The sequence below is a fragment of the Streptomyces sp. NPDC048600 genome (genome assembly GCF_055587025.1).
Genome location: NZ_JBVJGZ010000004.1, coordinates 144,623 through 199,485, shown reverse-complemented (window position 1 = coordinate 199,485; position 54,863 = coordinate 144,623). Strand labels below are relative to the sequence as shown.

Here is a 54,863-nt window from a genome sequence, read left to right as displayed (position 1 = left end):
CCCACGGATCTGCCCCCCGCAGGAAGGCGGGGCCCTCGGACCTGACCGTCCGCGGGCCCCGCCCCCGTCGCCGCGCTACTCCGGGGCCACCGGCACCCACCACACCAGGGTGGTGCCGCCGCCCGCCGGACTGCTCAACTCCAGTTCCCCGCCCAGCCCGCGCGCCCGCTCGGCCATGTTGCGCAGCCCGCTGCGGCGGCCCTCCGCCGGGATGCCCACGCCGTTGTCCGTGACGGTGAGGCGGACCTGACGCGCGTCGGCCGCGAGCACCACGTCGGCCCGCTCGGCGCAGGCGTGCCTGGCCACATTGGTCAGGGCCTCGGAGAGCACGGCCACCACATGGTCGGCGATCTCGCGCGGCACCTCGGTGTCCAGCAGACCCTCCATCCGGACGCTCGGCGGAAAGCCCAGCACCTGCGCCTTCTCCCCGGCGACCCGCACCACACGGGCCCGCAGCCCGGCCCCGCCGGAGCCCTCGCGCGAGCGCAGACCGAAGATCGTCGACCTGATGATCTTGATGGTCTCGTCCAGGTCGTCCACCGCCCGCACCACGCGCTCCGAGGCCTCGGGATGCTCGATGAAACGGCCCGCGCTCTCCAGGGTCATACCGGTCGCGAACAGCCGCTGGATCGCCAGGTCGTGCAGATCGCGCGCGATCCGGTCGCGGTCCTCCAGCACCGCGATCTGCGCCGCGTCCCGCCGGCGTTCCGCGAGCTCCATGGCGATCGCGGCCTGCGCCGCGAAACCCAGCAGCGGTTCGATCTCCTTGCCCGCGAACACGGTCTGCCCCTCCTCACGGACGAGCAGCACGACACCCCGCACCCCACCCTCGCCCGTGCCGACCGGCACGGCGACCGCGGGGCCGAGTCCGGTGAAACGCGGCGGCACCGCCGCGATCTGCTCGTCACCGGAGATGTCCGCGGTGGTGACGGGCGCGACCGTCGTGAAGGCCTCGCCGATCAGGCTGCTCTCCCGTGGCAGCACCAGTCCCCGCAGCGCCTCCGCCTGCGGGCCGATCGCCAGCTCCACGCCCAGCGAGTCGGTGTCCTCCATCGGCATCGCGACCACGGCCAGGGTCGCGCCGGTGATCTCCCGCGCCCGGTCCGCGATCACCCTGAGCACCTCGCCGCGCTCGGCACCGGACATCAGACTGTGTGTGATCTCCGCGTTCGCGCGCAGCCAGCGCTCCCGGAGCCGGGACTCCTCGTACAGCCGGGCGTTGTCGATCGCCACGCCCGCTGCCACGGCCAGCGTGGACGTCACCGAGACGTCGTCCTCGTCGAACTGCACCCCGCCCCGCTTCTCGGTCAGGTACAGATTGCCGAAGACCTGGTCCCGCACTCGGATGGGGACGCCGAGGAAGGTGTTCATCGGCGGATGGTTCGGCGGGAAGCCGTACGACGCCGGGTGTTCGGAGAGCTTCGCCAGCCGCAGCGGCTCGGGCCGGCGGATGAGTTCGCCGAGGATGCCGTGCCCCTCCGGGTAGTGGCCGATCTCGGCGATCTGGCTCTCACTGATCCCGACGGTGTGGAAGTCGGACAGGCGCTTGCCGTCGGGTCCGATCACGCCGAGCGCCGCGTACTCCGCGTCGACCAGCACGGCGGCGGCCTCCACGATGCTGCGCAGCGCCTGGTGGAGATCCAGCTCGCGGCCGACCGAGAGCACCGCCTCCAGCAGACTGTGCACCCGGTCCCGTGTGCCGCGAGCGGCGTCCAGACGGGCCTGGAGCTCCTCCAGGAGCTCGTCCAGCCTCAACTGCGGCAGCCCGGCTCGGGCCTGCTGCTCGTGGCTTGCCACCTGCGTCTCCTCCGGTTCCTGGGCGGTCCGGCGCGGGCCGTTCCGATCGGGTCTCACGCTACCGGTCGGGCGTGCGCGACGGCACGGGGCCGTGGTGGTTCGCCAGGTGCCCGCTCCGGCCGCCGGTTCGGCACGTGGGCCGGTCGGCCCCCGTGACGGGGACGGACAGCACCTGTCGGCGCGGGCGCCGTACATCCGAAGCTGATGGGGTGCCCGGCCGCGGTGCCCGGCCTGGCGAGAAGGACGAGCGGCTCGGGCCGCCCGGGCACATCGACGAGCGAGCCCCCACGGTTACGGATGTGAGCCATGCTTCACCACGACAGCCTGCCCGCCGAAACGGCAGTCACCGGCTCTCGTCGTACCGTCGAACTCGACGCCGACGAGGCGCTGCGGCTCCTGGGCAGCGTGTCCCTGGGCAGGATCGTCTTCACCCGGCGCGCGCTGCCGACCGTGCGCCCGGTCAACCACGCCCTGGACGGCGGGGACATCGTCATCCGCTCGCACGAGGGTGCCGCCCTCACCTCGCACACCCGGCAGGCCGACGGGTCGGGCGTCGTCGTCGCCTACCAGGCGGACGCCATCGACCCGCGCACCCATCTCGGCTGGAGCGTGGTGGTGACCGGGTTCGCCCGCCCGGTGACCGACCCCGACGACCTGGCACACGTCCGCGCGCTGGTACGTCCGTGGGTGGGACGGCCCATGGACCAGGCGATCCGCATCCGGCCCGACCTGATCACGGGCATCCGGCTCGTGGGCGACGGCGACCTTGTGGGGAGCGGCGGCCCGGACGCGTCCTGACCCTGGCCGGGAGGACGCGTCCTGACCCTGACCGGGAGTCCGGACGCCGGGCCGCCCGTGACTCACGCCGTGATGCGGCGCCCGGTGATCGTCCGCGGCTCGATCCGTATCCACAGTTCCCGGTCGCCCCCGGCCCACGGCCTGCTGTGAGCCCTGTCCGTCAGCCGTCGCACCTCGTCGGGTTCGGTGACCGTACGGGCGGGGCCTCGCACGAGCACGCTCCAGCCCTGCCCGAAGGCTTCGTCGATCCGGTCGACCTCGAAGCCCACCTGCTGGCCCGCCGCCGACGAGGGCGTCGTACCGGAGGCCGTGCGGTAGACGACCGTGTCGTCGACGACGCTGTAGTTGACCGGCACCACCACCGGCCCCTCCGAGGACGGCACCGCGACGCGCCCCACCCCGTGCGAGCCGAGCAGCGACCTGCACTCGTCCTGGTCCAGCTCGGTGAACTCGGCCGTCCGGGAGGCCTGTTCGGGGCCCGGAGGCAGGTCGGCCTGGCCGCCGGTGAGGTCGGAGACCGTGGTGTCCAGGGCCGCCGCCAGGGTGAGCAGGGTGCCCCGGCCGGGCGCGGCGCCGGGATGCTCCTCCAGATGCGTCAGATAGCTGACGGCCACCCCGGCCCGGTCGGCGGCCTCCGGCCGGGACAGACCCAGCTCCCCGCGCCGTGCCGCCAGCCGGCGTCCCAGGTCGCCCGAAGGCCTTTCGTCGGACGTCGTTCCGGTCATGACGGTCACCTCCGTCCGGCGGTCTCGGCGGCCCCGGACCGCGGCCCGTGGAGCACGACCTTGAGCGCGCCGGTCTCGGCGGCCCGGGCGAAGACGTCGTACGCCTCCTTCATGCGGTCCAGCGGGAAGGTGTGGGTGATCAGCTGCGAGGTGGGCAGCCGTCCGGCGGTGGCCATGCGCAGCAGGGTGGGCGTCGAGCAGGTGTCGACCAGACCGGTGGTGAGGGTGATGTTCTTGATCCACAGGTCTTCCAGGTGCAGGGTCGCGGGGGCGCCGTGCACGCCGACGTTGGCGACATGCCCGCCGGGCCGGACCATGCGCGTGCACATCTCGAAGCTCTCCGGCACACCGACCGCCTCGATCACCACATCGGCGCCGAGCCCCTCGGTGAGGTCCGCGACCAGTCCCTCGGGGTTCTCGCGCGCGTCGGCCACGGCGTCGGCGCCCAGCCGCCGGGCGGCCTTCAGCCGGGCCGGCGCCAGGTCGACGGCGATGATCCGCTCCGGGGAGAACAGCCGGGCCGTGCTGATCGTGGCCAGCCCGATGGGCCCCGCGCCGACCACCACGACGGTGTCGCCGGGGCGGACCCGCCCGTTCAGCACGCCCACCTCGTAGGAGGTCGGGAAGATGTCGGCGAGCAGGACGGCGTCCGCGCTCGCCAGGGAGCCCGGCAGCGGATGCACGGAGAGGTCCGCGTAGGGGACCCGGACGTACTCGGCCTGGGTGCCGTCCACGAGATGCCCGAGTATCCAGCCCCCGCCGCCGCGGCACTGGCCGTACATGCTCCTGCGGCAGTACGGGCAGCGGCCGCACGCGCTGATGCAGGAGACCAGGACCCGGTCGCCGGGCCGTACGGTCCGCACGTCCCGGCCGGTCTCGACGATCTCGCCGACCGCTTCGTGGCCCAGCACGGTGCCGGGGCGTACCTCGGGCACGTCACCCTTGAGGATGTGCAGGTCCGTGCCGCAGATGGTGACGGCGTCGACCCGCACGATCGCGTCGGTGGGGTCCTTCACGGCCGGGTCCGGGACCTCTTCCCAGGCGGACTGTCCGGTGCCGTGGAACACATGGCCCTTCATGACGTTCCTCACCTCGCTCGAAGTGGCGCGGAGTCCGGGGACCTCGGCGGCCGGTACGAGTGCCTCCGCCACCCGGCGCCGGAATCGCCCCGCCCTTCCAGCCTGACCCCGCGGCGCGGCGGACGCATGGGCCGGTCGGGCCCCTCACGGGGCGGACGGCGCGCGGCCACCGGGGAGGAACGGGACGGACCTGCGCGAACGCGCCGGAAGGGACCGTTCGGCCCTACCGCGGAACCCGGTGAAGGGGCTTTCATCTGCACATGCCCGAGAACGAGACGAGGCCCGCGGCGGCCCCGACCGTGCGCCATGTCGAGGGAACGACCGTCCTGACGCTGCACGGCGAGATCGACGTTCTGACGGCGATCCCGGTGGCCAGGCGCCTGGACGACCTCACCTCGGTGTCGTGCCCCGACCTCGTGGTCGATCTGCGTCCCGTGTCCTTCATCGACTGCTCCGGGCTGTCCGTCCTGTGCCGGGCCCGCAATCGCGTCCGGGCCCGCAGCGGGCGGCTCCGCCTGGTCAGCGGCGACGGCTGCTTCCTGCGCATGCTGCACGCGACAGGTCTCGGCGAGGTCTTCGAGATCCACCCGCAGCTGCCCACCGGCGCCGCCGGGGCGTGACGCCCGAGGGCGGCGCCGGTAGGAGCGTGCCCTCGCCCGGTGGCCCGGCACACGCCGAGCGGCCGCGGCCGCTCGGTCGTGCGGGACGACGGTGCTCAGTCGTGCGGGACGACGGCGACGGGGGCCACGGCGTGGTGCAGCACCGCGTGCGCGACGGACCCGATGCGGGCACCGACCGGGCCACGGCGGACCCGTCGGCCCACGACGACCAGGGACGCCTCGCGCGAGGCGTCGACGAGGTGCACGGCGACGGGGCCCGGGTGCGTCTCCCGTACGACCTCCACGGCCGGGAACTTCTCGCGCCAGGGGCGCAGCACCTCGCTCAGGGTCAGGCCCTCCTGCCGCGCCAGGGCCGTGTGGAGTCCTGGGTCCACCGACAGGCCGTACGCGTAGTACGGCGACGGGTACCAGCCGTGCACGACCCGCAGCGCGGTGCTACGGCGGGAGGCGGCGGCGAACGCGAACTCGATCAGCCGCGCGTCCGGGTTCTCCGTGTCCAGACCGAGCACCACCGGCCGGAACGGCCCGGCCGCCGACGGGATGCCCGCCGGGTCCATGGTGTGCTCGTCGGCGGCCTGCTGCTCCGCCCGGACGAGGACCACGGGCCGTTCGGCGCGGGCCACGACGGCGAGCCCGACCGAGCCGAGCAGGAAGCCGCCGACCTCGCCGAGCCTCCGGGAGCCGAGGGCCAGCAGCTCGGCGTCCCCGGCCAGGTTCGCCAGCACCTCGTCCGGCCTCCCGGAAAGCTGTTCCATGGTCACCTCGAGGCCCGGGTGACGCAGCCGGAGGCCCTCGGCCGTCTCGCGGGGGACACGTTCGGACCACTGCCGCTGCGTCTCGGTGCCGAGCAGCGGCACCGAGGCCAGGGGCTCCGGCACCTGCTCCGTGACATGCACCAGTCTCAGCGGCAGCCCGAGCAGCCGCGCCTCGCGCGCCGCCCACTCGGCCGCCGCGCGGCTCTCGCGCAAGCCGTCGAGACCGACGATGACGCTGGGTGCCATGATCTCCACCTCCTGGACCGTGCCTTCCTCCACGAGCCTGCCTCCGGCACCACCGCCCGCGGCAGGGGCCCACCGGGCCCGACGAGGGGACGACCGGCCCAGCCGGCCCCGGGGGCCGCCGTCACCGTGCCGCCCGCCCCACGGCTCCGGCCCGGCAGGAGGGACCCGGTCGGCCCGCCCCCGCGGACCGGACGGCCCATGGCCCGCCGACGGCGGCAGCAGGACGCTGGCCGCAAGGTTCCGTCGAGTCGGGAGGCACGCCGTGATCACCACCACCCCCACCCCCAGCATGCTGCGCGCCCTGCCCGCCGAGTACCGGGAGAGGCTCCTGAGCACGGCCCGCACGGTGTCCTTCCCCGAGGGGACGCGCCTGTTCGAGGAGGGCGGCCACGCCGACCGGTTCTGGATCGTGCGGACGGGCACCGTCGAGCTCGACATGCGGGTACCCGGCCGGCGCGCCGCGGTCATCGAGACCCTCCGTCACAACGACCTCATCGGCTGGTCCTGGCTGTTCACCCCGCACGTGTGGCACCTCGGCGCGGAGGCGACCACGCCCGTGCGGGCCTACGAGTTCGACGCCACGGCCATCCGCGCGATGTGCCACGACGACCCCGGCCTGGACCACGCCGTCACCCAGTGGGTCGGCGACGTCCTCGCCCACCGGCTGCGCTCCGCGCGGACCCGGCTGCTCGACCTCTACGGCCCCTGCGGCTCCGGCATCCACGTCTGAGCCGCGGCACCCCGGGTGCGGTGACGACGGCGATCCCCGGGACCGTCGGCTCCCGGGACGGTGACGTCGGCGATCCCGGGGCCGCCGGCTCCCCGGGCACGTTCGCGACGGCGAATCCGTGGACCGCCGACGCCCCCGGCGCACACGCGACGACGAACCCCCGACCCGGTGATTTCCGGGACCCTAGTGGGGCCGGACGGCCCTGGTGTCGCCCGGTCCGGCGCGCGATGCTCGACAGGAGAGCAGTCCGACGCACGCGACGAGCCACCGGTAACAAGGGGTTGTCATGGCCGACACAGGCACCTTCACGGAGCAGAACCCGATCCGTGTGTTCCTCCTGGACGACCACGAGGTCGTACGACGCGGCCTGACCGATCTGCTCGACGCCGAGCCCGACATCTCGGTCGTCGGCGACGCGGACACCGCCGAGCACGCCCTCGTTCGGGGCCCGGCCCTGCGTCCCGACGTCGCCGTGCTGGACGTACGGCTCCCGGACGGCGACGGCATCACCGTCTGCCGCGAGCTGCGCAGCCGGATGCCGGAGCTGTCCTGTCTGATGCTGACCTCGTTCGACGACGAGGAGGCTCTGCTCGACGCGATCATGGCCGGCGCCTCGGGGTACGTCCTGAAGCAGATCCGGGGCTCCGACCTGGTCTCCGCCGTGCGCACGGTCGCCTCGGGGCAGTCCATGCTCGACCCCGCGACGACGGCCCGCCTGATGCGGTCGCTGCGCACCGACCCCGTCGAGACACCCACGGTCGCGCCCGAACTGGCGACCCTGTCCCCGCGGGAGAGGGACATCCTCGCCCTGATCGGCGACGGGCTGACCAATCGCGAGATCGGCAAGAAGCTCTATCTGTCGGAGAAGACGGTCAAGAACCACATCTCCCGGCTGCTGGCCAAACTCGGCGTCCAGCGCCGGGTCCAGGCCGCCGTCCTGGCCTCCCACCTGGACCACCCGGACACCGGCGACCGGCCGGGAGGCCGGTGACACGGCTGTCCGGACCGCGTGGGGCGCTGGGGGCTCGGACGCGGGGACTCGCGGTGAGTGGGGCGCGCTCAGCGGTCCGCCGCGGTCCTCGGACGCCTCGGCCGCGATCAGCGCGGTGTGATCCTCGCGATGACCGGCAGATGGTCGCTGCCGGTGCGGGGAAGGGTGCCGATGTGACCGACGGTCGCGGGACGCGCCAACACCTGATCGATCCGGGCGACGGGTGCGGCGGCGGGGAAACTGAAGGCGAAGCCGCGCCGGGCCGTGTCGAGCCGGGAGGTCAGCGGGGCCAGCCCCCGGTCGTCGACCGTGCCGTTGAGGTCGCCGAGGAGCAGCACCGACCGCTGCGGCTCGGCCGCGACCGCCCGGCCCAGCAGCTCGGCGCTCGCGTCGCGCCGGGACGACGTCAGTCCGCCCGCCCCCAGCCGGACCGAGGGCAGATGGGCGACGTACGTGGCGATCGGACCGTACGGCGTGTGGACCACCGTCCGCAGCCCCCGGTTCCACGACTCGGCGATCCCCGGCGGCCGGATGTCGACCGCGCGGGTGCCGCTCAGCGGATGCCGCGACCAGAGGCCGACGGTGCCGCGGACCGCGTGGTACGGGTAGTCGGGGGCGAGCGCCGACGCGTAGAGCGGCAGCGACCGCGGCACCAGTTCCTGCAGCGCGATGAGATCCGGCCCGGCCTCCGCCAGGACGCGGGCGGTGCCGGCGGGGTCGGTGTTGTCGTCGGCGACGTTGTGCTGCACGACGACCAGGTCTTCCCGGCCGGGCCCCGTATCGGGCAGCAGCAGATGCCCGAACAGGTGCGTCCACACCCCGGCGGGCAGCAGCACGGCGACGAGCGCCGCGGGTGAGCGCAGCAGCAGCGCGAGCACGAGCAGGACCACGGCGACCGCGCCGAGCCACGGCAGGAACGCCTCCAGCAGACTCCCCGCACGCACCGCCGCGTTGGGCACCGCCCGGTGAAAGGCCAGCAGACCGGCGGTGAGCGACGCGGCCGCGACGAGCAGCCCTTCCCGCCCGCCGAGCCGCTGACCGGGCGGCGTCCGGGCCGGGCCCGCCCCGGCCGTCCGCGGTCGCCGCGCGCGGTACCTCGTCCACGGCGGCGCCGACGCCCTCACCCCGGCCCTCCGCTTCCGTCGACTCCTCGGCCTCGATGGCCAGGACGGTCCGCCGGAGGAGTTGGTTCCGTGACGCGTGGTGGGTGACGGTCTACGAGCCGCCGAGCGACACGATCGTGGCGGTGTCCTGCCCGCCGGGCGTCGGGTAGGTGACGGTGTCTCCGACACGGTGGCCGAGCAGCGCGCCGCCGAGCGGGCTGTCCGCCGTCACCAGCGACTCGTCCATCGCGACGGCCACCTCGCCGATCTCGACCGTCTGCTCCGAACCGTCCGAGAACCGGACGGTGACGGTGCTGCCGACCCCCACCACGTCCGTGGGCGCGGTCCCCGCCGCGGTCCCCTGACGGAGCCGCAGCGTGACGTCCTCGATCCGGGCGTCCAGCCGGTGGAGCTGATCGGCCCGCTGCAACTCGTCGGCCTGGTCCGCGAGATCGCCGACCTCGTCGGAGTCGCTGCCCCGGAGGGTATCGGCGACCGTGCGCCGCTCGGCCTCCAGATCGGCGAGCTCCTTCTCCAGCGCACGCCGGGCCTCGGCGCCGATCGGCTGGGGTCCTTCGGTCATGTCCGCTCCTTCGGGGGCGTTCCGTGATCAGGGGACGACGACGAGCTTGCCGCGGGTGCGCCCGGTCCGGCTGGCGTCGAAGGCCTCACCGGCCGCCTCCAGCGGGAACGTGCCGGCGATCTCCACGGTGAGCGCGCCACGGTCGGCCACCGAGGCCAGCTCGGCGAGCCCGGCGCCGTCCGGCCGTACCCAGATCCACTGTCCGCCGTGCTCCGTGACGGTCGGGTCCGCGATGGAGGCGTGACGGCCGCCCGGGGCCAGTACGGCGAGGGTCACCTCGAGCTGTCCGCCCACGAAGTCCGCCACCACGCTCACGCCGTCGGGCGCCGCCGCGCGCACGCGCTCGACCACGCCGTCGCCGTAGGCGACCGGCTCCGCGCCGAGGCCGCGCACGAAGTTGTGGTTGCGTTCGGACGCCGTCCCGATCACCCGGGCGCCGCGGTCGACCGCGAGCTGCACGCCCAGACTTCCCACGCCGCCCGAGGCGCCGTGCACCAGCAGGGTGTCGCCCGCGCCCACGTCCATCCGGTCCAGGGTGCGCAGCGCGGTCAGCCCGACCAGCGGGAGCCCCGCGGCCTGGGACCAGTCCAGAGCGGCCGGTTTACGGGCGACGGCCGAGGCGTCGACCGCCACGTACTCCGCGAAGGTTCCCGCGTGCACGACGTCCTTGCGGGCGTACGCCATCACCTCGTCGCCTACGGCGAACTCGGGCACGTCGGGTCCGAGGCCGGTCACCACCCCGGCCACGTCCCAGCCGGGGATGACGGGGAACACCGCGTCCATCATCCCGTCGAGGCCGCCCGCCATCAGCTTCCAGTCCACCGGATTCACCCCGGCCGCCCGCACCCGCACCAGCACCTGCCCGGGTGCCACCTTCGGCTCGGAGACCTCACCGAACCGCAGACGCGCGTTGTCCGCGGCGTAGGCGTCGTACGTGACCGCACGCATGAATGAACCTCCTCGAAAGGTGCAATCGAGTACATCACGGGGGGTGGGGGCGCGCAGGCCCAGACCGCCCCCGTGGCAACCTGCGGGGCTGAGGCGCCCGCTCCGGCCCTGGCCCCGCGCCGACAGCCGGGCCCGCGGCGAGGCGGACGGCTTGCACGGGCAGGCCGCGTCCGGAGCCCATGGCCGCCCGCCGGTGCCGAGTCATCGCGCTGGGGTCGCGATGCCCCACCGTCATGGGAGGGGGCTGGTGTCGAGCCGGGACCCGCGGCGACCTGCCGGGGTGAGGTGCCCTGTCGGGCCCGAGGTGAATCCGTCGGCCCTGCGGCGCTCCGTCCGGCCGAGGCGGCCTGGCGCCGGTCTCGGCCGGTCCGCCCGGGGGCATGGGGCCCTGGCGGTGGCCCGAGTCGATCCGCCGACGCGCCCGGCGGCGCCCCGCCCGGCCCCGGGGCCTCGAGCCGAGGCCCGGCCTCGGTCGTCGCGGTCCGCCGAAGCCTCGGGCAAACCCCGCGTGCGGCCACCGGTGGAGAGGCGTAACGCCCGGAGATATCGTGTTTGTGCCGATCTGATCGCCTGTGGGCGACTCCGTTGACACCGTGAGAGGTTGCCATGTCCTCGAAGCGACGCCGCAAGAAGAAGTCCCGCCGCAAGCACGCAGCGAACCACGGGCGCCGCCCCCAGTGCTGACCGCGGCACGTCCGTGCTGAGCCGGCTCCGGCCGCCGCCGATCCCCTGATCGGCGGCGGCCGGCCGTCGTGCCCCCGCCGCGAGAGCGAGCTGTCAGCCGGCGGCCGTCGACCGGCGGACGACGAGTGACGTCGGCAGGACGACATGCCGCTCGCCGAACTCCTCGCCCGCGAGGCGGGCCAGCAGCATGCGGGCCGCCGTCTCGCCCATCTGCCGCATCGGCTGCCGGACCGTGGTCAGCGGCGGCTGGGTCAGATGAGCCGTCGGGATGTCGTCGAAGCCGACGACGTCGACGTCCTCGGGCACTCGCAGCCCGGCCGCGTGCAGGGCGGCCATCGCGCCCATGGCGGCGAGGTCGTTGTGGGCGAACACCGCGTCGAACGGCTGCTCGAGGTCGAGCAGCCGGCGCACGACCGCCCGCGCGTCGGCCTCGGTGAAGTCGCTCTCGACGACCAGCGCGGGATCGAGGGGACGGCCGTGGCCGGCGTAGACGGCGCGGAAGCCGTCGAGGCGGTCGCGCACACAGCCGAACCGCAGCGGGCCGGTGAGCACGAGCGGCCGGTGCCGTCCGCCGTCCAGCAGATGGCGCGCGGCCGACGCGCCGCCCTCGTGGTTGGTGGCGGTGACGTACGGGAACTCGGGATGGCGGCCGCGGTCGTCGATGAGGACGACGGGGAGCCCACGGCGCTGGATGGCCGTCAGCATGTCCAGGCTGTACTCCGGCTCCACGACGAGGAGTCCGTCGAAGGCGCCCGCGGACACCTGGCTGGTGAACCGCTCGACCGAGTCGACACCCCGGTTGCAGGTGAACAGCAGCAGTCCGAACTCGGCCGCCTCCACCGTGTCGACGACTCCCTGGACGATCTCGCCCATCCACGGCCAGGTCAGCGAGGGCACCAGCATGCCGACCGTACGGCTCTGTCCGCGCGCCAGGCCCACGGCGCCGGAGCTCGGGACGTAGCCGAGCTGGTCGATGACCTGCCGGACCCGGGCCGCGGTCGAACGGTCCACCTCGGCACGGGTGTTGAGCACCCGGGACACGGTCGTCTTGCTCACCCCGGCCATGCGGGCCACATCCGCGATGGTGACTCGCATGGCACCCCTTCGCTGAGCCAGTGCCCCGACTGGCGACGTTCGCGAGACGCCGAGTGAAACAGCGCTGTGCGATCTACGTCAACACCCGTCGGCCGGGGGTGGCCGACACCTGCCCACCTGCCGCTCGGGCGGCACTCGGGGCACGCACGACCGATCCCGGCGCTGCCGTGAAGTGTTGAAGGCGGCGGACCCCGGACGCGTACCAATTCATACGAGAACTATTGACGACTACATGACATCTGGGTTCACTCGGCCTTGGCCGGAACCGGTTCCGGTACCGGTTCCGGGAAGAGCAGACCTCTGAGAGCAGCCCCCACCACTTCCCTAGGAGGAGTGCTGTGTTGAGAAGTTCCCCCCGTCCACCCTCGGACCGCCCCCGCGGCGGACGACGACGCGCCTGGTCGACCGCCCTGGCCGCACTGGGCCTGCTGGCCGCCACGCTGTACACCGGCTCGGTCGCACGCGACAGCCGGGCGGACGCCACCGAGATCAAGGCCGTTCCCCAGGCCGCCCAGGTGGTGCGGGTCGCCGAGTTCCTCGCCGAGTGTCCCTACACTCACCGGCTCCCCGACGACCCGATCGTCTTCCCCGGCCTGCCCGGCGCCTCGCACATGCACAGCTTCTTCGGCAGCCGTGTGACGAACGCGCACACCAAGGTCACCGACCTGCTGGGCTCGTCCTCCTCCTGCAACCCGGCCATCGACACGTCGTCGTACTGGGTGCCGACGATGTACCGCAACGACCAGCCCGTCGAGCCCACGGGCACCACGTTCTACTACCTCGGCGAAGGCGTGCGCGACGACGTCATCGCACGTATCAGGCCCTTCCCGCAGGGCCTGCGGGTCGTCGCCGGCAACGCGAAGTCGACCGGCGTCGACGACCCGACCTCGATCGCCCGCTGGTCCTGCCTGCACCACGGCGAGGTCAACCCGTCGAAGGACTTCGTCACCTGTCCGCCCGGCTCCATGCTGGAGTCCTACCTGGACTTCCCGCAGTGCTGGAACGGACGGGACCTGGACTCGGCCGACCACAAGAGCCACATGTCCTACCCGGTGGGCGGCGACTGCCCGGCCAGTCACCCCGTACCCGTCCCCAAGCTCCGCCAGGTCCTGCGCTACCCCGTCTCGGGCAGCACCCAGGGTCTGCGGCTGGCGTCGGGGCCCGGGTACACGATGCACGGCGACTTCTTCAACGCGTGGCCCGAGAACGAACTGGCCCGGCGGGTCACCAACTGCATCAACGTCATCGTCAAGTGCGGTGCGGACGGCAACCCGTCCTGATCACCGGAACGCCGACGATCCGTCTGATCGCCCGGAACGCCGGCAACCCGTCCTGGTCGTAGGGACGTCGACAACTCGTCCTGATCATCGGACCGTCGGCGATCCGTCCTGATTCCTGATATCTGATCCATCACTCGGACGAGCCCCGGCACGCCGGCGCGGCGAAGGAGCGGAGATGGCAAGCACGACGGCCGGGCGGTCCAGGACGTGCCTCCTGGCCGCCGCCCTGCTCTGCGCGCTGACCGTGCCGGGGTGCGGGGGAGCAGGGGAGTCGGCGGCCGCACCGGACCGGTCGGCCGGGTCCGCCCGGCCGACCGGTCCGGCCGCCGCCGAGGGCCGCTTCGACGCCACCGCCATCGGCTGGATGCAGCTGATGATCGCCCTGGACGACCAGGCCCGTCATCTTCTCGGGCTGGCCCCGGACCGGTCCGCCGACCCCGCTCTCGGGCGCTGGGCGGCGGGCCTGGCCGAGGACAAAGGCCATGAACTCCGCACTCTGCGCGCCCTGTTGGCCGCGACCGGAGTGCCCGACGACAACCCGCACGACGGGCACGACATGCCGGGCATGGTCGACGCCCGGGAGCTGGCGGCCCTGCGCGCCGCCGAAGGGGCGCGGTTCGACCGGCTGTTGCGCTCGGCCCTGCGTGAACACCTGCTCCAGACCCGGAAGCTGGCGGCGTCCATGGGTGAGGCGGACGCGGACCCGGCCGTCCGTGAGGCCGCGCTGGCAGCGGGGGACTCGGCCGCGGACGCGCTGCGGCGCATGCCGTCCGCCTGACCTGTCGCGTGGCGGTCGCGGGGTCCTCAGGGAGTGCGGCGCCGCAGAGCGGGAGCGGGGTGGGGGAGCGGGGTGGCGGCGGCCGGTGACAGGCCGTCGAGGATCAGCGTGACGTACCGCTTCCAGCCGTCCTCGTCGGGGTCCATCGTCCACAGCACGCTGACGAGCATGGCCATGATCCTGCGGAGGTCGTCGGGGACGAGGTCGTCGCGGACCACCCCGGCCTGCCGGCCGCGTTCCACGAGCCGCTCAAGGGCGACGAAGAACTGGTCGCCGGTCTCGGCGGTGAGCACACCGGCGGCGCGGGCCGCCGTCAGGACGTTGTAGTCGCCCGCCGCCGACGACAGCGCCGCCTCCAGGACGAGGGTCAGGCCGCGGCGCGGGTCCTCGTCCGCCATGGCGCGCTCCACCACGGGCAGGACCTGCTCGCGGAACTGCTGGTCCATCACCTCGCGCAGCAGCGTGCCCTTGTCGGGGAAGCGGCGGAACAGCGTGGCGATCCCCACCCCGGCCCGCCGGGCGATCTCGTCCAACGGCGCCTCGGGGCCCTGTTCGGCGTAGACCTCGCGGGCCGCCCTGACGATCTTCTCCGCGTTGCGGGCCGCGTCGGCGCGCAACGGCTTACGGGTTTCCGAGATCACGGACCCATTCTACAAGTGATAGTCGATTATCGGTTTGAGTTGACACCGTCATCCTGGCAAACCGATAGTTGACTACTGTTTCCAGGTCCGGCGAGCGGTGCCCTTGGCGTCCGTCCCTCGGCCGTACCGATCTCCGGAACCTCATCCGAGCCCGAGGAGCTCCCTCATGCCGCACGCGCCCACGGCGCATCGCCCCGGACCCGTCGTCGCGACCCTCGCCCTCGCGGGCGTCACGGCCGCGGTGATGCAGACCCTCGTCACCCCGCTGCTGGCCGGCCTGCCGCGGATCCTCGACACCACGCCCTCCAACGCCGCCTGGGTGGTCACGGCCACGCTCCTGGTGGCCGGGGTGTGCGTGCCGATCACCGGGCGCCTGGGCGACCTGCTCGGCAAGCGACGCGTGCTCCTGGCCTGCGCCGTCCCGCTCATCGCCGGATCGGTCGTCTGCGCCCTGGCGGGCAGCGTGGTGCCGATGATCGTCGGCCGTGGCCTCCAGGGCGTCGGCATGGGCATGATTCCGCTGGGCATCGCGCTGCTGCGCGACGTCCTGCCCGCCGAGAAGCTCAGCTCCTCCATCGCCCTGGTCAGCGCGTCCATGGGCATCGGCGGCGGCATCGGCCTCCCCGTGGCCGCGGCCGTCGCCCAGTACGGCAGCTGGCGCATGCTCTTCTGGGGCGCCGCGGTCCTGGCGGCGGCCGTCGCCGTCATGATCCTCACCCTCGTCCCGGACGTCCCCGCCTCCGCGCGCGGGCAGCGCTTCGACGCCGTCGGCGCGCTCGGGCTGGCCGTCGGCCTGGTGTCCCTGCTGCTGGCGGTCTCCAAGGGCGCCGACTGGGGCTGGGGCTCGGCGACCACGCTGGGACTGTTCGCCACGGCCGCCGTGTCCCTGACCGCCTGGGGCCTGTTCGAGTGGCGCACCCGTGAGCCGCTGGTCGACCTGCGCACCACCGCCCGGCCCCGCGTGCTGCTCACCAACCTCGCCTCGCTCTTCATCGGCTTCGGCATGTACGCGAGCATGCTGATCGTCCCGCAGCTCCTCATGTACCCCGAGGCCACCGGGTTCGGACTGGGGCAGTCCATGCTGGCCGCGGGCCTGTGGATGCTGCCGGGCGGTCTGATGATGATGGTCGTCTCCCCGCTCGGCGGGAAGCTCACCACCGCCCGGGGCCCCAAGGTGACGCTGATCTCCGGCGCCCTGGTCCTGGCCGCCGGTTACGTCGTCTCGCTGCTGCTGGCCGGCACCGCCTGGGGCCTCATGACCGGCATGATGGTGATGAACAGCGGTGTCGCCCTCGCCTACGGCGCCATGCCCGCCCTCATCATGAGCGCGGTGCCCCTCCACGAGACCGGCGCCGCCAACGGCTTCAACGCCCTGATGCGCTCCCTGGGCACCTCGGTCGGCGCGGCGGTGATCGGCGTGGTCCTCGCCCAGATGACCACCACCATGGGCGGCTACACCTTCACCTCGGAGAACGGCTTCCGCACCGGCCTCGTCATCGGCTGCGCGCTCGCCCTGGTCTCGGCGGCCGTCGCCACGTTCATCCCGGCGCCCCGGGACACCGGGAGCGCGGCGGAGGCCACGGCCGCCGACGACACCCCGTCCGCCACGCTCGGCGCCAAGGGCTGAGCCTTTGGGCGTACCTCTGCGCCCCGGGCCCGTGAGAGGGGCTCGGGGCGCAGCCGTGTCACCGGGCTGTCAGGACGCGGAACTCGTTGCCGTCCGGGTCGGCCAGCGCCACGCCGCCGTCGTCGTCGGGGCCGGAGTCGAGGCGGGTCGCCCCCAGCGCCAGCAGTCCGTCCACCACGGCCGTGTGCTCGGCACCGTCAGCCGGTACGAGGTCGAAGCGCAGCCGGTCCCGGCCGCCGCGCGGCATCAGGGGCGGCCCGCCCCAGGTGATCTTCGTGCCGCCGCCCGGCGCCTGGATCGCGGTCTCCTCGTCCTGGTCCCACACCAGCGGCCAGCCCAGCGCCCGGCTCCAGAAGTAGCCGACGGCCTGGGATCCGTCGCAGGCCAGTGCCCCGATGGACCCGGTGTCGGCGAGGAACTTGTTGCCCGCCTCGATCACACAGAACTCGTTGCCCTCGGGGTCGGCCAGCACGACATGGCCCTCCTCCGGGCGCTGGCCCACGTCGATGTGGCGCCCGCCCAGTTCCAGGGCTCTGGCCACCGTCCGCCGCTGGTCCTCCGGCGAAGTGCTGGTCAGGTCGAAGTGCATCAGGTTCTGAACGGTCTTGGGCTCCTGGGAAGGTGCGAACCGGAGGCGGAAGCCGCCGTCCTCGCCGGGCAGGAGCGTGACGCCGTCGCGCGGGTCCTCGACCAGCTCGCGGCCCAGTACGCCGGACCAGAACCGTGCCACCCGCAGGGGGTCGTGCGCGTCGAAGCAGAGTGCGAACAGGTCAGTCGTCATGTCCCACATTCCTCATGGCGGCCGGCCGCCGCGGCCGGTGCGCGCCCGGCCCGTCGGTCGTGCTGTCGGCAGGGCGCCTCGTCGATTCGTCGCCGGGCAGCCTAGGGGCGCGGCCGTGCCCGTCGCACCCGAGTATTCGGCGCGTGGCCCTGCCGCTCGCCCGCCCGCGTTCGGGGCTCGATCCTGCCGTCCGCGCCGCGGCGCCCGTCCCTGCGGTTGAGGGGGTCGCCGGTCGCGTAGGACAGTGAAGTCTATGAACCGGCACCGACGCCCTCGCCGACGGGCTCCGTGGATCGCGGGGGCCGTGGCCGTGATCGCACTGACAGGGGCCGGGACGTGGGCACTGATGGCCCAGGAGGACGACTCGCCGAGCCCCGTGCCGTCGGAGTCCACCGACCTGTCCCTGCCGACCGTGTCCCCGCTGCCCACCTGGACCTCGTCGCCGGAGGCGTCCCCCACCGAAAGCCCGACGCCGACGCGCACACCGTCGCCGGCGCGGACCTCCGGTCCGGCGGAGCCGACCGGGACCGCTGAGCCGCCCGCGCCCCGGCCGACGGCGTCCGGCACCTCGCCCGCCGTCCGCACACCGACGCCGACCCACCCACGCGCCGTCACCCCCGAACCCCCCGCGCCCACGCGGACGGCCACCCCGCGGCCGACGCCGTCCACGGCGACCCCCACCCCCACGCCGTCCCCCACCGAATCGCCGACCGGCGGCACGGGAACCTCGACGACCTGGTTCACCTCTCCCGAGGCCGTCGCGGCGGCCCAGCGGATGGCGGCGGCCGGAACGGTCGGCGACCCGGCGTGCTCCATGGCCGCCGTGGGACGGCCCGACCCGAGCCTGGTTCCCCAGGTCAGCCGCATCGGCATCGGCAACTCGGGCGCCTACTGGTGCCTGATCTGGTAGGCCCGGCCAGGAAACCCGCCGGAACGCGGGCGGCGCCTCCACGCTGACGAGGCGACGCGACCGGGTCGTGCACGGACGTTGTGCCGGAGGCGGAGCATCCCTACTCTCTAATCGTTAGGAAAGTTTCCAAACAGTCGGACCCCCACGCAGGAGTGACATGTCCCTGATGAAAAGTCAGCGCGTCGCCCCACTCACCGCTGTCCTGGCCGCCGGACTTCTCGCCCCCGTCCTGACCGGCCTCCCCACCGCCACCGCCGCCCCCGCCAACCTCGCCCTGAACAAGCCGGTCACCGTCTCCTCCACCGAGAGCAGCACCCTCGGCGGAACCAAGGCCGTCGACGGCTCCGGCAGCACCCGCTGGGCCAGCGCCGAAGGCGTCGACAACCAGTGGATCCGCGTCGACCTCGGAGCGGGCACCACCGTCAACCGCGTCGTCCTCAAGTGGGAGGCGGCGTACGCCACCGCCTACCGCGTCGAGCTGTCCGACGACGGCTCCACCTGGCGCCGGGTGTACGGCACCACCTCGGGCGACGGTGGCACCGACGACCTCGCCGTCAGCGGCACCGGCCGCTATCTGCGCGTCTACGGCACCCAGCGCGGCACCCCGTACGGCTACTCGCTGTGGGAGGTGGAGGCGTACGGCAGCGGCACGACCACCCCGCCGTCGTCCGGCAAGCCCCTCGACGACCCGGCCAAGAAGGAGGTCGCCATGAAGCTGGTGTCCACCTTCGAGAACTCCTCCCTCGACTGGCGGGCCCAGTTCGCCTACATCGAGGACATCGGCGACGGCCGCGGCTACACCGCCGGGATCATCGGCTTCTGCTCGGGCACCGGCGACATGCTCGAACTCGTCGAGCGCTACACCGCCGCGAAGCCGGGCAACCCGCTCGCCCGCTACCTGAACGCGCTGCGAGCGGTCAACGGCACGGATTCGCACGAAGGGCTCGACCCCGGCTTCCAGAACGCCTGGCGCGAGGCCGCCCGGGACCCCGCGTTCCAGGCCGCCCAGGAGGCCGAGCGGGACCGGGTGTACTTCAACCCGGCCGTGTCCCAGGCGAAGTCGGACGGGCTCAGGGCGCTCGGCCAGTTCGCCTACTACGACGCCGCCGTGATGCACGGCGAGGAAGGCTTCCGCAGCATCCACCGGGTGGCGATGTCCCGGGCGAGGACACCCGCCCAGGGCGGCAGCGAGACCGCCTATCTGCACGCCTTCCTCGACGCCCGGGAGGAGGAGATGCGCAGGGAGCCCGCCCACAGCGACACCACGCGCGTGAGCACCGCCCAGCGGAGGTTCCTCGACGAGGGCAACCTGCACCTCGACGTGCCGTTGTACTGGAGCGTGTACGGCGAGGCCTTCTCCATCACCTCGTGACCGGCGCCCGCCCCCGGTGACCCGCCGGCCCCTGCCCGCCTCCCGCCGGAGACGGGCAGGGGCCGGCTTCCCGGAGGGCGTCAGCTGTTCAGAGCCCCCTCCCCGTCGCCCTGCCGCGGCGGCCCGACCGTCGGCATCCCGAGGTCGGCACGCGCCGGGACGGTACGGCAGGCCGCCGCCCGCCGCCGTCGGCGTACGACGAGGAAGACGGCGGTGAGGACGAGGGCCGGCACGGCGAGGGCGGGCATCCACAGGGCACCGATCGCCGAGGCGGCCCCGACGCCGCCGAGCACGGCCAGGAGCGGGCCCGCGCAGCACACCGCGCAGGCGGCGAGTGCGGCCCCACCGCCGGCCAGAGCACGCCACGGCCGGGACGGCGAAGGCGAGGGCGCGGTCATACGGTCTCTCCCAGGAGGTCGGCCAGCATGTCGGCGGCGCTCTCCGGCGCCCGGACCGTCAGCTGGAGAGCGGTCGGTGTCAGCCGCAGGGTGAAGTCGAGGAAGGCGCAGCAGCCCTGTTCGGCGGCGGCCAGCCGGGCGACCGTGGCGGCCAGCTCCGCCTCCGGCGGGAAGTACAGCCGTACGCCGTCGCCGACCTCCTCGCGGCGGTCCGCCCGCGCGGCCAGCGCGCGCCACTGCCCGACGCGTTCGCCCAGCTCGGCGCCGTCCAGGGTGCAGGCCACCGGGGCCTGCCGCCACGACTCGTCCTCAGCGGGTTCCGGCGTGACGGAGGCGCGGGGCGGCGAGAGCGTCACGCGGGTCGGCGTGAGCGTGACCGGCACCGGACCGGCGGCGGCCGGACCGGTCGTGGTGCAGCCGCAGTCCGGTCCGCAGGCGCCCGCGGGCGCGGGCCCGGACAGCACGGCACGGACCCTGCCCAGCCGGGCGGAGAAGGCGCGCAGCTCGGCGATCCTGCCGTCCGTCTCGTGGAGCCGCTCCGTGATCAGCGGCAGCATCCGCGCGCGCACCGAGCCGCACACCCCCTCTCCGCGTACGTCCAGCAGCTCGCGGATCTCCTCCAGCGCCAGGCCCAGCAGCTTGGCCGAGGAGATGAACTCCAGCGTCTCCACCGCGTCGTCGTCGTACACCCGGTACCCGGACGCGGTCCGCCCGGCGGGCAGCAGCCCGGCCGTCTCGTAGAAGCGCAACGTCGTCGCCGGGACGCCGGAGCGTTCGGCCAGCTGCGAGATGCGGTAGGTGGTCATACGGCCGACGGTAGACCTTCGACCCGACTCGAAGGTCAAGCGTTCGCCCCGCCCGGCGGCCGCACTACCGCCGCCGCGTCCGCCGGATGGGCCGACCGGTCCCGGACGCACCCCGGTCGACCCATGCGGCGGCGCACGGTCCGGGGGATGCTCGAAGTGCCGAGCGGATGCGAGGAGGTGCGCGATGACCCCCACGACCAGGGTGCTGGTGGCGTACGGCACCACGAACGGATCGACCGCGCAGATCGCCGAGGCCGTCGCCGGGGTGCTGCGCGGGCGCGGACTCGCGGCGGACGTCGCCCCCGCCCGGTCCGTGGCGAGTGTGGCCCCGTACGACGCCGTCGTGCTCGGCGGCGGTCTGTACGCGGGTCGCTGGCACAAGGACGCCCGGCGGTTCGTGCGACGGCACGGCCGGGAGCTGTCCCCGCGTCCGCTCTGGCTGTTCAGCAGCGGCCCGCTGGACGCCACCGCCTCCGAGCGGGACATCCCGCCCGTGCCCGGAGTCCGGAAGGCCATGGTCCGGCTGGACGCGCGGGAGCACATCACCTTCGGCGGCCGGCTGGAGGAGGGCGCGAAAGGGATGGTCGCCCGGATGATCCTGCGCTCGGGCAAGGGCGGGGACTTCCGTGACTTCGGCGCGATCGAGGCGTGGGCCGGGCGCGTCGCGGACGAGCTGGAGGCCGCCGCGTGAACCGCCGCGCGGCCGGCCGGGGCAGGACCGCGACCGCTGCCGAGAACCTCGCCGAGAACCTCGCCGAGAACCTCGCCGAGAACCACCTCTCCGAGAACCGCGTTTCCGAGAACCTGAGGAGGACGCCATGACCGACGGCCCGCGCACCGTGAACGACGTGATGACCCACAAGGTCGTGGCCGTGCGCGGTGGCGCCGAGTTCAAGGACATCGTGCGGACGATGCGGGAATGGCACGTCAGCGCGGTGCCCGTGGTGGACGACGGGCAACGGGTCCTGGGCGTCGTGTCCGAGGCCGACCTGCTGCCCAAGGAGGAGTACCGCGACACGGAGGGCGACCCGCCGGCCCGGGGCCCGCGCTCGGACAAGGCCCGGGGAGCGACCGCGGAACAGGTGATGACGGCTCCCGCCGTCACCGTCCGCGCGGACGCCTCGCTGGCCCGCGCCGCGCGGGCGATGGCCCACGCCGGGGTGAAGCGGCTTCCGGTGGTGGACGGCGGGGGCGTGCTGCGGGGCATCGTGAGCCGGTCCGACCTGCTGAAGGTGTTCCTGCGCAGCGACGAGGACATCGAGGCCGAGGTGCGCCACGACATCGACACCCACCTGCTGGCGCTCCCCGTGCGGCCGATCGACGTACGGGTGCGCAACGGCGTCGTCACGCTCTCCGGCCATGTCCGCGACACCACTCTCGTGCCGGTCCTCACCCGCCTGGTACGGACCGTCGAGGGCGTCGTGGACGTGGAGTGCGACCTCGAGGGCCCCCTGCGCCGCCCCAACCTCGACCCCGACCTGGGCGAGGCCCCGGACACACCGGCACGCTGACTGCGGACGACGTACGAGCGCGCCGAGGCCGCGCGCCCACGGGCTCGGCGTGGACGCGCGGCGGGGTCGCGGGCGCCGCGGAGCGCCTCAGCGGCGCAGCTTCACCTTGCTGACCGCCGCCACCCCGAGCGCCGCCAGGGCGATCTGGATGAGCCACTCCACCCAGTCGACGCCCTCGGTGTCCTCGACGCCGAGGCCGGAGGCGACGCCGGTGCCGATGAGCGCGGCGACGATGCCGATGAGGATCGTCCAGAGGATGCCGATGCGCTGGCGTCCGGGTACGACGAGCCGTCCCAGGACCCCGATCACGATGCCGATGACGATCGCGCTGATGATGCCTGAAATCTCCATGGCCGGTCCGTCACTTCTCACTCGTTGGTCGCCTACGAGTGCCCGTTCGCACGCGATTCAGTCCGCGGGCCGCCCCCGGGCCGCTCCCCGCCCGGTTTCCGCCCGGCCGCCGACCCGCGAACGACCGCCGTGGGCAGCGGAGTTGAGGTTCACTGGTCGCGGGGGCGAGGGCGCCCCGGGACGGAGTACGGGGGATGACGGACGGCACCGCCGGACAGGAGACCGCGGAGGCGGGCCTCGACGCCGCTTCCGACGAGGAACTGCGTGAGTGGATCAGCGGGACCAGGGCGGAACTGGACGGCCGTGCGGACGGCGGAGGTCCCGACGCGTCGGCGGCACGCGTCGCCATGGGTCTGTGGCTCGCGGAGCTCTCCGACCGCCGGGGCGACCCCCGCGACCTCGAAGCCGCGCTGGAGGCCGTCGACCGTGCGCTCACCGACACCCCCGGCCACCCCGACGCACCGACCTGGAGCGGCATCCTCGGACAGCTGCACTGGGCCCGCTACGAGGCGGCCGTCGAAACCGGAATGCCGGCGGAGCGCATCGGCGCCCTCCTGGCCGAACCCGTCCGCCGTCTCGAAGCCGCCGCGGCCGTCCTGCCCCCCGGCGACGAGATCACCCGCCAGGTCCGCGCCCGGCTGGGCATCGCCTACGGCACCCGCTACCTCAGCACCGGCGACCCGGCCGACACCGAAGCGGCGATCACCCAGCTCGGCGAGGCGCTCGACGGACTCCCCGGGCCGATGGGCCAGCCCGCCTTCTTCCGGTTCCACTACGGACAGCAGTACGCCCGCCGCTACGACCGTACGGCCGTCGACGCCGACCTCGACCGGGCGGTGGCCGAGGTCCGGCGAGCGGTGGCCGACGGCGAGAACTCCACGGAGTGCCAGGACCGCTGGTTCCCCGTCGCCCGCGCCCAGTTCGCCCGTCTGCTGCTCCTGCGCGTCCCGCAGGCCCGGGAGGAGCGTGACCCGAAGGACATCGCGCTGGCCCTCGCGCAACTGGACGGCCTGCCGGTCGACAGCCCCCTGCTCGCGGAGTATCCGCTGTCCTTGCTGAGGATCTACGGGCGGCTGCTGCGCGAGCGGGCCATCGAGCAGACACGGTCGGCGGACGCCCGCCGGGCGCTCGCCGTGCTGGGCCGGGTGGCGGAGCGCTGGCCGCGGGACGCGCCCGACCGCTGGAGCGTGCTGATGGACCTCGCCGTCGGATGGCAGGTCGTCTCGCTCGACACCCTCGGCGCCGAGGACCTGCGCGCCACCGAGGACGCGTACACCGAGGTCCTCTCCACGACCGGCTGCCCGCCCGGTGTCCGCACCTACGTGGAAGCCACCCGCGGCTACTTGAGAGGAGTCCGGGTCCGCGCCGGACACCTGCCGGACCTGCCGGACGACCCCGTCGTGCTCGCGGGCCGGACGGCGGCCGAGGCGTTCCGGCGGTCCATGGCCGAGCCGGGCGCCGACGGCGAGGAGGGAGGTCTGCAGCAGCTGGGCCTGACGAGCTTCGGGCCCGCGGGCGAGGACATCCAGCGGGTCATCGAACGCGGCCATCGGGCCGGGGCGCCCGCCCGGCTGCGCGCCCTGGCCCTGCCGCTGGTGGCCTTCTTCTCGCCGTCCTTCGGCGAACTGGGCATCAGCCCCACCGCGGCCGAGCTGCTCGACCAGCTGGGCGCGGCCATGGCGGACGTCCCGCCGCGGGACCCCCTCCTGACGAGCCTGCACATGGCAGCCGGCCAGACCGCGCTGACCGCCGGCGGACACGCCTACGACGAGAGACAGCTCCAGGTCGCGCTGGACCACTTCGACACCGCCCTGTCCCGGCCGGACGCCGCCGCCGAGGACGAGGGGCTGCGCGGCAGCCGGGAGGCCTGCCGTATCGCCGCGGTCTCCTTCAAGGCGCAGGTCCGGGGCACGCAGGACGCCCTCGCCCGGGCCGCGGCCGAGATGGACCGGCTGCGCACCGACCCGGCGGTGACCACGTACACCCGGGTGTTCGCGGCCGTGCAGCACGCCCTGATCCGGGCCCGTCAGGCCATCGCGGTGAGCGACGTCGCGGCGCTGGCCTCGGCGGCGGCGCTGCTGCGGGACGCCCGGGACCGCCTCCCGGCGGAGGACGGCCTGCGCCCCCGAGTGGCCATGCTGCTGGACGCGTTCGCCTCCGCGCACGGGTTCCTCGACCCCCGTGCCGAACGCGGTGACGACGACATCGACCCCGCCCGGGTGCGACGGGAGGCGGCTCCGCTGGCGCCACGGGACCGGGCCGAGGCGCTGGGCCTGGCCGGTCTGGCACTCGGACTGCGGGTGATGCGCACCCCCGACGCCCGCCGGCTCGACGACGCCATCGCGCTGCTGCGGGAGGCCCTCGCGCTCGACCCCGCCTACGAGGGCGGCAACGGCGTGCGCTTCGCCCACTCCCTGGCCATGCTGCAACTGCGCAGGTACCGCGCGGACCACGACCGGAAGGACCTCGACGAGTCCCTCCACTGGTCCGAGGAGGCGGTGCGCCTCGCGGCCCATCCCGGCCACTTCGGCTGGGCGATCGCGGCGGCCCAGCTCGCCGAGGCGTATCGCGCCGGCGCCACCGCCCGGCGCGGCGGACGGCCCGAACTCCGCCCCCGCAGCCGCGAGTTCGGGCTGCGGGCGCTGCGCGGCCACGCCTGGCAGGTACTGCTCCAGTCCCGCGCGCAGCACACGGCCGAGACGCTCACCCTCTCCGCGTCGCACGCCCTGATGGTCGCCCGCTGGTGTCTTGCCGACGGCTCCCTGGACGAGGCCGTCCAGGCGCTGGACGCCGGCCGCGGGCTGGTCCTGCACGCGGCCTCGGCGGCGGGCACCGTGCCCGACCAGCTGACCCACGTGAGGCGCCCCGACCTCGCCGCCGAGTGGCGCGCCGCGGCCGCCGAGGACGGCGCCGGGCAGGGCGAGGGCATCCCCGGCGACCTCCGCTACCGCGTGCTCCAGGTCCTGGCCGGGACCGAGGACCTGATGTCCGCCGCCCCCGGAACCGGCGCCGGCCATCTGCTCACCCCGCCCCCCCTCCCTGACATCGCCGCCGCCCTGCGCCGGGCCGGGGCGGACGCCCTGGTCTACCTGGTGCCCGGCGAGGGGACCGGAACCTCCGCGCGCGGCGGCTGCGCGGTCGCCGTCCACGCCGACGGGCGCACGAGCATGGTGCACCTGTCCGGACTCACCGCGGACGCCCCCGCGCTCACCGCCCACCTCGGCGAGGGCACGCCCTCCGGCGGCAGGGTCATGGGTCCGGTCGGCGGTCCGGCGGCCCCGACTCCCGGCGCCCGCCGACGCGTCGAGCGCCACGCCCTGGAGGCCGTCTGCGACTGGGCCTCGCACGCCGTCACCGAGCCGCTGTTCGCCCATCTGCGCGCCCAGGGCGCCACCCGGCCGCCCAAGGTGGTGCTGGTCCCCATGGGCGCCCTCGCCGCCGTACCGTGGCACGCCGCCCGCACCCGCGCGCCCGGCGGTTCGTACCGGTACGCCGTCCAGGACGCCGTCCTCTCCTACGCCGCCTCGGCACGGCTGTTCTGCGAGGTCATGGGCCGCGGACCGGTTCCCCTCGACGGACCGGCACTGGTCGTCGGGAACCCGACCGGCGACCTGCCCCACGCCGGGCGGGAGGCCGCCGCCCTGCACACCGCGTTCTACCGCGCTGCCCCCTACCTCGGACGCCACACCGAAGGCCCGGCCACCGGCGGCGGTACTCCCGCCGAGCTGCTGGGCTGGCTGCGGCTGCGCTCCCTGTCCCCGGGCGGGGTGCTGCACCTCGCCTGCCACGCCGAGGTGCTCCCCGGCTCCGCCGCCCGGACCTCGCAGCTCCACCTCGCGGGCGGTACGCTCGCCGCCGAGCAGCTCACCGAACACGCCCAGCGCCGCGACCGGCCCGCCCGGCTGGGGCTGGTGTCGCTGGCGGCCTGCACCACCCATGTGTCCGGACGCGGCTACGACGAGGCGTTCTCGCTGTCGACGGCGTTCCTGGTGGACGGCGCCAGGTCGGTGCTGGGCTCGCTGTGGCCGGTGCCGGACGAGGCCACGTCGTACCTGATGTTCATGGTCCACCACTATCTCCACGCCGAGGGAGCCCGACCCGCGGCGGCGCTGCGCCTGGCCCAGCTGTGGATGCTGGACCCGGACCGGCGGGCCCCGCGGACCATGCCGCCGGAACTTGCCGCCCAGGTCCGCTCCGTGAACCCCGACGACCTGCGGGGGTGGGCGGGCTTCACCCACCTCGGTCAGTGACGGGCGCCCCGAACTCGCCCTGCCAGAGGCCGGGTTGCGCCCGGAACCCTGGGCCGTCGCCTGCGAGAATCCCGCCATGGGGACCGTGTACACACTGTTCGTGGGGATCGACGCCTATCCGCTGCCGCACCGGAGTCTGCGGGGCGCGGTCAACGACGTCGAAGCGGCAGCGGGTCTGCTCGGCACGCTGGGCGAGGGCACCTTCGAGCCCCGCTTCCTGCGGGACGAGGAGGCGAACACCGACGCCGTCGTGGACGCCGTCCGTGACCACCTCGGCGCCGCCGGGCCGGGTGACACGGCGCTGTTCTGGTTCTCCGGACACGGCACCGACTACGCGGCCGCGCTGCCCGCGCACCACCGCGTCGAGGCGACCGGCCGCTACCAGGCCCTGGTCTGCGCGGACAGCCCTCTGCAGGGCGGCCGCCCGCTGACCGACAAGGAGTTGGGCGCGCTGCTGGACGCGGTCGCCGCGCGGGGCGCGCATGTCGTCGCCGTCCTCGACTGCTGCTTCTCCGGCGGCGGCACCCGTCTGCCCGCCGGCCTCACCGCCCGCTACGAACCGCCCGCCGCCTGGTGGGGCGCGCCGCCCGACGGACGCGGGCTCGCCGTGACGTCCGGAGCACCAGCCGCCGGTCATGTGCTGCTCGCCGCCGGCCGTCTCGACGAACTCTCCTACGAGCGGGACTTCGACGGCGTCCCGCACGGCGTGTTCACCCACGCCCTGCTGACGGCCCTGCGCGCGGCGGGGCCGGACGCGACCTACCGCGAGCTGCTGGCGGCCGCCCACTGCCTGGTCCAGACCGAGCGCGCCGACCAGCACCCGGTCCTGTTCCCGCCGCAGCCCGGAGGCATCGCCGACCAGCCCTTCCTCGGCGGCGCGGTCACCCGGTCCCGCGGCCCGCACCTGCTGCGCAACGGCCCGCGCGGCTGGGAGGTCGACTGCGGCCGTGTCCACGGGCTGCGCGGGGACGGGCCGGACGGCGCGGAGTTCACGGTCACCCCGACCGCTGCCGAGTCCGCCACGGCACCCGTCACCGCGCCCGGCGCCGCACCCTCCACGGCATCTGTCATCCCGCCCGGCGCCGCACCCCGGATCCTCCGTGCCCGGTCCGTTCTCTCCGACCGGACCGAAGTCGCCCCCGTGGGCTGGGAGCCGGACCGCCGCCGGGTCTACCCGGTGGCCTTGTCGGCGCTCGCGCTGCCGCCCACCCATGTCCGTGTCGAGACGCCCGACGGCTCCGAAGCCGCGCGTCGCGCCGCCGGGTCGGTCCGTGAGGCCATCGCGTCGGCGGGCCCCGACGGCAGGCCGTCGCCCCTGCTGCGGCTGGTGGACGAGGCGGGCTCCGGCGCCGGGCTGCTGCTGCGGGTCGTCGTGTCCGCGGAACCTGGGCCGGAGCCGGGATCCGGCCTCGCCGCTCGGCTCCTGCGGCGGGACGGTTCGGCCGCCGTGGCGCCGCTGCCGCTCGGCGGGCTGCGGGACGCCCGACGGGTCGTCGCCTGCCTGCACCACCTCACCCGCTGGCACCAGCTGCTCACCCTGGACAACCCGGTCTCACCCCTCGCCGACCTGGTCCGTGTCGAGATCCGCCCCTGGACCTACGACGGACCCTGGAGCTCCGACGGCCCCAGCCCGCTCCTGCCCGACGGCGGGGGCGAGATCGTCTGCGGCTACGGCCGCACACCGTCCGGTCTGCCTCAGGAGCCCTGGCTGTCCGTCCGCCTCCACAACCGCTCCGCCACGCGGAAGCTGTGGTGCGTACTGCTGAACCTCACCGACGACTACGCCGGTCACACCGACCTGTATCCGGGGCACTTCGTCGGACCCGGCCGGACGGGGTTCGCGCTCGACGACCGGCCGGTGGCGCTGACCGTCCCCGCGCACCGGGCCCACCCCGGGGCGCAGGTCCGGGACTGGCTCAAACTCGTGGTGGCCGAGGGCGAGTTGAACACCGGGCCGTTCCATCTGCCGCCCTGGGACCCCGAGAACGACGACGACCGCCTCTCCCCGCCGGCAGATGACGACGGCATGCTGCGTCTCACCCCGCCCGGCCAGGGTGACCGGCACATGGGGGAGGCGTCCGCGTCGGGGCCGGGCCAGTGGGCGACCCGGACCATCCCGCTGCGCACGGTCATCCCGCCCGCCGGCTGACCGCGCGTCGCGCGCGGACCGGACCGCGACCCGGCCTGACGGACCGGCCGGCCTGACGGACCAGCCGGCCTCACGACCCGGCCGGCCGCGCGGGCCGCTCAGGGCGCGACGCGGGCGTGGTACGGCGCGAGCAGCGAGTTCAGCCAGTCCTCGCCGTCCGGGGTGGCGAAGTCGACCGCGGGCGCATCGGACCCGGCCACCGCGTCCGTCGTGCAGCGGTCGCCGAACAGGATCACCGCCCGGTCGGCGGGCTCCCGCTTGGACGGCCACACGAAGCCCTGCGCCCACGGCTCGGTCCGGTCGCGGATCCAGTGCCCCCAGCTCCGCGTCCACGGATACTCGGGGGCCTCGGCCTGCACCAGCCAGGCGTCCTGCCCCACCGAGGCGAGGTCCGCGCCCGACATCAGCGACACCACCGTGACATCGGTCGCCAGCCTCAGGAGCGAGAAGCTCTTGCGTACGACTCCCGCGCGCGGCAGCAGCCGGGGACCGCCGTCCGAGGCGAACGGCACCGACCGCAGCAGCACCTCGCACACCGCCGCCGCGGGTTCGAGCCCCGCGTACAGATAGGTGTAGGGCCGGTTCTCCGTCCCGTCGAAGCGTCCGCCGCCGTAGAGCCGGTCGGCGGGCAGCGGGTTGAACGCGGTCGCGGCCCGGGCGGAACCGTGCACCCGGAACAGGGGAGTGCCCTCGGGCAGCGTGACCTTCGTGGGGGTGCCGGGCAGGGCGGCCGGCGGAGGGACGTTGGGCACCTCAGTCCTCCTCCAGCAGCGAGCGTGCGGCGCCGACCAGTTCCCCGTCCCGCGCCGCGCCCAGCAGTGCCGCGGGCGCGGAGCGCAGCCAGGTGTTGTCCGACAGCCACCAGTCGGCCGCGCCCCACGGGTCCCGGTCCGCGTCGAGGAGCGCGTTCACCTCCAGTACGACCTGCCACGGCAGCGCGTCCGCGCGGAACTGGAAGCTCGGCAGCAGCGCGCGTCCCCCGGGCCCGGCCAGCCGGATCAGGCCGCCGGCCGCCGGATCGCCGCCCCGGACGCGCAGTTCCGCGTCCTCCAGCGCCGGTTGCGCGAGGAGGCGGGCCCGCACGGGGCCGAGCACGGGGCCGACCATGCGGCTGCCGTCGATCAGCAGCACGGCCAGGTCGGCCGCGGTGAAGCCGTGGACGGTGAGGTGCCCGGTGCCGTCGGAGTACCGGCCGTCCACCCCGGTGTCGCCCCCGGCGTCCAGCCCGCGGCTCTCCTGCGGCGGCAGAGCTCCGAGGACCAGCCGTGCCGCGGTGTCGGCGGCGTCGCGCAGTTCGTCCGGACGGCCCTGTGCCGCGCGCAACTCCTCCAGGGCATGCGCCAACCGTGCCCCGGCCTCTGCCGGCAGGTCCGTCAGATACGGTCCCAGCCGTTCCCAGGAGGCCGCCACCGCGGCCAGTACCCGTAACGGATCCACCTGCTGCCCCTCCCCGGTTCCCTCCGGACCGCGGCGGACCCGGCGTCCGCCGTCCCGCCCTCGTCCCATTCAACACCCCGTAGACGCAGGGGTGTTGATGAAGCAGGATCAGTCGACGGGCCAGGTGTGGACGGGCGCGTTGAGATGCATGTAGTCGATGTACTGCCCGGTCATGCGGCGCAGGGCCTCGTGGCGGCTGACGTGGTCGTGGTCCTCGATGCGGTGGACCATCTCCTTCTGCCAGGTGGCGCCGTTGCGCCCGGCCACGCACCGCTGCTCGATGATGCCGAGCAGCGGCTCCCGCCAGGACGCGTCCATGCCGGAGTGCTCCAGGCCCCGGTGCGCGAGGGGCAGCAGGCGTCGCAGGACGAGTTCGGGCACGGGCACCATGCCCGCCCCGGGCCAGTACACGCTGGACTCCATGCCGTCACGCGCCGCCGCGTGCAGATTGTCCTCGGCGGCGGCGAAGGACATGCGGGACCACACCGGCCGGTCCTCCTCCACGAGCGCCCGCGTGAGGCCGTAGTAGAACGCCCCGTTGGCGAGCGTGTCGGCCACCGTGGGGCCGGCGGGCAGCACCCGGTTCTCCACGCGCACATGCGGCCGGTCCTGGGCGACGGCGTACACGGGCCGGTTCCACCGGTAGATCGTGCCGTTGTGGAGGGTGAGTTCGGACAGTTCCGGGATGTCACCGCGGTTCAGGGTCTCCTGGGGGTCCTCCTCGTCGCTCAGCGGCAGCAGCGCCGGGAAGTAGCGCACGTTCTCCTCGAACAGGTCGAAGACGCTGTTGATCCACCGCTCGCCGAACCACACCCGGGGCCTTACGCCCTGCTCCTTGATCTCCTGCGGGCGGGTGTCGGTGGCCTGCTCGAACAGCGGGATTCGGGTCTCGTGCCACAGCTCCCGGCCGAAGAGGAACGGACCGTTCGCCGCCAGCGCGATCTGCACCCCCGCGATGGCCTGCGCCGCGTTCCAGTAGGCCGGGAACTGGCTCGGGGCGACCTGGAGATGGAATTGCGTGCTGGTGCACGCCGCCTCCGGGGTGATCGTGTCCGCGTACGTCCGCAGCCGGTCGACGCCGCTCACCTCGATCAGCAGATCCTCGCCCCGGGCCGCGAAGATCTGGTCGTTGAGCAGGCGGTAGCGCGCGTTGTCCGACAGCGCGCCCTCGCCCACGTCCTCCTGGCGCAGCGTGGGCAGGAGGCCGATCATGACCAGTTGGACGCCGACCTCCCGGGCCCGCTCGTCCGCGTGGTTCAGCGCGTCGCGGATCTCCGACTCCCAGGCGTCGGGGCCGCCCGCGGTCAGACCCCTGGGCGGGATGTTGATCTCCAGATTGAACCGGCCCAGCTCGGTGGCCCAGGCGGGATCGGCGATGGACTCCAGGACGTCGGTGTTGCGCATGGCCGGCTCGGCCGCGTCGTCGACGAGGTTCAGCTCGATCTCCAGCCCCACCTGGGGCCGCTCGGTCTCGAACCGTTCCTCGCGCAGCATCTGCGCGAACGCGTCCAGGCACGCCTGCATCTTGATCCGGTACCGGCGGCGGTCCTCACGCGTGAAGACCATCGCCGGGACGTCTCGGCCCATCGGTCCTCCAGGGTCGTCCTGCCTCGGGACCCCCTCACCTCTTAGAGTCGCACCACCGCGTGCCTCCGACCAGACAGCGGGCTCACGCTCCCCGGTGGGCACGGCCGTGCCCGGGTGCGGGCCGGGCCGTGCGGAGTGTCGAACCGGCCCGATCCGCGGGAGAGTTCGGGCTTCCGGTCGCCCTGGTGGAGGCGACTCGGGGAGCGCTCGCCCGGCGGCTTGCTCGCGCTCAGTGCGCGTCCGGGACGCACTGTGCATGCCTGCCGGAGGCGGGGACGGGCCGCTGCTCCGAGGGTGAGGTGGAGCCAGGTGCGCCAGAATCGAAGCGGAGGCCCCTCCGCCAAGCCTTCATCGACGTAACGGAGGCCCCTCCGCCAAGCCCTCGGCGACGTAACGGAGGCCCCTCCGCTCAGCAGGCCCGCCCGACCGGAGGACCCATTCCGTGAGCTCGTCGCCGCCCGCGAAGCCCGTCCGCCGGGACGCCCAGGAGAACCGGCGGCGCATCCTGGCCGTCGCCAGGGAGAGCTTCGCCGGGTCGGGCTCCGCCTCGCTGACGGAGATCGCCCGGGAGGCGGGCGTGGGGATCGGCACGCTCTACCGCCACTTCCCGACCAGGGAAGCCCTGGTCATGGAGCTGTACCGGAACGACATCCAGCGCCTGACCGACCGTGTGCCGGCCCTTCTCGGCGAGCACCCTCCGCTCGGGGCCCTGCGCAGATGGTTCGACGAGGTCGCGTACTACGGCCGGCTCAAGACCGGCGTATCCGAGGTGATCCTCGCGGCGACGAACGGCGGCCGGGACGACCAGCACCACGAGCCGTTCCTCCGGGCACTCTCGCTCCTGCTCGACGCCGGTGCCGCGGACGGCACCCTCAAGCCCGGCCTCGACCCCGAGGACGTCCTGCTCCAGCTCGGCGTCCTGTGGCGGATCGCCCCGTCGGGGGACGGGGAACAGCGGGCGGCCCGGATCCTCACCCTGATCGTGGACGGACTGCGGGCGCGGTCGGCGTAGGGACCGGACGGCGGGACGTGGCCGGTGGCCGACGCCGGATCGGGGGCACTCACCCCGCCGGATCTGCTCTCCGGGGATTCCCGGAAAAATCTTGATGGGTCATGTCGAGAACCCGTGACCGGCTCCGTCCCAGGGGTGAGCGCGACCAGAATGGGTCGCAGAGCACCGAGGAGAGACATCATGGCGAAGTACCTGCTGCTGAAGCACTACCGGGGCGCCCCGGCCGCGGTCAACGACGTGCCGATGGACCAGTGGACGCCGGAGGAGATCTCGGCGCACATGCAGTACATGCACGACTTCGCGGCCCGGCTGGAGAAGACCGGCGAGTTCGTCGACGGCCAGGCGCTCGCCCCCGAGGGCGCGTGGGTCCGCTACGACGGCGAGGGGCGCCCGCCGGTCACCGACGGCCCGTTCGCCGAGACCAAGGACCTCATCGCCGGATGGATGGTGATCGACGTCGACAGCCATGAGCGCGCCGTCGAACTGGCCGGCGAACTGTCGGCCGCCCCCGGAGCGGGCGGCAGGCCGATCCACGAGTGGCTGGAGGTCCGCCCGTTCCTGACCGCGCATCCCACCGTCACGGAGTGATCCGGCCCATGGACGAGGCACTGCTGCGCGGTCTCACGCCGGGCGTCCTCGCCGTCCTCGTCCGCCGCGGAGCCGACTTCGCGGCGGCCGAGGACGCCGTGCAGGACGCGCTGACCGAGGCGGTCCGCGTCTGGCCGGCCGAACCGCCGCGCGATCCGAAGGGCTGGCTGATCACCGTCGCCTGGCGCAAGTTCCTCGACGCGCGGCGGGCGGACACCGCCCGCCGCCGGCGTGAGGACCTGGTCGACGAGGAGCCGGAGTCCGGCCCCGTGCCCGGGGTCGACGACACGCTCCAGCTCTACTTCCTGTGCGCCCACCCGTCGTTGACACCGTCCTCGGCGGTCGCCCTCACATTGCGCGCCGTCGGCGGACTGACCACCCGCCAGATCGCGCAGGCCTACCTGGTGCCCGAGGCGACCATGGCGCAACGCATCAGCAGGGCCAAACGCACCGTCTCCGGCATACGGTTCGACCGGCCCGGCGATGTCGCCACCGTGCTGCGCGTCCTCTATCTGGTCTTCAACGAGGGCTACTCCGGCGACATCGACCTCGCCGCCGAGGCCATCCGGCTCACCCGGCAGCTCGCGGCCCATGTCGACCATTCCGAGGTGTCGGGGCTGCTCGCCCTGATGCTGCTGCACCACGCCCGGCGCGCCGCCCGGACCGCGCCCGACGGAAGTCTGGTGCCGCTCGCCGAACAGGACCGGACCCGCTGGGACACCAGGTCGATCGCCGAGGGCGTGCGCATCCTCCAGGCGGCTCTCGCCCGCGACCGGCTCGGCGAGTTCCAGGCCCAGGCGGCCGTCGCCGCCCTGCACGCCGACGCGCAGACCGCCGAGGAGACCGACTGGGTGCAGATCGTCGAGTGGTACGACGAACTCGTACGTCTCACCGACAGCCCGGTCGTCCGGCTCAACCGCGCGGTCGCCGTCGGCGAGGCCGACGGACCACGGGCCGGCCTGGCGGCGCTCGCCGAACTGGACGACACCCTGCCCCGGCACACGGCGGTGGCGGCCCACCTCCATGAACGCGACGGCGACCTGGCGACGGCGGCACGGCTCTACGCCGAGGCGGCCCGCCAGGCCTCCAACCTCGCCGAACGCGACCATCTGACCCGCCAGGCGGCACGGCTCAACGTCCTCCTCCGGGGCTGACGACGGCCGCGCCCGGAGACCGCCGCGTCCCTCTCCCTGACCGACGTCATCGTCCCCGGCGTCGACCGGCCGCGCTCGTACGCGAAGATCACGATCTGGATCCGGTCCCGCAGTCCGAGCTTGGCGAGGCTGCCCGACACATGGGACTTCACGGTCGCCGTGCCGATGAAGAGCCGCTCGGCGAACCGGTCGACGAGCCGCCGGGTGATCGACGGCGCCGGCAGGGCCCCGGCCGGTGCTCGCCACCGCCTCCCGGAGCGGCTGACGCCGCGCACGCGTCGCCTGGTGACCCGCCCTCAGGGAACGGCGGCTCGTCCCGCAGCACGCCTCGCCTCCTCGGTCCGGACCGAGATGGCTGATAAAAGGGGCGATGTACCGCTCAATAGGATCAAACGGACTGCCCGCTCCGACGAGCTGTTCTTCGACGATGTCCCGTGGGTGGAGAACGCGCCGTCGACTCCTGACGTCCACGCGGCCGACCACGACCTGATCCGGTGTCACCAGCACTCCGACCCGTCCCGGCCTGGGAGCAGCCCCACATGCACACAGACCCCACCGACTCCGCGCCGTCGCCCAAGCCGCTTCTGACGGCCACCGACCCCGTGTCCGACCCACGGCGGTGGTGGATCCTCGCCACCATCGGCGTGGCCCAGCTGATGGTGGTGCTGGACGCCACCATCGTGAACATCGCGCTGCCCTCGGCGCAGACGGACCTCGGGTTCTCCGACAGCGGGCGGCAATGGGTGGTGACCGCCTATGCGATGGCGTTCGGCAGCCTGTTGCTGCTCGGCGGCCGCCTCGGGGACATGTTCGGGCGCCGCCGCACGTTCCTCGTCGGGCTCACCGGCTTCGCCCTCTCCTCCGCACTCGGCGGTGCCGCGACGACCTTCGGTGTGCTGGTCACCGGCCGGGTGCTCCAGGGCCTGTTCGCCGCGCTGCTGGCGCCCGCCGCGCTGGCCCTGCTCAGCACGACGTTCACCGACCCGGCCGAGCGGGGCAAGGCGTTCGGCGTCTTCGGCGCCATCGCCGGCTCGGGCGGGGGAGTGGGCCTGCTCCTGGGCGGTGTCCTGACGGACGGGCTGAACTGGCGCTGGACGATGTACGTCAACCTCGTCTTCGCCGCGATCGCGGGGCTGGGCGCCCTCGTGCTGATCAAGCCGCGTCCCACCGGCCGCCGACCCGAGCTGGACCTGCCGGGCGCAGTCCTGGCCTCGTCGGGCCTGTTCTGCTTCGTCTACGGCTTGTCCGGCGCGGGTTCCGCCAGCTGGAGCTCCCCACGCACCTGGGGCTTCCTCGCCGCCGGGGCCGCACTCGTCGTGGCGTTCGTCTGGTGGCAGACCCGGACACCGCACCCGCTGCTGCCGCTGCGCATCGTCCTCGACCGGGTCCGCGGCACCGCGTTCCTCGCCCTGCTCATCGGGGGCGCGGGCATCTTCGGCGTCCTGCTGTTCCTCACGTACTACTTCCAGCACACCATGGGCTATCGCCCCGTCATGACCGGACTGGCCTTCCTGCCGATGGCCCTCTCCATCACCACCACCTCGATGGTCAGCAACATCGTCCTGCTGCCGAAGGCGGGCTTCCGGGTCCTGGTGTCCACCGGCATGGTGCTGGCCGCCTGCGGCATGGCCGGACTGACCCGGCTGTCCGAGACCAGCTCCTACGCCACCTACGTGCTGCCCGCGCTCATCGTCTTCGGCATCGGGATGGGGCTCATCATGTCCCCGTCCATCAACCTGGGGACGGCCGGGATCGATCCGGCCGACATCGGCGTCGGCTCGTCGCTGATCAAGACGATGCAGCAGGTCGGCGGCTCCCTGGGCACGGCCCTCCTCAGCACGATCGCCGCCGGCACGGTCGCGGACCAGCTCGCGGGGAGGACACCCACGCCGCAGCTCATGGCCGAGGCCACGCTGAAGAGTTACCACGCGGCCTTCGCCACCTCGGCGGGCATCTACGCCCTCGGTGCGGTGGTGACCCTGACCATGCTGCCCCGGAAGCTGCCGGTGCCCGTCGCGCGGGGCGCGGCGCCCACCGGCCGCCGCTGACGGACCGTCGCACAACGACACCGGGCGTTGCTGACCATCCGTCGCGCTACGACACCGGGCGTTGCTGACGAACCGTCGCGCCACGGGTAGGGCGTGCTGACGAACCGTCGCACTGACGAGCCGAGCCCTGCTGACGAACTGTCGCCCCTCGGCATCGACCGTTGCTGACACCCCGTCGCCTCGCGACGCAGGCTCTGCTGACGATCCGTCGCCCTGCGGCGGCCGCCCACCCGGGCGCGGGGGACCCCCGGCCGCCGCGTCCGCCATGCCGCCGACACAGCGAATCCGGCGAGTTGAGCGGGTGACGCGACCGCCGCCGCCGGTCGGGCGGGGGATGAATGAGGTCCGGCCGGACCCGGCCGACATCCGCCACTCGACCGCCGGAGGCGAGAGATGACCGCACAAGACGACCCAACCGCCCCTACAGCACACCGTGTCCCCGTCCTGATCGTGGGCGGCTCCCTGGTCGGCCTGTCGACCTCGTTGTTCCTGGGCCGGCTCGGCGTGCCGCACACCCTGGTCGAGCGGCACGCCGCCACCTCGATCCACCCCCGGGGCCGCGGCAACAACGTCCGCACGATGGAACTGTTCCGCGTGGCGGGCACCGAGAAGGCCATCCGCGACGCCGCCGCCACCCTCGCCGACAACCACGGCATCCTCCAGACCCCCACCCTGGTGGGCGACGAGGGCGACTGGCTGTTCCGGGAGATCGACCCGGGCGGGGGCCTGGCCCGCTTCAGCCCGAGCTCCTGGTGCCTGTGCAGCCAGAACGACCTGGAACCGGTTCTGCTCGACCAGGCCCGCGAACTCGGCGGCGACCTGCGCTACAACACCGAACTGATGTCCTTCGACGCCGCCGACGACGGTGTCACCGCCGTGGTCAAGAGCCGGGACACCGGCGAGCACACCACCATCCGCGCGGACTACCTGGTCGCGGCCGACGGTCCGCGCAGCCCCGTGCGCGAGCAGCTCGGCATCGGACAGAGCGGCCCGGGAGACCTCTTCCACAACATCAGCATCACCTTCCGCTCCCGCGGCCTCGCCGATGTCGTCGGAGACCGCCGCTTCATCGTCTGCTACCTCACCGGGGAGGACGGCGACGGCGCGCTGCTGCCGGTGGACAACCGCGAGAACTGGGTGTTCCACGCCCCCTGGCACCCCGAACGCGGCGAGACCATGGAGGAGTTCACCGACGAGCGCTGCGTCGAGCACATCCGCCGCGCGGTCGGTGACCTGGACCTGGACGTCGAGATCACCGGCAAGGCGTCCTGGCACGCCGCCCAGCGTGTCGCCCGCAGCTACCGGTCGGGGCGCGTCCTCCTGGCCGGCGACTCGGCCCACGAGATGTCGCCCACCGGGGCCTTCGGCTCCAACACGGGCATCCAGGACGCGCACAACCTCGCCTGGAAACTGGCCGCCGTGCTCGGCGGCTGGGCCGGGGACGGGCTGCTCGACACCTACGACGCCGAGCGCCGCCCGGTGGCGGAGGCGACCAGCGCCCGCGCCGCCGTGCGCTCGGTGGAACACAGCCACCCGGGCTTCGCCCCACCCCCCGCGGCGGGCGGCGGCGGTGGCCCGCAGCGCGGCATCCTCAACGTCGCGCTGGGCTACCGCTACCGCCACGGAGCCGTGCTCGGCGGCGCGCCCGAGGCGCCCGTGGTCCCCGAGGGGCTCGACCTGACGGGTGAACCCGGCAGCAGGGCACCGCACATGTGGCTGCGTCACCGGGGCCGGCGCGTCTCCACGCTCGACCTCTACGAGAAGTCGCTCGTGCTGCTCAGCGACTCCGGCGACCCGAGCGGCTGGCACCGGAGCGCCGTACGCCTCGGCGACGAGCTGACGGTGCCGCTGACGTCGTACCAGATCGGCGTAGGCGGCGAGCTGACCTGCGAGGACGACGTCGACTGGGCGGACCGGCACGGCGTCGCGGCCGGGGGAGCCGTGCTCGTACGGCCCGACGGGTTCGTCGCCTGGCGGTCCACGGGCCCGGTCAGGGACCCCGAATCGACGCTCCGTCAAGTCCTCGGAACGGTCCTCGCCATGGGCTGAGGAACCCGGACGGAGGACGGCCGTCACTCTGCTGATCGTCTCGAGTGGCGGCCGTCGCGATCCGGGCTGACGGTGGATCACGTCGGGGCGGAAATCTTCTCGGCTGATACAGCGTCAGCCGTGTCCGCCCCAGACGGAAAGGAAGTCAGATGCGTTCCGCATGCACGCTGCTGGCCACCGCGGCGGCCTCCGCCGTCCTCGTGCTCGGTGCCCCCGGCGCCTACGCGGCCGACGACGCCGGCTCCTCCTCCTACGGCAAGGAGCAGGGCAAGGAGCACGGCAAGGACTGGAAGAAGGAGCACGGCAAGGAGTGGAGCAAGGAGAAGTGGCACGACTCGCCCCGTGGCGGCGTGCACACGGGCGGCGGTGCCCTCTCCTCGGTGACCCTCCCCACCGACGACGGCCGTGAGAAGCCGGAGTCCTGGACCGAGGAGAAGAAGGCGGAGCACAAGAAGCACTGGGACAAGGGCGACTCGCCCCGCGGTGGCGTGCACACCGGCGGCGGCGCTCTCTCCGCCGTGAACCCCACGGTGGACGACGGCCGTGAGAAGCCGGAGTCCTGGACCGAGGAGAAGAAGGCGGAGCGCCCCTGGGTCAAGGGCGAGGAGAGCTCGGAGAGCTCGTGGGGCGGCGGCCATGAGAAGCCCCGCGGTGGCGTGCACACCGGTGGCGGCGCGCTCGCCGCGCCTACGGTGACCGCGGGCGGGCTGGCCGTCCTGGCGGTCGCCGGAACCGGACTGTACGCGGTCCGCCGTCGCAAGACGGCCGGAAGCATCGCCTGACCATGCCGGATGCGATAGCCGCGGCGGCCGCCACGCGTCAGCCGCGTGGCGGCCCTGCCGCACGTCCCCACAGACCAGTCAGCAGCGCTGCCGTGTCCAGATGAGGTGGTGTCCGATGGCAGCTCGTCCCCCTTTCCGCACCGATGGCGACAAGGACCCGCAGAAGCCGCGATCGTCCCGGGCCACGGCGCTGGTCATGACGGCCGTGGCCTGTGTCATCGTGGCCATGACCGTGTTCGGCGGCGAGGACGAGCCCCCCGCCGACGCCGCGCCACCCGCCCCCGCCTGGGTCACCGCGCCCGCACTCCCCGCGCCGGCCGCCACACCCGCGCCGGCCACCACGCGCCCCGGTCCCGGAGCACGGCCCTCGACGCACGGCCTGGCCCGCTCGGAGCCCCTGCGCCTGCGCATCCCGAAGATCGCGGTGAACGCCCCCTTCACGGACCTGGACATCGACGCCTCGGGACAGCTCGAGCCCCCGCCCGCCGACGACATCAACCTCGTCGGCTGGTACGCCAAGGGCCCCTCGCCCGGGGAGCCCGGCACGTCGGTCATCGCCGGACACGTCGACACGGTGACCTCGCCGGCCGTGTTCGTGCGCCTCGGGGAGCTGAAGAAGGGCGACAGGTTCCAGGTGGACCGGGCCGACGGGCGCCGTGCGACCTTCGTCGTCGACAGCGCGGAGACCTTCTCCAAGAAGGACTTCCCCAGCGAGCGCGTGTACGGCGACACCGCCCAGCCGCAGGTTCGGCTGATCACCTGTGCGGGTGATTACGACCGAAAGGTCCGGGACTACACGGAGAACCTGGTGGTCTTCGCGCATCTCGCCTGAGTGACCGTCGCGGCGGAGGGCCCCCTCCACTGACGGAGTACACACAAGCCACTGACGGAGTACACACAAGTCGCACTCTTCGGAGGGCGGGCACAGGATCAAGGAACGGTGCCGTCGATCTCGCGACGGCGTCGGCCTCTGTCCCCGCGAAGGAGATGTGCCCGGATGACCACAACCTCCGAACGTCGTGCGGAATCACGGACGCCCCAGGTGTCGCAGACGATCTCGCAGTCAGTGTTCGACGGTTCCCCGCTCCGTGTCGTGCTGCTGGTCGACGTGTACGACGGCGCGCAGCAGGAGTTCCTGGAAGCCTACGAGCAGATGTGCAATCAGATCGCCTCGGTTCCCGGACACGTGAGCGACCAGCTGTGCCAGTCCATCGAGAACCCCTCGCAGTGGCTCATCACCAGCGAGTGGGAGAGCGCCCCGCCGTTCCTCACCTGGGTCAACAGCGAGGAGCACGTGCAGATGGTGCGGCCGCTGCACAACTGCGTCCGGGACACCAGGTCGCTGCGCTTCCACATCGTCCGCGAGACCGGCGCCACGGCGCAGTCCGACCCCGCCGGCCGCCGTCTCCAGGCCGCGCCCCGCATCGGTGACGGAACGATCCGCCACGCGCTGACCTTCACCGTAAAGCCGGGCAGCGAGGAGATCGTCGCGAAGATCCTCGCCGACTACTCCTCGCCCGAGCCGCGCGTGGACGACACGACCCGGCTGTGCCGCACCTCGCTGTTCATGCACGGCAACCGGGTGGTGCGCGCCGTCGAGGTACGGGGCGACCTGCTCGCCGCGCTGCGGCACGTGGCCCGCCAGCCCGAGGTCCGGGCCGTCGAGGAGGCCATCAACCCCTACCTGGAGCAGGACCGGGACCTCGAGGACCCGGAGTCCGCGCGGGTCTTCTTCACCAGGGCGGCGCTGCCCGCCGTCCACCATGTGACGAACGGTCAGGACACCCCGGACGCCGAGCGGCACGCGCTGTACTACCCGGCCCGCGAGGGCCGCGGCATGCGGCTGGCCGAACTGCTGGCGGAGCTGGACGCGGCCGCCGCGGACGACCCGGACAGCCCGGTGCTGCGCAGCACGATCTTCCAGCGCGACGACGTGGTGGTCCGGCTGATCGACCTGCGCGGCGGGCTCGACGCCGACCCCGCGCCGGTGTTCGGGCTGCACGACCGCGCCCGGGCGGCGGAGTTGCCGGAGCTCCTCGACGCGGAAGCGCTCGGAGCCGACGCCTCCGCGCTGAGGAAGGGCGCCGCGGCACGCCTGCTCACGCTCGCCCGGATGGACCTCATCACCGACCGCAGCGCGCCCGACGCCTGACCCACCGACGCGTGACCCACCGGCGCCTGACGCACCGACGGCCAGACCGCGGCGACGGGTCGTCGCCGAACCTGATCGGAGAATTGTCGTGACCAAACCCTCTCCCCGGCTCGTCGACCTCAGCGAGATCGAGCCCAACACCCGGCGCGGCGGTGATCTGCGCGCCATGCTCACCCCGACCACGGTGGGCGCCACCAGCGGCTTCATGGGCGTGGCGACCATCCAGCCCGGCGACCGCATCGCGGAGCACTACCACCCGTACTCCGAGGAGTTCATCTACGCGGTGTGCGGGCGGCTGGAGGTGGACCTGGACGGCGAGCCCCACCCGCTGCGGGCCGAACAGGGGCTGATGATCCCCGCGTACGTGCGGCACCGTTTCCGCAACGTCGGGGACGAGGAGGCGCGCATCGTCTTCCACCTGGGCCCGTTGGCGCCGAGCCCGCCGCTCGGTCATGTCGACACCGAGGAGACCGACGTGGCCCGGGTCGACCCGGTGCCCGAACGAAATCGCGTCCGCTCATGAGGAGGCGTGTCGCGGTCACCGGCATAGGTGTCGTCGCCCCCGGTGGCATCGGAGTCCCGGCGTTCTGGCAGTTGCTGGCCGACGGACGCACGGCGACGCGGGGCATCACGTTCTTCGACCCGTCGGGCCTCAGGTCGCGGATCGCCGCCGAGTGCGACTTCGACGCCGCGGCCCACGGGCTGGGGCCGGAGGAGATCGCGCGGTGCGACCGGTACATCCAGTTCGCGCTGGTGGCCGGCGCCGAGGCGGTCGGGGACTCCGGGCTCGACCTCGCCCGGGAGGACCCCTGGCGGGTCGGTGTCAGTCTGGGCACCGCGGTCGGCGGCACCACCCGGCTGGAGCACGACTACGTCAAGGTGAGCCGGCACGGGCAGCGCTGGGACGTCGACCACCGCGAGGCGGGCGCGCATCTGCACCGCGCGTTCACGCCGAGCACGCTGGCCGCCGCGGTCGCCGAGCGCTTCGAGGCACGCGGCCCGGTGCAGACGGTCTCCACCGGCTGCACCTCCGGGCTCGACGCCGTCGGATACGCCTTCCACACCATCGAGGAGGGCCGGGCCGACGTCTGCATAGCCGGCGCGTCGGACTCGCCGATCTCCCCGATCACCATGGCCTGTTTCGACGCCATCAAGGCCACCTCGCCGAACAACGACGACCCCGCGCACGCCTCGCGTCCCTTCGACGCCGACCGCGACGGGTTCGTGATGGGCGAGGGCGGCGCGGTGCTGGTCCTGGAGGAACTGGAGCACGCGCGGGCCCGCGGGGCACGTGTGTACTGCGAGCTCTCCGGCTACGCCACGTTCGGCAACGCTTATCACATGACGGGCCTGACGAAAGAGGGCCTGGAGATGGCCCGTGCCATCGAGCACGCCCTCGACCACGCCCGGCTCGACCCCGAGGCCATCGGCTATGTCAATGCCCATGGGTCGGGCACCCAGCAGAACGACCGGCACGAGACCGCCGCCGTGAAGCGGGCGCTGGGCGAGCACGCCTACGCGACACCGATGAGCTCCATCAAGTCGATGGTGGGCCACTCGCTCGGCGCGATCGGTTCGATCGAACTCGTCGCCTGTGTGCTGGCGCTGGCCCACCAGGCGGTGCCGCCCACGGCGAACTACGAGACGCCGGACCCCGAGTGCGATCTGGACTACGTCCCCAAGGAGGCCCGCGAGCGGAAGCTGGACAGCGTGCTCTCCGTGGGCAGCGGGTTCGGCGGCTTCCAGTCCGCGGTCGTCCTGAACCGTCCGAGGGAGGGCAGACGATGAGTTCAGCACGTCCCCGACGCGCGGCCGTCACCGGCATCGGCGTGGTCGCGCCCAACGGAACCTCCACCGAGACCTTCTGGAAGGCCACCAAGGAAGGCATCAGCGCCCTCGGCCCGGTCACCCGGGAAGGCTGCGAGCAGCTGCCGCTGCGAGTGGCCGGCGAGGTCCGCCAGTTCGATCCGGAAGCGGCGGTCGAGGAGCGCTACCTCGTCCAGACCGACCGCTTCACCCACTACGCGCTGGCCGCCGCCGACCTGGCGCTGGACGACGCCCGGCTCGGCCGCGTCGACACCGACGCGTCGCCGTACTCCGTGGGCGTGGTCACCGCGGCCGGCTCCGGCGGCGGCGAGTTCGGCCAGCGCGAGCTCCAGCAACTGTGGAGCAAGGGCAGCCGGTTCGTCGGGCCGTACCAGTCCATCGCCTGGTTCTACGCGGCCAGCACCGGCCAGATCTCCATCCGGCGCGGGTTCAAGGGCCCGTGCGGGGTCGTCGCCTCCGACGAGGCCGGCGGTCTGGACGCGCTGGCGCACGCGGCGCGGGCCGTCCGGCGCGGCACCGATGTGCTGGTGGCCGGGGCGACCGAGGCGCCGCTCGCACCGTACTCGGTGGTCTGCCAGCTCGGTTACGAGGAGCTGAGCACCGCCGGGGACCCGGACCGGGCCTACCGGCCGTTCACCTCGGCGGCCTGCGGGTTCGTGCCCGCCGAGGGCGGCGCGATGCTCGTCGTGGAAGACGAGGACACGGCCCGCGAGCGGGGGGCTCGGGTCAGGGCCCATATCGCCGGACACGCGGCCACGTTCACCGGCGCCTCCCGCTGGGCCGACTCCCGCGAGGGGCTGGCCCGCGCCATCCAAGGGGCGCTGGACGAGGCCGGGTGTGCCCCCGAGGAGGTCGACGTGGTCTTCGCGGACGCGCTCGGTGTCCCCGAGGCGGATCGTGCCGAGGCACTGGCGATCGCCGACGCGCTCGGCGCGCACGGCAGGCGGGTACCCGTCACGGCACCCAAGACCGGCTTCGGCCGGGGCTGGGGCGCCGCGCCCGTGCTGGACACCGCGGCGGCCGTCCTCGCGATGGAGGACGGCCTGATTCCCCCCACACCCCATGTATTCGACATCTGCCACGACCTGGACCTGGTGACCGGCCGAGCGCGCTCCGCGGAGCTGGGCACGGCACTGGTCCTCAGCCGCGGCCTCATGGGGTCCAACGCGGCGCTGCTGGTGCGGCGCCGGACACACAGCGAAGGAGGAAGCGAATGAGCGAGCACATCACCGTGGAGGAACTCTCCGCGCTCATGAAGAAGTCGGCCGGAGTGCCCGTGCCCCCGGAAGTGATCCGGGACAACCCTGACATCGGCTTCGACGAGCTGGGCATCGACTCGCTGGGTCTGCTCGGCATCGTCGGCGAGTTGGAGAACCGCTACGGGTCGCCGATGCCGCCCGACGCGGAACGCTCCAAGACCCCCAGGGAGTTCCTGGACCTGGTCAACAGCGCGCTTCCGGCGGGGGCGTGACATGACCGGACACACCCAGAACGAGATCACCATCGCCGCGCCCGTCGACCTGGTGTGGGACATGACGAACGACCTGGACGACTGGCCGCAGTTGTTCAGCGAGTACGCCTCCGTCGAGATCCTGTCGCGCGAGGGGAACCGGACCACGTTCCGGCTGACCATGCACCCCGACGACAACGGCACCGTGTGGAGCTGGGTCTCGCAGCGCGAGACGGACCGTGACGCCCTCACCGTGCGCGCCCATCGCGTCGAGACCGGACCGTTCGCCTACATGAACATCCGGTGGGAGTACGAGAAGACGCGGGAAGGCACCCGGATGGTGTGGACGCAGGACTTCGCGATGAAGCCCGACGCGCCCGTCGACGACGAGTGGATGACGGACAACATCAACCGGAACTCGAAGATCCAGATGGCTCTGATCCGGGACCGCATCGAGAAGGCGGCCGCCGACGACCGGCCCGTGCCGTCCCTGGCCGACTGAGCCGGACGGAGGACAGGACAGCATGCACCAGGCCCTGATCGTCGCCCGGATGGCCCCGGGATCGGCCCCGGACATCGCCAAGGTGTTCGCGGAGTCCGACCGCGGGGAACTGCCCCACCTCGTCGGGGTGTCCCGGCGCAGCCTCTTCCAGTTCGGTGACGTGTATCTGCACCTCATCGAGTCCGAACGGGACCCCGGCCCCGCCATCGCCAAGGCGGCCGGCCATCCCGAGTTCCGCAGCGTCAGCGAGGAACTGGCGGCGTACGTCAGCGCGTACGACCCGCAGACCTGGCGTTCCCCCAAGGACGCCATGGCGCAGCGCTTCTATCTGTGGGAGCGCGACCCCGCGGGCTGACCGCGACGCACGAACGGTGGCCGGGCCCGCAGCACCGCGGGCCCGGCCACCGTGCTGTACCCCGGTCAGTCCGGGACGTGGCAGTCGAAGGCGTGCAGATAGGGGTTGACCGGGCTGATGTCGTCGACGACGAGTCCGGCGCCGGTCAGCCGGCTCACCATGCTCTCGGTGGTGTGCTTGGCCCCGCCGACGTTCAGGAGCAGCAGCAGGTCCATGGCCGTGCTGAAGCGCATCGACGGCGAGTCGTCGACGAGGTTCTCGATGACGACGACCCGGGTGCCGGGCCCGCCCGCGGCGATGACGTTGGCCAGCAGCCTGGCCGTGCTGTCGTCGTCCCACTCCAGGATGTTCTTGATGACGTACACGTCGGCCCGTACGGGAACGGCCGCGCGGACGTCACCGGGCACGATCCGGGCCCGGTCGGCGAGGTCGCCGCCCTCGCGCAGGCGGGGGACGGCGTTCTCCACCACACGCGGCAGGTCGAGCAGGGAGCCGTGCATCGTGGGGTACTTGTCCAGCAGGCTCGCCACGACGTGTCCCTGGCCGCCGCCGAGGTCCGCGACCGAACCGGCGCCCGAGAGGTCGAGCAGCGCCGCCACCTCCCGCGCCGACTGCTCGCTGGAGGTGGTCATGGCCCGGTTGAAGATCTCGGCGGACTCGGGGGCGTCCTCGTTGAGGTAGGTGAAGAACTCCTTGCCGTAGAGGTCCTCCACGACGTTGTGGCCGGTGCGCACCGCCTCGTCCAGCTTGGGCCAGGCGTCCCAGGTCCATGGCTCGGTGCACCACAGGGTGATGTTGCGCAGGCTGTGCGGGTCGTCCTCGCGCAGCAGGCGTGACATCTCGGTGTGGGCGATCCGGCCGTCCGGCTGTTCGGCGAAGACGCCGTAGCAGGACAGGGCGCGCACCAGCCGGAGCAGCGGCCTGGGTTCGGTCTTCACCGCTGCGGCGAGGTCCTCCGGCGTCATCGGCTCCTCGCCGAGGGCGTCGGCGACGCCCAGCCGGGCGGACGCGCGCAGCGCGGCGGCGCACGCGGCGCCGAACACGAGCTCCCGCAGCCGCATGGGCGGCGGGGGAGCGGCCTGAGCGGTCGTCATGTGCCGCTCTCCTTCCTCTTGCCTACGGGTGGACGGGTCAGCACAGACCGGCCGGCTTGGACGCCTGGCACGTGTTGCCCTCGAAGGTGTTGCTCGTGGCGGTGTCCGTGTTGACCAGGTCGGCGGGCGAGTTGCCGGACAGCATGTTGCCGCTGATCCGGTTCCGTTCGTTGGCGCTGCCCACGAAGCTCTTGAACAGCACGATGCCGCCGGAAAGGGAGGAGTTGCCGGCGTTGTCGCGGACCACGTTCCGCGTCACCAGCGTGTCCTCGGCGCCGGTGACCACGATGCCGGAGCCCTGGAGGGCCTCCAGCCGGGAGTTCGCCGGGCAGGACTTGTTGTTGCTCACGACGCGGTTGTCGCGGACCGTCAGCGCGCCGGCCTTCGGCTTGTTCTCGTCGCCGACGACGAACACGCCCGCGCAGTTGCCGCTGATGCCGTTGCCGGCGACGGTGAGGTTGCGCAGTCGGCGGACGGTGACACCGATCCGGTTGCCCTCCAGGCGGTTGTGGGCGACGAGGGCGCCCTGGGTGTCCGTGGCACCCAGCTCGGCCTTCACGGCGTTGGCGAGGAACACTCCCGCGTCACCGTTGTTCCGGGCGGTGTTCTCCTTGAAGACGCCGCGGACCGACATCTCCTGCGCGATGCCCCAGACGGCGTTCTCCACGGCGGTCACGTTGCGTACGGTCAGCCGGTCGGTGTGCGTGGAGTAGACGCCGGAGCGGGCGAACCCGGTCACGGTCAGGGAGGCGACCGTGACGTTCTCGACGTTGCGGTCCTTCGTCCCGACCACGCAGATGCCGTTGCCGTCCTGGGCGCAGGTACCGGCGGCCTTCTCGGCCGCCGGGCGGATCACGGTGTGGCGCCCCACGCCCCGCAGGGTCAGGCCGGGGGTGGTCACCTGCACGCTCTCGCGGAAGGTGCCGGCCGTCAGCAGAACGGTGTCGCCGGGGGAGGCGGCGTCCACCGCCTTCTGGATGGACTGGCCCGGGCGGACCACATGGACTCCGTGTGCGGCGGCCGACGGGGTGGCTCCGAGAGCCGACCCGGTGAGCACTGCCGTGCACGCCAGATATGCGATATGACGTTTGTTCATATTTGTCACGTTATGACCGCGACGGGACATGGTCATGCCGGATAGGCCGTCCGGCGGCGTGTCCTACGCCGGACGGCGTCAGCCGCGGCGCTCAGGAAGCCGCCGCGGAAACGCCGTCGCTACGGGACTCCAGGGCACGCAGCACGGCCACCATGTCCTGGCCGCCGTGGCCCTGCGCGACGGTCTCGCCGTACAGGGCGTGACAGACGTCGAGCAACGGTGAGGACACCCCGGCGCCGCGGGCGGCCTCGGCGATCAGGCGGTTGTTCTTGAGGACGTCCGTGGCCGCCGCCTGCACCGCGAAGTCACGGTCCACCAGCTTCGGCGCTTTCGTCCGGGACACCGCGCTGGCCATCGGTCCCGCGTCCAGCACGTCCCGCAGCAGCCGCTGGTCGAGCCCGTGCCGTTCGGCGAAGTGGAACGCCTCGCTGAGCCCGGTCACCAGGGTGATCAGAAAGAGGTTCACCGAGAACTTCATCAGCAGCGCACCCGGGACCGCGCCGCAGCCGAACAGTTCCCGGCACAGGGGTGCGAGCAGCGTGCGTACGGACGCCACCGCCCGCTCGTCGCCCGCCAGCATGCCCACCAGCTCGCCCCGCTCGGCGGGCACGCGGGAGCCGGAGACCGGGGCCTCGGCATACCGTCCGCCGGCCGCGAGCACGTCACGCTCCAGGCCGGACGAGTACTCCGCCGAGGTCGTGCCCATGTGGACGAGGGTGTGCCCGGCCGCGCGGGCGGCGAAGTCCCGCGTGCCGCGCCCCAGCACCGCGTCCATGGCCTCCTCGTCGGCCAGCATCAGGATCACCGTCCCGGCCCGGTCGAAGACCTCGCCGGGGGCCGCCGCGACCTCGGCCCCGGCCGCGCGCAGCGGCTCGCACCTCGTGGAGGTGCGGTTCCAGACGATCAAGGGTGTTCCGGCGCGGGCGAGGTTGAGGGCCATGGGCTGCCCCATGACTCCGAGGCCGATGAATCCGACGTCCATGACGCACCGCCTTCCCGGCTCGCGCGGCGGGCTCGGCGCCGCGCGTCGTCTGGGCTATGACCGCTGTCATAGTAGCTCGCTCTATGACAGCGGTCATAGGCTGGGACGAAGACGTACGGCAGGGACGAGGGAAGCCGATGACGGACGGCAGGCGCGAGCCGGGCAGCGCGGCGGACGGCAGGGACGAGCCGGACGTGGCGGTGGACGGCACGGAGGACCAGGGAGGCCGGGCGGCGACGGTGTCCGGACGGGGGCCGCGCGAGCGGATGGTGTTCAGCGCGGCCCAGCTCATCCGGCGCGACGGAGTCGCCTCCACCGGCATGCGGGAGGTCGCTGCGCATGCCGGCGCGCCGCGCGGTTCCCTGCAGCACTACTTCCCCGACGGCAAGGAACAGCTGGTCAACGAGGCCGTGGCCTGGGCGGGCCGGTACGCGGGGAGCCGCGTCGAGCGCTCTATGGCAGCGCTGGACGAGCCGACTCCCAGCGGACTGTTCGCGCGCATGGTGGGCCAGTGGACCGATGAGTACGAGACCGAGGGCTTCGCGGGCGGCTGCCCCGTCGCCGCCGCCACGGTGGACCGGGCGCGGACCGCCGAGTCCACCCGGGAGGCCGCGGCCGCCGCGTTCGCCGCCTGGACCGCGCCGGTGGCCCGGGCCCTGGCGGGGATGGGTGTGCCCGGGCCGCGCACCGAGGCGCTCGCCACGCTCATGATCAGCGCGCTGGAGGGGGCCGTCCTCGTCGCACGGGCCGAGCGGGACGCGCGCGCCCTGACGACCGTGGCGCGCGAACTCGGACCGCTGCTGGACGCGGCGGCGGGGGAGGGGGCCTGACCAGGGGCACGTCCCCGTCCGCGTCCCGGTCCGCGTCCCTCGGCTCCGGCGTCCGGCCCGCCTCGGTGGAGGTCCGGGTGGTGGGGTGCGAGCGTCGGCGCGCCCGCCGCGGACGAGTCGACCGCGACGGGCGCGGGGTTCCGGACGGAACCCGCGGGGGCTGCGTTCCCAACCCCTCGCCGTCCGTGTAGCCCCGTGGGTCGGACTCACACGGGATGTGAGGGGCGATCCGGAGAGGATCGGGCGCAGGTGCCGCCGGAGGTGCGCTTTCCGCGCGGCAGTGGTCCCGACGAGGGCGGCGCAGCCGGTCTGCCGCCCTGTCCGCCTCAGGCCGCGCCGACCCTGCTCGCCTCGGCGGACGCGGCGATCACCGCCGGGAGCATGCCCCCCGGCCTACCGGTCCGCGGGGCCGAACACCACGCCCGTGAGCGTCTGGTTGACGTGGCCCAGCCAGCTCTCGCCGTAGGTGTGGAACCCGGCCGTGCGGATGCCGTCCAGGGCTGCCGGGAAGGCCGGCGAGAGGTTCCTCGCGTCCATCTCCAGGCGTCTGAAACCGCAGTTGAACAGCACGGCCCCGGCGGCTCCGCCCAGGCCGAGGCGGGCCCGGCGCAGCACGGCGTGGGTGTCGGGCAGGAGCGCGCCGGGGCGCATCACCTCCACCTCCATGCCGGGCAGGATCTGCGCCCAGAAGCGCAGGCCACCGCCGGGGGCGACACCCTGGGGCGTGCGGATCCAAGGATGCCCGTCGATCATCAGCCCGAGCGGGCGCGCCATGAAGGTTTCGACGTCCAGCGACGCGAGGGACACACCCACCGCGTCGGCGTACGCCTCGGCGGCCGGGCGTCCGTCGAACTCGTGGACGAGCCGTGCCTCGGGGTCCGCGCCGGTGACCCGCAGCAGTGTCCCGGCCGGGGTGAAGGAACAGGTCTTGACGATCTCGAACGGTACGGCGCTGCGGCACACCATCAGGGCCACACCCTCGTAGGAGACGTCCGCGCCCACGGCCACCCACGTGGATTCGAGCGCGAAGTCGTCCCCGGCGGAGCCGCCGACGAAGTTCAGCAGGGGTGCCGCGTTCCCGAGCATGTCGTTGACCTGTTCCTCGGCCCCCCGGACCCCGTCGATGAGCACGAAGCCCACATGGCGGGCCGGGTCGAGATGCCGCAACTGGGCGTGGGTCAGCGCCTCGAGGGTGCGCAGCGCGCTCGCCGTGCCCCGGCCCGGGTCCTCGCCGAGGTCACCGAGCACCGCCGCCGCATGGGTGATCACGTCGGCCGGCAGGGCGACCGCCGAGATACCGCCCGTGCCGTTGTGCAGGTCCGTGAACTCGCCCGCCGTGGAGCAGCCGACCACGACCGCGTCCGGGAAGCGGGCGGCGACGGCGGGGGCGAGCACCTCGGGGTCGTAGGCGCTGGAGGCGAAGTACAGCAGCGCGGTGACGGCGCGCCCCGCGGAGCCCCGTTCGAGCTCGTTGCACAGCCCGGTCACCGCGTCCCGCACCGGGCCGGAGGCATGGGCGCGGACCAGGCCGCCGGAGGAGGGACAGTCGTTCATCGGGCCGCCTTGCCGAAGAGTCGTCTCCACAGACGTGCCGGGCCGTCCGTGGCGCCGCTGGAGGGGGAGGTGTGCCGTTCCGCGACGGGACCGGCGGGGGAGGTGACGCGGGGTTCGTACGGGCGGTACGGGTCCGGGGCCAGGGACGGCAGGGAGTAGCCCAGCACCAGCAGGACGTCCAGCGCGTTGCGGACCATCGCGGGGTCGGCGTTCTGGTCCGGGCGCGGATTGCGGAGGTCGGCGCCGGTGCGCAGGGCGACCCTGGTGCAGATCGCGGCGAGGGCGATCTCGTCGCCGGGGAAGTACCGGGCCCGCAGCTCGGCGAGGACGGCCCCGAGGGACTCCGGCCCGGCCGCGCCCGCCCGCTCCGGACCCGGTCCGTCCGGCCACGGCCCGACGCCGATGTGCTCCGGACCCGGCCCGGGGCCGGCCCGCTCCGGACCGCGCCCGCCCGGCCCCCGTCCCGGTGAGCCGTCGACCGCCCCGGCGGACAGGCTGCCGCAGAGCCAGGTGTAGTAGGCGACCCAGTGCGAGCTGAGGGCCGACCCCCAGTCCTCCCGGTGGAGCGCCTGCGCGGCGTCCAGCAGGGCCCGGCCGCACGCCCGGTACCAGATCACCGGGAAGCCCTCACGCCGATGGGAGGCGCCGACCCGGCGCAGTGTCGCCTCCACCACGTCGGGGGAGTCCTGGGTGAGCGCCGCCCACATCACCGAGCGCACCAGACCGTCGCACAGCGGCCGTCCGCCGTGGTTCGACAGGCCGCGTATCTCGGGCAGGACATCGACCAGCGAGATGTGGAACTGCTCGACGAACTCGCGCTCCCTGCGGAAGAGCAACTGGCACGAGAACTGGACCGAGCGCAGGATCTCGGCCGGTGGCCGAGGGGCTGGGGACGGGAAGCGGAAGTCGTCGGCCACACCGGTTTCCAGGGGTTCGGGCGGGCCGGCGGACGCCTGGCGGCAGGCCCAGGGACAAGGGAGGAGAACCATGCACCGCCGGGCGCGTCGGTAACTGTCTCAAGTTGAGGCAGTGCCCGCGAGCACCCGCCCGGAGCATGCGGAACGGTGGTTCCGCGCGGCCCAATGGCCTCTCCAACAGGGGGTGTTGGGCCAGTGGCGCGGCATGAAGAATCACGCTCCTCACCGAGGCCGTGAGCGAGCCCGAGTCCGTCTCGCCACCGCCACGGCGCTTCGGCGCGCCATGGGCACGCCGTTGCCGTACCCGCATCAGCTCACCCCTTCCGACACGGGATCCCATGATCATCACCAAGGCCCTCGCGCCTGCCCAGGCATCGGCACGGAGGTGCGCGGCATGAGCCATGACGCCTTCCGCCCCCGCCCGCCCGTACCGCCGCCGCCCGCGCACCGCCCGCCGACCTACGCCCAGCTCCAGGCCGACCCGCAGACCGGCGTACTGCGGGCCGCGCGCCGTTCCGCCGTCACCGTCCTCGGGGCCGTGCTCGGCCTCTATCTGCTGCACTCGCTGCTCGCCGTCGCCGCCCCCGGACTGCTCGCCGTGCGGCTGCTGGGGGACGTGAACGTGGGCATGGGCCTCGGCCTGCTGCTCGGCGCTCTCTGTCTGACGGCGGTCCAGTGGTACACCCGCCGGGCCCGGACCCGGATCGATCCGGCGGCCGCCCGCGTCCGTGCCTCGTTCGAAGGGGAGGGTGAACGGTGACGCTGTCCGGACGCCTGCCGGGCGGGGAGGAGTCCTTCCCGGTCATCGCGGTCTTCATCGTGTTCGTCGTCCTCGCGATGTTCCTGGCGCTGTGGCTGACGCCCGAACGGGACACGCCCGGTGACTTCTTCGTCGACGAGCGTCGGCTGTCGGCCGTACGCAACGGCTTCGCGATGTTCGGCGACTACGTCTCCGCCGCCACGCTGCTCGGCACGCCGGGCCTGATCGCCCTCACCGGCTACGACGGCGTCGTCTACCTCGTCGGCCCGGTCGTCGGCTGTGTGCTCCTGCTGTTCCTGGTCGCCGAACCGGTGCACAGCACGGGCCGGTTCACGATCGGCGACTGCCTCGCCCAGCGGCTCGGGGCGAGGGCCGTGTACGCGGCGAGCAGTGTGTCCACGCTGGTGATCTGCCTGCTCTATCTGATCGTGCAGATGGTCGGCGCCGGTTCGATCGCGGCGTCGATCCTCGGCATCCCCGGGGAGGTCTCCCAACGGGTCGTCGTGGGAGCGCTCGGCCTGTTGATGATCATGTACGTGCTGATCGGCGGCATGCGCGCGACCACCGCGATGCAGATGATCAAGGCGGCGCTGCTGCTGGGCACCGCGGTGCTGCTGGCGGTATGGGTGCTGGCCCGCTTCGGGTTCGACCCGGGCGCCCTGCTCTCGGCGGCCGCCGGATCGGCCGGCCCTGGCGAGGACCTGCTACAGCCCGGTATGCGCTTCACCGGCATCCAGGGCGGGCTCGACCTGCTCAGTCTCGCGCTCGCCCTGGCGCTGGGCACGGCGGGCCTGCCGCATGTGCTGATGCGTCTCGGCGCGGTCCCGACGGCGGCGAAGGCCCGCAGGTCGGTCCGGCTGCTGACCTGGCTCACCTGCGCCATGTGCCTGGTCGCGGGAGTCCTGGGATTCGGCGCCGCGGCCCTGGTCGGCAGGGACGCCGTCGCGGCCGACAGCAGCACGGGCAACACGGCCCTGCCGCTGCTCGCGGAGCGTCTGGGCGGAGCCCCGCTGGTCTCCCTCGTGTCCTGCGTGGCGTTCGCGACGATCCTCGCGGTGGTGGCCGGGGTGACCCTGGCCGCGGCGACCTCGCTGAGCCACGACCTGTACGTCACCGTGCTCCGGCGCGGCGACTGCCCGGCCCGGCGCGAGGTGCTCGTGGCCCGGGTCGCGGTCGTCGTCATCGGTGTCGCCGCGACCGCGCTGTCGATGTACGTGCAGCACATCAACATCTTTTTCCTGGCCGGTCTGGCCTTCGCCCTCGCGGCCTCGGCGAGCCTGCCCTCGCTGCTCTACGGGCTCTACTGGCGCGGCTTCACCGCCAGGGGTGCCGTCTGGAGCATCTACGGCGGCCTGGCCTCGTCCCTGCTGCTGGTGCTGCTGTCCCCGGACGTCACCGGCTCCCCGACGGCTCTGCTGCCCGGCCTGGACCTCGCGGTGTTCCCGCTGCGCAACCCCGCCCTGGTCGCCGTACCGATCGGCTTCCTGCTCGGCTGGCTCGGGTCGGTACGCGACACCCGGGAGCCCGGCGGGGCGCCGTTCGCGGAGACGGAGGTACGGGTGCTCGCCCGCGCCCGCGGGCGGGACTGAGCCACGGGCGGGGGGGGGGGGGGGGGGGGGGGGGGGGGGGGGGGGGGAGGGATGGGGGGGGGGGGGAACGGGGAGGAGGGAGTGGGCGAG

General features: G+C 73.4%; 53 protein-coding genes. 32 read left to right on the top strand and 21 right to left on the bottom strand.

Features of this window, described 5'->3' with window-relative positions; all coding sequences use genetic code 11:
* Nucleotides 1-75: 75 nt before the first annotated feature.
* Nucleotides 76-1,797, bottom strand: a complete 1,722-nt coding sequence (locus tag ACZ6SQ_RS07125; protein ID WP_469557520.1) for a sensor histidine kinase — start codon at nt 1,795-1,797, stop codon at nt 76-78.
* Nucleotides 1,798-2,103: 306 nt separating this feature from the next.
* Here ACZ6SQ_RS07125 and ACZ6SQ_RS07120 point away from each other — a divergent pair, with 306 nt between their 5' ends.
* A complete protein-coding gene (locus ACZ6SQ_RS07120; RefSeq protein WP_469557518.1) occupies nt 2,104-2,595 on the top strand; it encodes a pyridoxamine 5'-phosphate oxidase family protein in 492 nt (163 codons plus the stop codon).
* A gap of 62 nt (nt 2,596-2,657) precedes the next feature.
* On the opposite strand, the gene ACZ6SQ_RS07115 is transcribed toward ACZ6SQ_RS07120, so the two are convergent.
* Both ACZ6SQ_RS07115 and ACZ6SQ_RS07110 read right to left on the bottom strand, forming a co-directional pair.
* Nucleotides 2,658-3,320 carry a helix-turn-helix domain-containing protein gene (locus ACZ6SQ_RS07115; protein WP_469557516.1) on the bottom strand — a complete coding sequence of 221 codons (663 nt, stop codon included), beginning with the start codon at nt 3,318-3,320 and terminating at the stop codon, nt 2,658-2,660.
* Nucleotides 3,321-3,325: 5 nt separating this feature from the next.
* Nucleotides 3,326-4,399 carry a zinc-dependent alcohol dehydrogenase family protein gene (locus tag ACZ6SQ_RS07110; protein ID WP_469557514.1) on the bottom strand — a complete coding sequence of 358 codons (1,074 nt, stop codon included), beginning with the start codon at nt 4,397-4,399 and terminating at the stop codon, nt 3,326-3,328.
* Nucleotides 4,400-4,659: 260 nt separating this feature from the next.
* Between ACZ6SQ_RS07110 and ACZ6SQ_RS07105 the strand changes: the two genes are divergently transcribed.
* Entirely contained in the window at nt 4,660-5,019 is a 360-nt protein-coding gene (locus ACZ6SQ_RS07105; RefSeq protein WP_469557513.1) for an STAS domain-containing protein, read from the top strand.
* Nucleotides 5,020-5,114: 95 nt separating this feature from the next.
* Here the strand turns inward: ACZ6SQ_RS07105 and ACZ6SQ_RS07100 are convergent, their stop codons facing one another.
* On the bottom strand, nt 5,115-6,020 hold the full coding sequence (locus tag ACZ6SQ_RS07100; RefSeq protein ID WP_469557510.1) for a universal stress protein: 906 nt from the start codon (nt 6,018-6,020) through the stop codon (nt 5,115-5,117).
* Between the two features lie 265 nt (nt 6,021-6,285).
* Between ACZ6SQ_RS07100 and ACZ6SQ_RS07095 the strand changes: the two genes are divergently transcribed.
* Nucleotides 6,286-6,750, top strand: coding sequence for a cyclic nucleotide-binding domain-containing protein (locus ACZ6SQ_RS07095; protein WP_389331842.1), 465 nt, complete (start codon nt 6,286-6,288; stop codon nt 6,748-6,750).
* A 286-nt stretch (nt 6,751-7,036) separates the two neighbouring features.
* Complete coding sequence (locus ACZ6SQ_RS07090) at nt 7,037-7,741, top strand: response regulator (protein WP_386381937.1); 705 nt, start codon at nt 7,037-7,039, stop codon at nt 7,739-7,741.
* Nucleotides 7,742-7,848: 107 nt separating this feature from the next.
* On the opposite strand, the gene ACZ6SQ_RS07085 is transcribed toward ACZ6SQ_RS07090, so the two are convergent.
* The 3 genes from ACZ6SQ_RS07085 to ACZ6SQ_RS07075 form a co-directional block, all read right to left on the bottom strand.
* Complete coding sequence (locus ACZ6SQ_RS07085) at nt 7,849-8,865, bottom strand: endonuclease/exonuclease/phosphatase family protein (protein ID WP_469557508.1); 1,017 nt, start codon at nt 8,863-8,865, stop codon at nt 7,849-7,851.
* Nucleotides 8,866-8,956: 91 nt separating this feature from the next.
* Entirely contained in the window at nt 8,957-9,427 is a 471-nt protein-coding gene (locus ACZ6SQ_RS07080) for a GreA/GreB family elongation factor (RefSeq protein WP_469557506.1), read from the bottom strand.
* 27 nt (nt 9,428-9,454) lie between these two features.
* On the bottom strand, nt 9,455-10,375 hold the full coding sequence (locus ACZ6SQ_RS07075) for an NADP-dependent oxidoreductase (protein ID WP_469557504.1): 921 nt from the start codon (nt 10,373-10,375) through the stop codon (nt 9,455-9,457).
* 606 nt (nt 10,376-10,981) lie between these two features.
* Here ACZ6SQ_RS07075 and ACZ6SQ_RS07070 point away from each other — a divergent pair.
* Nucleotides 10,982-11,059, top strand: a complete 78-nt coding sequence (locus ACZ6SQ_RS07070; protein WP_466330927.1) for a hypothetical protein — start codon at nt 10,982-10,984, stop codon at nt 11,057-11,059.
* A 93-nt stretch (nt 11,060-11,152) separates the two neighbouring features.
* Here ACZ6SQ_RS07070 and ACZ6SQ_RS07065 read toward each other — a convergent pair whose 3' ends face one another.
* Nucleotides 11,153-12,154 (bottom strand): LacI family DNA-binding transcriptional regulator, encoded by a 1,002-nt coding sequence (locus tag ACZ6SQ_RS07065; protein WP_386381946.1) that lies wholly within the window; start codon nt 12,152-12,154, stop codon nt 11,153-11,155.
* A 338-nt stretch (nt 12,155-12,492) separates the two neighbouring features.
* Between ACZ6SQ_RS07065 and ACZ6SQ_RS07060 the strand changes: the two genes are divergently transcribed.
* Together ACZ6SQ_RS07060 and ACZ6SQ_RS07055 are read left to right on the top strand one after the other, a co-directional pair.
* On the top strand, nt 12,493-13,434 hold the full coding sequence (locus tag ACZ6SQ_RS07060) for a DUF1996 domain-containing protein (RefSeq protein ID WP_469557503.1): 942 nt from the start codon (nt 12,493-12,495) through the stop codon (nt 13,432-13,434).
* A gap of 175 nt (nt 13,435-13,609) precedes the next feature.
* Nucleotides 13,610-14,212, top strand: a complete 603-nt coding sequence (locus ACZ6SQ_RS07055) for a DUF305 domain-containing protein (RefSeq protein ID WP_469557502.1) — start codon at nt 13,610-13,612, stop codon at nt 14,210-14,212.
* Nucleotides 14,213-14,238: 26 nt separating this feature from the next.
* Here the strand turns inward: ACZ6SQ_RS07055 and ACZ6SQ_RS07050 are convergent, their stop codons facing one another.
* Nucleotides 14,239-14,853 (bottom strand): TetR/AcrR family transcriptional regulator, encoded by a 615-nt coding sequence (locus ACZ6SQ_RS07050; protein WP_469557500.1) that lies wholly within the window; start codon nt 14,851-14,853, stop codon nt 14,239-14,241.
* Between the two features lie 166 nt (nt 14,854-15,019).
* On the opposite strand from ACZ6SQ_RS07050, the gene ACZ6SQ_RS07045 reads away from it, so the two are divergent.
* On the top strand, nt 15,020-16,480 hold the full coding sequence (locus ACZ6SQ_RS07045) for an MFS transporter (protein ID WP_469557499.1): 1,461 nt from the start codon (nt 15,020-15,022) through the stop codon (nt 16,478-16,480).
* A 58-nt stretch (nt 16,481-16,538) separates the two neighbouring features.
* Here ACZ6SQ_RS07045 and ACZ6SQ_RS07040 read toward each other — a convergent pair whose 3' ends face one another.
* Nucleotides 16,539-17,261, bottom strand: a complete 723-nt coding sequence (locus ACZ6SQ_RS07040) for a VOC family protein (protein WP_469557497.1) — start codon at nt 17,259-17,261, stop codon at nt 16,539-16,541.
* Between the two features lie 304 nt (nt 17,262-17,565).
* Between ACZ6SQ_RS07040 and ACZ6SQ_RS07035 the strand changes: the two genes are divergently transcribed.
* Nucleotides 17,566-18,171, top strand: a complete 606-nt coding sequence (locus ACZ6SQ_RS07035) for a hypothetical protein (RefSeq protein ID WP_469557494.1) — start codon at nt 17,566-17,568, stop codon at nt 18,169-18,171.
* Between the two features lie 157 nt (nt 18,172-18,328).
* On the top strand, nt 18,329-19,543 hold the full coding sequence (locus ACZ6SQ_RS07030; protein WP_469557492.1) for a chitosanase: 1,215 nt from the start codon (nt 18,329-18,331) through the stop codon (nt 19,541-19,543).
* 80 nt (nt 19,544-19,623) lie between these two features.
* On the opposite strand, the gene ACZ6SQ_RS07025 is transcribed toward ACZ6SQ_RS07030, so the two are convergent.
* On the bottom strand, nt 19,624-19,941 hold the full coding sequence (locus ACZ6SQ_RS07025; protein ID WP_469557490.1) for a hypothetical protein: 318 nt from the start codon (nt 19,939-19,941) through the stop codon (nt 19,624-19,626).
* Nucleotides 19,938-20,747: a MerR family transcriptional regulator gene (locus ACZ6SQ_RS07020; RefSeq protein WP_469557489.1), complete on the bottom strand. Its 810-nt coding sequence runs from the start codon at nt 20,745-20,747 to the stop codon at nt 19,938-19,940. Before ACZ6SQ_RS07020 ends, ACZ6SQ_RS07025 begins: the two co-directional genes overlap by 4 nt.
* Before the next feature lie 184 nt (nt 20,748-20,931).
* Between ACZ6SQ_RS07020 and ACZ6SQ_RS07015 the strand changes: the two genes are divergently transcribed.
* Genes ACZ6SQ_RS07015 through ACZ6SQ_RS07005 form a run of 3 tightly spaced genes read left to right on the top strand, consistent with a single transcriptional unit; the run spans nt 20,932 to nt 22,258 of the window.
* The gene (locus ACZ6SQ_RS07015) at nt 20,932-21,438 is read left to right on the top strand and encodes a flavodoxin domain-containing protein (protein WP_469557487.1); all 507 of its coding nucleotides are present in this window, start codon (nt 20,932-20,934) and stop codon (nt 21,436-21,438) included.
* Entirely contained in the window at nt 21,435-21,569 is a 135-nt protein-coding gene (locus ACZ6SQ_RS07010) for a hypothetical protein (protein ID WP_469557485.1), read from the top strand. Before ACZ6SQ_RS07015 ends, ACZ6SQ_RS07010 begins: the two co-directional genes overlap by 4 nt.
* Nucleotides 21,566-22,258 (top strand): CBS domain-containing protein, encoded by a 693-nt coding sequence (locus ACZ6SQ_RS07005; RefSeq protein WP_469557483.1) that lies wholly within the window; start codon nt 21,566-21,568, stop codon nt 22,256-22,258. The genes ACZ6SQ_RS07010 and ACZ6SQ_RS07005 overlap by 4 nt, the downstream gene beginning before the upstream one ends.
* Before the next feature lie 87 nt (nt 22,259-22,345).
* Here ACZ6SQ_RS07005 and ACZ6SQ_RS07000 read toward each other — a convergent pair whose 3' ends face one another.
* On the bottom strand, nt 22,346-22,609 hold the full coding sequence (locus ACZ6SQ_RS07000; protein ID WP_469557481.1) for a GlsB/YeaQ/YmgE family stress response membrane protein: 264 nt from the start codon (nt 22,607-22,609) through the stop codon (nt 22,346-22,348).
* Between the two features lie 194 nt (nt 22,610-22,803).
* On the opposite strand from ACZ6SQ_RS07000, the gene ACZ6SQ_RS06995 reads away from it, so the two are divergent.
* Nucleotides 22,804-26,859 (top strand): CHAT domain-containing protein, encoded by a 4,056-nt coding sequence (locus ACZ6SQ_RS06995; protein ID WP_469557479.1) that lies wholly within the window; start codon nt 22,804-22,806, stop codon nt 26,857-26,859.
* 76 nt (nt 26,860-26,935) lie between these two features.
* Nucleotides 26,936-29,008, top strand: coding sequence for a caspase family protein (locus ACZ6SQ_RS06990; protein ID WP_469557477.1), 2,073 nt, complete (start codon nt 26,936-26,938; stop codon nt 29,006-29,008).
* A gap of 98 nt (nt 29,009-29,106) precedes the next feature.
* Here ACZ6SQ_RS06990 and ACZ6SQ_RS06985 read toward each other — a convergent pair whose 3' ends face one another.
* The 3 genes from ACZ6SQ_RS06985 to ACZ6SQ_RS06975 all read right to left on the bottom strand — a co-directional run bounded on the left by ACZ6SQ_RS06985 (nt 29,107) and on the right by ACZ6SQ_RS06975 (nt 32,032).
* Nucleotides 29,107-29,760 carry an RES family NAD+ phosphorylase gene (locus ACZ6SQ_RS06985; RefSeq protein ID WP_469557476.1) on the bottom strand — a complete coding sequence of 218 codons (654 nt, stop codon included), beginning with the start codon at nt 29,758-29,760 and terminating at the stop codon, nt 29,107-29,109.
* A gap of 1 nt (nt 29,761) precedes the next feature.
* Nucleotides 29,762-30,445, bottom strand: a complete 684-nt coding sequence (locus ACZ6SQ_RS06980) for a hypothetical protein (protein WP_469557474.1) — start codon at nt 30,443-30,445, stop codon at nt 29,762-29,764.
* Between the two features lie 108 nt (nt 30,446-30,553).
* Nucleotides 30,554-32,032 carry a glutamate-cysteine ligase family protein gene (locus ACZ6SQ_RS06975; protein WP_469557471.1) on the bottom strand — a complete coding sequence of 493 codons (1,479 nt, stop codon included), beginning with the start codon at nt 32,030-32,032 and terminating at the stop codon, nt 30,554-30,556.
* A 442-nt stretch (nt 32,033-32,474) separates the two neighbouring features.
* Here ACZ6SQ_RS06975 and ACZ6SQ_RS06970 point away from each other — a divergent pair, with 442 nt between their 5' ends.
* The 14 genes from ACZ6SQ_RS06970 (at nt 32,475) to ACZ6SQ_RS06905 (ending at nt 45,951) form a co-directional block, all read left to right on the top strand.
* Nucleotides 32,475-33,044: a TetR/AcrR family transcriptional regulator gene (locus ACZ6SQ_RS06970; protein ID WP_469557469.1), complete on the top strand. Its 570-nt coding sequence runs from the start codon at nt 32,475-32,477 to the stop codon at nt 33,042-33,044.
* Between the two features lie 180 nt (nt 33,045-33,224).
* Nucleotides 33,225-33,632 (top strand): YciI family protein, encoded by a 408-nt coding sequence (locus tag ACZ6SQ_RS06965; RefSeq protein ID WP_469557468.1) that lies wholly within the window; start codon nt 33,225-33,227, stop codon nt 33,630-33,632.
* 8 nt (nt 33,633-33,640) lie between these two features.
* Nucleotides 33,641-34,786, top strand: coding sequence for an RNA polymerase sigma factor (locus ACZ6SQ_RS06960; protein ID WP_469557466.1), 1,146 nt, complete (start codon nt 33,641-33,643; stop codon nt 34,784-34,786).
* A gap of 539 nt (nt 34,787-35,325) precedes the next feature.
* A complete protein-coding gene (locus tag ACZ6SQ_RS06955) occupies nt 35,326-36,834 on the top strand; it encodes an MFS transporter (protein WP_469557464.1) in 1,509 nt (502 codons plus the stop codon).
* Nucleotides 36,835-37,227: 393 nt separating this feature from the next.
* Nucleotides 37,228-38,883, top strand: coding sequence for an FAD-dependent oxidoreductase (locus tag ACZ6SQ_RS06950; protein ID WP_469557462.1), 1,656 nt, complete (start codon nt 37,228-37,230; stop codon nt 38,881-38,883).
* A gap of 149 nt (nt 38,884-39,032) precedes the next feature.
* On the top strand, nt 39,033-39,665 hold the full coding sequence (locus ACZ6SQ_RS06945; RefSeq protein WP_469557459.1) for a hypothetical protein: 633 nt from the start codon (nt 39,033-39,035) through the stop codon (nt 39,663-39,665).
* A 115-nt stretch (nt 39,666-39,780) separates the two neighbouring features.
* Entirely contained in the window at nt 39,781-40,497 is a 717-nt protein-coding gene (locus ACZ6SQ_RS06940; protein ID WP_469557457.1) for a class F sortase, read from the top strand.
* Nucleotides 40,498-40,662: 165 nt separating this feature from the next.
* Nucleotides 40,663-41,817, top strand: coding sequence for a SchA/CurD-like domain-containing protein (locus ACZ6SQ_RS06935; RefSeq protein WP_469557456.1), 1,155 nt, complete (start codon nt 40,663-40,665; stop codon nt 41,815-41,817).
* A gap of 88 nt (nt 41,818-41,905) precedes the next feature.
* Nucleotides 41,906-42,340: a cupin domain-containing protein gene (locus ACZ6SQ_RS06930; RefSeq protein ID WP_469557453.1), complete on the top strand. Its 435-nt coding sequence runs from the start codon at nt 41,906-41,908 to the stop codon at nt 42,338-42,340.
* Nucleotides 42,337-43,605 carry a beta-ketoacyl-[acyl-carrier-protein] synthase family protein gene (locus tag ACZ6SQ_RS06925; protein WP_469557452.1) on the top strand — a complete coding sequence of 423 codons (1,269 nt, stop codon included), beginning with the start codon at nt 42,337-42,339 and terminating at the stop codon, nt 43,603-43,605. Before ACZ6SQ_RS06930 ends, ACZ6SQ_RS06925 begins: the two co-directional genes overlap by 4 nt.
* Nucleotides 43,602-44,861, top strand: a complete 1,260-nt coding sequence (locus ACZ6SQ_RS06920) for a ketosynthase chain-length factor (protein ID WP_469557450.1) — start codon at nt 43,602-43,604, stop codon at nt 44,859-44,861. Before ACZ6SQ_RS06925 ends, ACZ6SQ_RS06920 begins: the two co-directional genes overlap by 4 nt.
* On the top strand, nt 44,858-45,115 hold the full coding sequence (locus ACZ6SQ_RS06915; RefSeq protein WP_469557448.1) for an acyl carrier protein: 258 nt from the start codon (nt 44,858-44,860) through the stop codon (nt 45,113-45,115). Before ACZ6SQ_RS06920 ends, ACZ6SQ_RS06915 begins: the two co-directional genes overlap by 4 nt.
* Before the next feature lies 1 nt (nt 45,116).
* Complete coding sequence (locus ACZ6SQ_RS06910) at nt 45,117-45,596, top strand: SRPBCC family protein (protein WP_469557446.1); 480 nt, start codon at nt 45,117-45,119, stop codon at nt 45,594-45,596.
* Between the two features lie 22 nt (nt 45,597-45,618).
* Complete coding sequence (locus ACZ6SQ_RS06905; protein ID WP_386382025.1) at nt 45,619-45,951, top strand: TcmI family type II polyketide cyclase; 333 nt, start codon at nt 45,619-45,621, stop codon at nt 45,949-45,951.
* A gap of 65 nt (nt 45,952-46,016) precedes the next feature.
* Here ACZ6SQ_RS06905 and ACZ6SQ_RS06900 read toward each other — a convergent pair whose 3' ends face one another.
* The 3 genes from ACZ6SQ_RS06900 to ACZ6SQ_RS06890 form a co-directional block, all read right to left on the bottom strand.
* The gene (locus tag ACZ6SQ_RS06900) at nt 46,017-47,045 is read right to left on the bottom strand and encodes a methyltransferase (protein ID WP_469557444.1); all 1,029 of its coding nucleotides are present in this window, start codon (nt 47,043-47,045) and stop codon (nt 46,017-46,019) included.
* Nucleotides 47,046-47,082: 37 nt separating this feature from the next.
* Nucleotides 47,083-48,141 carry a right-handed parallel beta-helix repeat-containing protein gene (locus ACZ6SQ_RS06895; protein ID WP_469557443.1) on the bottom strand — a complete coding sequence of 353 codons (1,059 nt, stop codon included), beginning with the start codon at nt 48,139-48,141 and terminating at the stop codon, nt 47,083-47,085.
* Nucleotides 48,142-48,232: 91 nt separating this feature from the next.
* Complete coding sequence (locus ACZ6SQ_RS06890) at nt 48,233-49,123, bottom strand: NAD(P)-dependent oxidoreductase (RefSeq protein ID WP_469557442.1); 891 nt, start codon at nt 49,121-49,123, stop codon at nt 48,233-48,235.
* 266 nt (nt 49,124-49,389) lie between these two features.
* Between ACZ6SQ_RS06890 and ACZ6SQ_RS06885 the strand changes: the two genes are divergently transcribed.
* Nucleotides 49,390-49,953: a TetR/AcrR family transcriptional regulator gene (locus ACZ6SQ_RS06885; RefSeq protein WP_469557839.1), complete on the top strand. Its 564-nt coding sequence runs from the start codon at nt 49,390-49,392 to the stop codon at nt 49,951-49,953.
* 393 nt (nt 49,954-50,346) lie between these two features.
* Here ACZ6SQ_RS06885 and ACZ6SQ_RS06880 read toward each other — a convergent pair whose 3' ends face one another.
* Both ACZ6SQ_RS06880 and ACZ6SQ_RS06875 read right to left on the bottom strand, forming a co-directional pair.
* Nucleotides 50,347-51,507: an FIST signal transduction protein gene (locus ACZ6SQ_RS06880; protein WP_469557440.1), complete on the bottom strand. Its 1,161-nt coding sequence runs from the start codon at nt 51,505-51,507 to the stop codon at nt 50,347-50,349.
* Nucleotides 51,504-52,424, bottom strand: a complete 921-nt coding sequence (locus ACZ6SQ_RS06875; RefSeq protein WP_469557439.1) for a globin family protein — start codon at nt 52,422-52,424, stop codon at nt 51,504-51,506. Before ACZ6SQ_RS06875 ends, ACZ6SQ_RS06880 begins: the two co-directional genes overlap by 4 nt.
* A 394-nt stretch (nt 52,425-52,818) precedes the next feature.
* Between ACZ6SQ_RS06875 and ACZ6SQ_RS06870 the strand changes: the two genes are divergently transcribed.
* Together ACZ6SQ_RS06870 and ACZ6SQ_RS06865 are read left to right on the top strand one after the other, a co-directional pair.
* Nucleotides 52,819-53,184, top strand: coding sequence for a DUF485 domain-containing protein (locus ACZ6SQ_RS06870; protein ID WP_469557437.1), 366 nt, complete (start codon nt 52,819-52,821; stop codon nt 53,182-53,184).
* A gap of 77 nt (nt 53,185-53,261) precedes the next feature.
* Nucleotides 53,262-54,773: a sodium/solute symporter gene (locus ACZ6SQ_RS06865; protein WP_469557838.1), complete on the top strand. Its 1,512-nt coding sequence runs from the start codon at nt 53,262-53,264 to the stop codon at nt 54,771-54,773.
* Nucleotides 54,774-54,863: the final 90 nt, after the last annotated feature.

Excerpts from the sequence above, each read along its gene's own strand:
- ACZ6SQ_RS06890 (WP_469557442.1), bottom strand. The coding sequence starts at position 49,123 with ATGGACGTCGGATTCATCGGCCTCGGAGTCATGGGGCAGCCCATGGCC.
- ACZ6SQ_RS07020 (WP_469557489.1), bottom strand. The coding sequence starts at position 20,747 with ATGACCACCTACCGCATCTCGCAGCTGGCCGAACGCTCCGGCGTCCCG.
- ACZ6SQ_RS06960 (WP_469557466.1), top strand. The coding sequence starts at position 33,641 with ATGGACGAGGCACTGCTGCGCGGTCTCACGCCGGGCGTCCTCGCCGTC.
- ACZ6SQ_RS07090 (WP_386381937.1), top strand. The coding sequence starts at position 7,037 with ATGGCCGACACAGGCACCTTCACGGAGCAGAACCCGATCCGTGTGTTC.
- ACZ6SQ_RS06925 (WP_469557452.1), top strand. The coding sequence starts at position 42,337 with ATGAGGAGGCGTGTCGCGGTCACCGGCATAGGTGTCGTCGCCCCCGGT.
- ACZ6SQ_RS06880 (WP_469557440.1), bottom strand. The coding sequence starts at position 51,507 with ATGAACGACTGTCCCTCCTCCGGCGGCCTGGTCCGCGCCCATGCCTCC.
- ACZ6SQ_RS07120 (WP_469557518.1), top strand. The coding sequence starts at position 2,104 with ATGCTTCACCACGACAGCCTGCCCGCCGAAACGGCAGTCACCGGCTCT.
- ACZ6SQ_RS06865 (WP_469557838.1), top strand. The coding sequence starts at position 53,262 with ATGTTCCTGGCGCTGTGGCTGACGCCCGAACGGGACACGCCCGGTGAC.
- ACZ6SQ_RS07100 (WP_469557510.1), bottom strand. The coding sequence starts at position 6,020 with ATGGCACCCAGCGTCATCGTCGGTCTCGACGGCTTGCGCGAGAGCCGC.
- ACZ6SQ_RS06950 (WP_469557462.1), top strand. The coding sequence starts at position 37,228 with ATGACCGCACAAGACGACCCAACCGCCCCTACAGCACACCGTGTCCCC.
- ACZ6SQ_RS06965 (WP_469557468.1), top strand. The coding sequence starts at position 33,225 with ATGGCGAAGTACCTGCTGCTGAAGCACTACCGGGGCGCCCCGGCCGCG.
- ACZ6SQ_RS06945 (WP_469557459.1), top strand. The coding sequence starts at position 39,033 with ATGCGTTCCGCATGCACGCTGCTGGCCACCGCGGCGGCCTCCGCCGTC.
- ACZ6SQ_RS06990 (WP_469557477.1), top strand. The coding sequence starts at position 26,936 with ATGGGGACCGTGTACACACTGTTCGTGGGGATCGACGCCTATCCGCTG.
- ACZ6SQ_RS06995 (WP_469557479.1), top strand. The coding sequence starts at position 22,804 with ATGACGGACGGCACCGCCGGACAGGAGACCGCGGAGGCGGGCCTCGAC.
- ACZ6SQ_RS07080 (WP_469557506.1), bottom strand. The coding sequence starts at position 9,427 with ATGACCGAAGGACCCCAGCCGATCGGCGCCGAGGCCCGGCGTGCGCTG.
- ACZ6SQ_RS07000 (WP_469557481.1), bottom strand. The coding sequence starts at position 22,609 with ATGGAGATTTCAGGCATCATCAGCGCGATCGTCATCGGCATCGTGATC.
- ACZ6SQ_RS06975 (WP_469557471.1), bottom strand. The coding sequence starts at position 32,032 with ATGGGCCGAGACGTCCCGGCGATGGTCTTCACGCGTGAGGACCGCCGC.
- ACZ6SQ_RS06920 (WP_469557450.1), top strand. The coding sequence starts at position 43,602 with ATGAGTTCAGCACGTCCCCGACGCGCGGCCGTCACCGGCATCGGCGTG.
- ACZ6SQ_RS07015 (WP_469557487.1), top strand. The coding sequence starts at position 20,932 with ATGACCCCCACGACCAGGGTGCTGGTGGCGTACGGCACCACGAACGGA.
- ACZ6SQ_RS06905 (WP_386382025.1), top strand. The coding sequence starts at position 45,619 with ATGCACCAGGCCCTGATCGTCGCCCGGATGGCCCCGGGATCGGCCCCG.
- ACZ6SQ_RS07075 (WP_469557504.1), bottom strand. The coding sequence starts at position 10,375 with ATGCGTGCGGTCACGTACGACGCCTACGCCGCGGACAACGCGCGTCTG.
- ACZ6SQ_RS06885 (WP_469557839.1), top strand. The coding sequence starts at position 49,390 with ATGGTGTTCAGCGCGGCCCAGCTCATCCGGCGCGACGGAGTCGCCTCC.
- ACZ6SQ_RS06915 (WP_469557448.1), top strand. The coding sequence starts at position 44,858 with ATGAGCGAGCACATCACCGTGGAGGAACTCTCCGCGCTCATGAAGAAG.
- ACZ6SQ_RS07040 (WP_469557497.1), bottom strand. The coding sequence starts at position 17,261 with ATGACGACTGACCTGTTCGCACTCTGCTTCGACGCGCACGACCCCCTG.
- ACZ6SQ_RS07115 (WP_469557516.1), bottom strand. The coding sequence starts at position 3,320 with ATGACCGGAACGACGTCCGACGAAAGGCCTTCGGGCGACCTGGGACGC.
- ACZ6SQ_RS07025 (WP_469557490.1), bottom strand. The coding sequence starts at position 19,941 with ATGACCGCGCCCTCGCCTTCGCCGTCCCGGCCGTGGCGTGCTCTGGCC.
- ACZ6SQ_RS07065 (WP_386381946.1), bottom strand. The coding sequence starts at position 12,154 with ATGCGAGTCACCATCGCGGATGTGGCCCGCATGGCCGGGGTGAGCAAG.
- ACZ6SQ_RS06910 (WP_469557446.1), top strand. The coding sequence starts at position 45,117 with ATGACCGGACACACCCAGAACGAGATCACCATCGCCGCGCCCGTCGAC.
- ACZ6SQ_RS06900 (WP_469557444.1), bottom strand. The coding sequence starts at position 47,045 with ATGACGACCGCTCAGGCCGCTCCCCCGCCGCCCATGCGGCTGCGGGAG.
- ACZ6SQ_RS06895 (WP_469557443.1), bottom strand. The coding sequence starts at position 48,141 with ATGAACAAACGTCATATCGCATATCTGGCGTGCACGGCAGTGCTCACC.
- ACZ6SQ_RS07045 (WP_469557499.1), top strand. The coding sequence starts at position 15,020 with ATGCCGCACGCGCCCACGGCGCATCGCCCCGGACCCGTCGTCGCGACC.
- ACZ6SQ_RS07110 (WP_469557514.1), bottom strand. The coding sequence starts at position 4,399 with ATGAAGGGCCATGTGTTCCACGGCACCGGACAGTCCGCCTGGGAAGAG.
- ACZ6SQ_RS06955 (WP_469557464.1), top strand. The coding sequence starts at position 35,326 with ATGCACACAGACCCCACCGACTCCGCGCCGTCGCCCAAGCCGCTTCTG.
- ACZ6SQ_RS07070 (WP_466330927.1), top strand. The coding sequence starts at position 10,982 with ATGTCCTCGAAGCGACGCCGCAAGAAGAAGTCCCGCCGCAAGCACGCA.
- ACZ6SQ_RS06870 (WP_469557437.1), top strand. The coding sequence starts at position 52,819 with ATGAGCCATGACGCCTTCCGCCCCCGCCCGCCCGTACCGCCGCCGCCC.
- ACZ6SQ_RS07105 (WP_469557513.1), top strand. The coding sequence starts at position 4,660 with ATGCCCGAGAACGAGACGAGGCCCGCGGCGGCCCCGACCGTGCGCCAT.
- ACZ6SQ_RS07030 (WP_469557492.1), top strand. The coding sequence starts at position 18,329 with ATGTCCCTGATGAAAAGTCAGCGCGTCGCCCCACTCACCGCTGTCCTG.
- ACZ6SQ_RS07055 (WP_469557502.1), top strand. The coding sequence starts at position 13,610 with ATGGCAAGCACGACGGCCGGGCGGTCCAGGACGTGCCTCCTGGCCGCC.
- ACZ6SQ_RS07005 (WP_469557483.1), top strand. The coding sequence starts at position 21,566 with ATGACCGACGGCCCGCGCACCGTGAACGACGTGATGACCCACAAGGTC.
- ACZ6SQ_RS06935 (WP_469557456.1), top strand. The coding sequence starts at position 40,663 with ATGACCACAACCTCCGAACGTCGTGCGGAATCACGGACGCCCCAGGTG.
- ACZ6SQ_RS06940 (WP_469557457.1), top strand. The coding sequence starts at position 39,781 with ATGGCAGCTCGTCCCCCTTTCCGCACCGATGGCGACAAGGACCCGCAG.